At 60.8% G+C, this 45,797-nt stretch carries 36 protein-coding genes and 2 pseudogenes; 19 read left to right on the top strand and 19 right to left on the bottom strand.

The window, feature by feature from the left end:
- Positions 1 to 697 precede the first annotated feature (697 nt).
- The 4 genes and pseudogenes from HV796_RS32625 to HV796_RS32610 form a co-directional block, all read left to right on the top strand.
- Positions 698 to 4,372: an autotransporter outer membrane beta-barrel domain-containing protein gene (locus HV796_RS32625; protein WP_175232021.1), complete on the top strand. Its 3,675-nt coding sequence runs from the start codon at positions 698 to 700 to the stop codon at positions 4,370 to 4,372.
- Positions 4,373 to 4,433: 61 nt separating this feature from the next.
- Positions 4,434 to 4,685, top strand: a complete 252-nt coding sequence (locus tag HV796_RS32620; protein WP_175232020.1) for a hypothetical protein — start codon at positions 4,434 to 4,436, stop codon at positions 4,683 to 4,685.
- 296 nt (positions 4,686 to 4,981) lie between these two features.
- A complete protein-coding gene (locus HV796_RS32615; protein ID WP_175232019.1) occupies positions 4,982 to 6,763 on the top strand; it encodes a response regulator transcription factor in 1,782 nt (593 codons plus the stop codon).
- A 150-nt stretch (positions 6,764 to 6,913) separates the two neighbouring features.
- Positions 6,914 to 9,148: pseudogene (locus tag HV796_RS32610) on the top strand (YadA-like family protein); the annotation flags it as partial.
- A 743-nt stretch (positions 9,149 to 9,891) separates the two neighbouring features.
- On the opposite strand, the gene HV796_RS32605 reads toward HV796_RS32610, so the two are convergent.
- On the bottom strand, positions 9,892 to 10,863 hold the full coding sequence (locus tag HV796_RS32605) for a LysR family transcriptional regulator (protein ID WP_175232017.1): 972 nt from the start codon (positions 10,861 to 10,863) through the stop codon (positions 9,892 to 9,894).
- A gap of 136 nt (positions 10,864 to 10,999) precedes the next feature.
- On the opposite strand from HV796_RS32605, the gene HV796_RS32600 reads away from it, so the two are divergent.
- From HV796_RS32600 to HV796_RS32590, 3 genes are all read left to right on the top strand, one after another.
- On the top strand, positions 11,000 to 13,294 hold the full coding sequence (locus HV796_RS32600) for an NADP-dependent malic enzyme (protein ID WP_175232016.1): 2,295 nt from the start codon (positions 11,000 to 11,002) through the stop codon (positions 13,292 to 13,294).
- A gap of 432 nt (positions 13,295 to 13,726) precedes the next feature.
- Positions 13,727 to 14,287, top strand: coding sequence for an RNA polymerase sigma factor (locus tag HV796_RS32595; RefSeq protein WP_175232015.1), 561 nt, complete (start codon positions 13,727 to 13,729; stop codon positions 14,285 to 14,287).
- A 141-nt stretch (positions 14,288 to 14,428) separates the two neighbouring features.
- Positions 14,429 to 15,004, top strand: coding sequence for a DUF308 domain-containing protein (locus HV796_RS32590; RefSeq protein ID WP_217478052.1), 576 nt, complete (start codon positions 14,429 to 14,431; stop codon positions 15,002 to 15,004).
- A gap of 87 nt (positions 15,005 to 15,091) precedes the next feature.
- Here the strand turns inward: HV796_RS32590 and HV796_RS32585 are convergent, their stop codons facing one another.
- Positions 15,092 to 15,421, bottom strand: a complete 330-nt coding sequence (locus HV796_RS32585) for a cupin domain-containing protein (RefSeq protein ID WP_175232014.1) — start codon at positions 15,419 to 15,421, stop codon at positions 15,092 to 15,094.
- 182 nt (positions 15,422 to 15,603) lie between these two features.
- Here HV796_RS32585 and HV796_RS32580 point away from each other — a divergent pair, with 182 nt between their 5' ends.
- Complete coding sequence (locus tag HV796_RS32580) at positions 15,604 to 16,473, top strand: LysR substrate-binding domain-containing protein (protein ID WP_175232013.1); 870 nt, start codon at positions 15,604 to 15,606, stop codon at positions 16,471 to 16,473.
- 155 nt (positions 16,474 to 16,628) lie between these two features.
- On the opposite strand, the gene HV796_RS32575 is transcribed toward HV796_RS32580, so the two are convergent.
- Complete coding sequence (locus HV796_RS32575; protein WP_175232012.1) at positions 16,629 to 17,459, bottom strand: NAD-dependent epimerase/dehydratase family protein; 831 nt, start codon at positions 17,457 to 17,459, stop codon at positions 16,629 to 16,631.
- A gap of 193 nt (positions 17,460 to 17,652) precedes the next feature.
- Between HV796_RS32575 and HV796_RS32570 the strand changes: the two genes are divergently transcribed.
- Both HV796_RS32570 and HV796_RS32565 read left to right on the top strand, forming a co-directional pair.
- Positions 17,653 to 18,432: a helix-turn-helix domain-containing protein gene (locus tag HV796_RS32570; RefSeq protein WP_246356154.1), complete on the top strand. Its 780-nt coding sequence runs from the start codon at positions 17,653 to 17,655 to the stop codon at positions 18,430 to 18,432.
- Positions 18,433 to 18,850: 418 nt separating this feature from the next.
- On the top strand, positions 18,851 to 20,365 hold the full coding sequence (locus HV796_RS32565) for a class I tRNA ligase family protein (protein ID WP_175232010.1): 1,515 nt from the start codon (positions 18,851 to 18,853) through the stop codon (positions 20,363 to 20,365).
- 397 nt (positions 20,366 to 20,762) lie between these two features.
- Here HV796_RS32565 and HV796_RS32560 read toward each other — a convergent pair whose 3' ends face one another.
- Positions 20,763 to 21,401: a TetR/AcrR family transcriptional regulator gene (locus HV796_RS32560; RefSeq protein ID WP_175232009.1), complete on the bottom strand. Its 639-nt coding sequence runs from the start codon at positions 21,399 to 21,401 to the stop codon at positions 20,763 to 20,765.
- Positions 21,402 to 21,581: 180 nt separating this feature from the next.
- On the opposite strand from HV796_RS32560, the gene HV796_RS32555 reads away from it, so the two are divergent.
- Positions 21,582 to 22,355, top strand: a complete 774-nt coding sequence (locus HV796_RS32555) for an SDR family oxidoreductase (protein WP_175232025.1) — start codon at positions 21,582 to 21,584, stop codon at positions 22,353 to 22,355.
- A 601-nt stretch (positions 22,356 to 22,956) separates the two neighbouring features.
- On the opposite strand, the gene HV796_RS32550 is transcribed toward HV796_RS32555, so the two are convergent.
- Entirely contained in the window at positions 22,957 to 24,651 is a 1,695-nt protein-coding gene (locus HV796_RS32550) for a thiamine pyrophosphate-binding protein (protein WP_175232008.1), read from the bottom strand.
- Positions 24,652 to 24,790: 139 nt separating this feature from the next.
- Here HV796_RS32550 and HV796_RS32545 point away from each other — a divergent pair, with 139 nt between their 5' ends.
- Positions 24,791 to 25,249: an Lrp/AsnC family transcriptional regulator gene (locus HV796_RS32545; protein WP_175232024.1), complete on the top strand. Its 459-nt coding sequence runs from the start codon at positions 24,791 to 24,793 to the stop codon at positions 25,247 to 25,249.
- A 100-nt stretch (positions 25,250 to 25,349) separates the two neighbouring features.
- Here the strand turns inward: HV796_RS32545 and HV796_RS32540 are convergent, their stop codons facing one another.
- From HV796_RS32540 to HV796_RS32505, 8 genes are all read right to left on the bottom strand, one after another.
- Positions 25,350 to 26,207 carry an enoyl-CoA hydratase/isomerase family protein gene (locus HV796_RS32540; protein ID WP_175232007.1) on the bottom strand — a complete coding sequence of 286 codons (858 nt, stop codon included), beginning with the start codon at positions 26,205 to 26,207 and terminating at the stop codon, positions 25,350 to 25,352.
- 194 nt (positions 26,208 to 26,401) lie between these two features.
- A complete protein-coding gene (locus tag HV796_RS32535) occupies positions 26,402 to 26,848 on the bottom strand; it encodes an OsmC family protein (RefSeq protein WP_175232006.1) in 447 nt (148 codons plus the stop codon).
- Positions 26,849 to 26,922: 74 nt separating this feature from the next.
- On the bottom strand, positions 26,923 to 27,369 hold the full coding sequence (locus HV796_RS32530; RefSeq protein WP_175232005.1) for an Ohr family peroxiredoxin: 447 nt from the start codon (positions 27,367 to 27,369) through the stop codon (positions 26,923 to 26,925).
- 408 nt (positions 27,370 to 27,777) lie between these two features.
- The gene (locus HV796_RS32525) at positions 27,778 to 27,984 is read right to left on the bottom strand and encodes a hypothetical protein (RefSeq protein ID WP_175232004.1); all 207 of its coding nucleotides are present in this window, start codon (positions 27,982 to 27,984) and stop codon (positions 27,778 to 27,780) included.
- Positions 27,985 to 28,020: 36 nt separating this feature from the next.
- The gene (locus tag HV796_RS32520; RefSeq protein WP_377694723.1) at positions 28,021 to 28,968 is read right to left on the bottom strand and encodes a Vgb family protein; all 948 of its coding nucleotides are present in this window, start codon (positions 28,966 to 28,968) and stop codon (positions 28,021 to 28,023) included.
- Between the two features lie 315 nt (positions 28,969 to 29,283).
- A complete protein-coding gene (locus HV796_RS32515; RefSeq protein ID WP_175232002.1) occupies positions 29,284 to 30,636 on the bottom strand; it encodes an epoxide hydrolase family protein in 1,353 nt (450 codons plus the stop codon).
- 127 nt (positions 30,637 to 30,763) lie between these two features.
- The gene (locus HV796_RS32510; protein WP_175232001.1) at positions 30,764 to 31,756 is read right to left on the bottom strand and encodes a carbon-nitrogen hydrolase family protein; all 993 of its coding nucleotides are present in this window, start codon (positions 31,754 to 31,756) and stop codon (positions 30,764 to 30,766) included.
- A 75-nt stretch (positions 31,757 to 31,831) separates the two neighbouring features.
- Entirely contained in the window at positions 31,832 to 32,314 is a 483-nt protein-coding gene (locus HV796_RS32505) for a MarR family winged helix-turn-helix transcriptional regulator (RefSeq protein WP_175232000.1), read from the bottom strand.
- A 449-nt stretch (positions 32,315 to 32,763) separates the two neighbouring features.
- On the opposite strand from HV796_RS32505, the gene HV796_RS32500 reads away from it, so the two are divergent.
- On the top strand, positions 32,764 to 34,659 hold the full coding sequence (locus HV796_RS32500) for a hypothetical protein (protein ID WP_175231999.1): 1,896 nt from the start codon (positions 32,764 to 32,766) through the stop codon (positions 34,657 to 34,659).
- A gap of 90 nt (positions 34,660 to 34,749) precedes the next feature.
- Complete coding sequence (locus tag HV796_RS43485; protein ID WP_217478050.1) at positions 34,750 to 34,896, top strand: hypothetical protein; 147 nt, start codon at positions 34,750 to 34,752, stop codon at positions 34,894 to 34,896.
- 66 nt (positions 34,897 to 34,962) lie between these two features.
- Here HV796_RS43485 and HV796_RS32495 read toward each other — a convergent pair whose 3' ends face one another.
- From HV796_RS32495 to HV796_RS32470, 6 genes are all read right to left on the bottom strand, one after another.
- Positions 34,963 to 36,138 (bottom strand): GAF domain-containing sensor histidine kinase, encoded by a 1,176-nt coding sequence (locus HV796_RS32495; RefSeq protein WP_246356153.1) that lies wholly within the window; start codon positions 36,136 to 36,138, stop codon positions 34,963 to 34,965.
- Between the two features lie 201 nt (positions 36,139 to 36,339).
- Entirely contained in the window at positions 36,340 to 36,825 is a 486-nt protein-coding gene (locus HV796_RS32490; RefSeq protein WP_175232023.1) for a low affinity iron permease family protein, read from the bottom strand.
- A gap of 164 nt (positions 36,826 to 36,989) precedes the next feature.
- A complete protein-coding gene (locus HV796_RS32485) occupies positions 36,990 to 38,078 on the bottom strand; it encodes an extracellular catalytic domain type 1 short-chain-length polyhydroxyalkanoate depolymerase (protein WP_175231997.1) in 1,089 nt (362 codons plus the stop codon).
- A gap of 38 nt (positions 38,079 to 38,116) precedes the next feature.
- Positions 38,117 to 38,542 (bottom strand): CopG family transcriptional regulator, encoded by a 426-nt coding sequence (locus tag HV796_RS32480; protein ID WP_175231996.1) that lies wholly within the window; start codon positions 38,540 to 38,542, stop codon positions 38,117 to 38,119.
- A gap of 343 nt (positions 38,543 to 38,885) precedes the next feature.
- Positions 38,886 to 39,608 (bottom strand): RsbRD N-terminal domain-containing protein, encoded by a 723-nt coding sequence (locus HV796_RS32475; RefSeq protein ID WP_246356152.1) that lies wholly within the window; start codon positions 39,606 to 39,608, stop codon positions 38,886 to 38,888.
- A 316-nt stretch (positions 39,609 to 39,924) separates the two neighbouring features.
- A complete protein-coding gene (locus HV796_RS32470) occupies positions 39,925 to 40,851 on the bottom strand; it encodes a LysR family transcriptional regulator (RefSeq protein WP_175231995.1) in 927 nt (308 codons plus the stop codon).
- Between the two features lie 657 nt (positions 40,852 to 41,508).
- Between HV796_RS32470 and HV796_RS32460 the strand changes: the two genes are divergently transcribed.
- The 5 genes and pseudogenes from HV796_RS32460 to HV796_RS32440 all read left to right on the top strand — a co-directional run.
- Positions 41,509 to 42,483 carry a helix-turn-helix domain-containing protein gene (locus HV796_RS32460; RefSeq protein WP_175231993.1) on the top strand — a complete coding sequence of 325 codons (975 nt, stop codon included), beginning with the start codon at positions 41,509 to 41,511 and terminating at the stop codon, positions 42,481 to 42,483.
- Between the two features lie 176 nt (positions 42,484 to 42,659).
- Positions 42,660 to 43,325, top strand: coding sequence for a C39 family peptidase (locus HV796_RS32455; RefSeq protein WP_246356151.1), 666 nt, complete (start codon positions 42,660 to 42,662; stop codon positions 43,323 to 43,325).
- 293 nt (positions 43,326 to 43,618) lie between these two features.
- Positions 43,619 to 43,714 carry a K(+)-transporting ATPase subunit F gene (kdpF, locus tag HV796_RS32450; RefSeq protein ID WP_175231992.1) on the top strand — a complete coding sequence of 32 codons (96 nt, stop codon included), beginning with the start codon at positions 43,619 to 43,621 and terminating at the stop codon, positions 43,712 to 43,714.
- Complete coding sequence (gene kdpA / locus HV796_RS32445) at positions 43,711 to 45,519, top strand: potassium-transporting ATPase subunit KdpA (RefSeq protein ID WP_175231991.1); 1,809 nt, start codon at positions 43,711 to 43,713, stop codon at positions 45,517 to 45,519. The genes kdpF and kdpA overlap by 4 nt, the downstream gene beginning before the upstream one ends.
- Before the next feature lie 24 nt (positions 45,520 to 45,543).
- Positions 45,544 to 45,797 (top strand): annotated as a pseudogene (locus HV796_RS32440) (potassium-transporting ATPase subunit B); the annotation flags it as partial.

The following is a 45,797-nucleotide window of genomic DNA, read 5'->3' as shown; positions in this document are numbered from 1 at the left end:
TGCCTCGTCCAACGGCTTCTTTGCCATGGCGCGTATCTCCATTCAATCCGTTAGAGATATAACGCGCCAGCATCGAATCGGTTGTCATGTTTTATGGGAAACTCAATAGTTTCACACCCGTGAGGGATCCAATCGACGCAAACCGCATACCTGTGCCGCTTTGCGGATTAGATTGTTATCCTTAGTCGTTGGCGTTTTTTTATTCAAGCTGGAAGGTTACCGTCGACCATCGTGCGCCGCACATTTGATAACATCCCGTACCGATTTTAAATGGCAGCGTGAACAAACATCGAGTAACCTTCGTATGCGCGGCATGAACCGGAAGACTCCCGGGATGAATCGGTCAAGGGAGCCGCACATAAGAAGAGGAGATTAGCTTACATTCTGCGAGAATGTATTTTAGTTATCCGAATTTGTCCTGTATTAAATCTGTCTCCGCAAACATTTCCCGTGTGCAGAGTTTGTATTTGCCGATACAGATGACATCTGGAGGCGGCAGATGAGACGTTGCTCACGACATCCAGACCAGCACGCATTGACGCTCCCCAGCTTTGTCAGCGCACCGACGACGGCAGTGCGCGCAGCGGGCATATTCGCGAATGAGCACGTCAGGAGCGGCGTCGACATCTCGCCGATTAACAGGAAAATCGCTAGCGCGACGAGCACCAGCGTCCGCCACGCGGCTCGAGGACGATGCGTGGAAGCCGCGCATGGAGTCTGGTGCGCGCGTGTCCTTCAATTCGTCTGTCGTGCCTTCTACAAGCGCAGACTGCTGTCGCTGGTCATGCTGACGCTAATGGTGACCAGCCAGTCGACGTTCGCGCAGACCTCCATTCCGGCCGGCGCTAATCTGAACGGTTTCACGCCGGCGAACGGCGACATCTGGAACCTCCAGGGCGACGCTTATTTGTCCAATGGCACCAGCGCCTCGTTTGCCAAGGCGTTGCCCTTGGGCACGCCAGGACTGACGATCAACGGCGTCGCCAGCGGCAGCACCGTCACCCTGAATGACGGCGCCGGCCATTACGCGTACTTCTCCGGCGGCGCCACAATACTCAATCTTTCCGATATCAGATTCACCGGCGGTCTGGTCCCTGCCGGGGTAAACGGTGGGGTGATCAATACGACGGGCGCACTGGTCATCAATACGACAGGCACGGTCAGCTTCATCAACAATTCGGCCGGTCGCAACGGGGGCGTCATCTATGCGACCCAGCCGGTGACCATCAACGGCAGCGTGGTCGCCAACAACAATAGTGCGCTGAATGGCAGTGGCGGCGGCGTGATCTATGTGGCGAGTGGCGCCATCACGATCAATGGCAGCGTGAGTATGGACAGCAACTTCGCGGGCGGCCCGTCCAACACGTCGCCGGCCGGCGCGCTTTACGCCAATGGCGGTATCTCGCTGGCGACCACCGGTGGCGATGTGTCGTTGACCAACAACCTGTCCAATACCAGCGGAGGCGCGGCCAGTTCGGGGACCAGCACGATAGCGGTCGGCAATAGTGCTGCGTCGATCACGCTGACCGGCAACAGGGCAGGTTTCAATAAAGATGGCACGCAGCATTCGGTCGGGTTCGGTGGTGCGTTGCGTGCCTTTGGCGCGATCAATGTAACGGGACGTTCGATCACCATGTCCAGCAATACGGCGACAGGTAACGGCGGTGCCCTGTATGCCAACAACACGGTGACCGTGAGCGGCGACCTGCTCGCCAACGACAATGTCGCGCTAGTTGGCGCGGGTGGCGCGATTTACGCGCTGGCCGGCGACGTGACCACGACCGGCAATATCAGCATGACGGGCAATCAGGCCGGCAGTGGCGGTGGCGGGGCGATCCTCGCCAACAACGGCAACGTCAACCTATCGACCAGCAACGGCAACGTATCGCTCATCAACAACACAGCCAGCAGTCATGGAGGGGCGATCAATGGCAGCGCCAACTTCGCGATCGGTAACAGCGGCGGAACGGTCACCATCACTGGGAACAACGCGGGTTTCAATCCGGACGGGACGTCAGCGAATACGACTTCGCACGGCGGCGCGATTTCGTCGAACGGTCCGACCATCGTGACCGGCGGCCCGATCGTGATGTCGAACAACACGGCGACGCAGGATGGCGGCGGTGTGTATTCCGCGCAGGCGGTAAGCATCAGTGGCGCGTTGACGGCTCAGGGCAACACCAGTCGCAGCGGCAGCGGTGGATTTGTCTACGCGTTGGGCGACATCGACCTGGTTGCCACCGGCGCGTCGACGGTGAGCGGCAATACCGCCGGCACGGCGGCAGCACAGGGCGGTGCGATGCGCGGTGGCAGTAGCCTCAGCCTGTCGGCCAGCGGGGGCGATCTTGCCTTTATGGGCAACAGCGCGGGTGGCCTCGGCGGGGCGATTTATATCGATCCCGCCTCGTTGGTTCTTTCGGCCACGGGGGGCGACATCAGCTTCTCGGGGAACACCCAGAACACCGCCGGAACGCCCCAGGCCAATGCGATCTACATAGCCAATGGCGGCAGCGGAACCGCGGTCACCCTCAACGCAGCGACCGGGCATAGCATCACATTCTACGATCCGCTGCAGAACAATGGCGCCAACGGCTTGATCACGGTCACCAAGAGCGGGCCCGGCATGGTCAGCTTTGACGGTTCGCGATACGGCGTCCTCACTAATCAGTGGTCGCAGGTCTACGCCAACACGGATGTTCAGGCGGGCACGTTCGAGGTCGCGAATGGCGCCGTCTACGGCGTGCATGCCACCACGGTGGGCGGTACGTCGGACAGCACGTTTGCGACGGCTGCCGGAACCACGTTGCAAGGCGGTGTGGCGGGCACGGTGATTGCCGACCAGTTCACGCTAGGGGGAAGCCTGTCCGTTGCCGGGCGCCAGCCGGGAGCGCGTGGCGTTTTCACGGTTGACAGCAATCATGCGACGTTCAGCCCCGGCAGCCAGGTGCTGTTCAACACCTATCTCAACGATGGCGTCATACAGAACACAGACCTGTTGGTGCTGGATCTGAACGGAAGCGCGGTCAACGGTCAGGCGTTGGTCCGCGTGGCGAATGCCGGCGGTCCGGGTGGCTTAACGGTCGGTGATGGCATCAAACTGGTGCAGGCCAATAACGGCACGACAGCCGGTGCATTTGCGCTTGCCCCCGGTGAAGCGCGAGGCGGCGCCTTCGACTACCGTCTCTATCGAGGCGGTGTGGCCGGCTCCGATTCCGAGGACTGGTTCCTGCGCTCGGATATGGTCATCGGGCCAGAGCCCGGGGAACCCTCCGTCCCTGGCGAGCCGATCCTCCCCGAGGAGCCCGCTATCCCAAACCCGCAAGATCTTCCTCTCAATCCGCCGCCGTCCGTGCTGCCACCTGGCGAGTACCCGATCATTGGGCCGGAGATTGCCACCTACTCGGTCGTGCAACCGCTCGCGCGGCAACTCGGCCTCACCATGCTCGGCACGATGCACGAGCGTATCGGCGACACGCTCACGGACGCCGGAGGCGGCATGGACGGCGCAGGGATCGCCCACTCGGGCTGGGTCCGGATGTTCGGCGAGCAGGTCGACAACCGCTACCAGACCTATACCGATGCTCGCGCGAACGGTCAGATACTCGGCATGCAGGCGGGCCTGGATGTGTGGCGCGGCAGTTTGCTGCCCACCCATCACGACGCGGCCGGGGTCTATTTTGCGTACGGCAACAGCAACGTCGACGTGGACGGGCTTGTTACCAACGCGGATGCGACCGCCTATGTATTGAGCCATACCGGCAAGGTGAACCTCAACGCGTATTCCGGCGGCGCGTACTGGACACATTACGGCCCTGGTGGGTGGTACATCGACGCGATACTACAGGGCACCTCCTACGGCGGCGACGCCACGACACAGAACGCGCGCTTGCCTATCTCGGGAACGGGGTTCGCCACGTCGCTCGAAACGGGCTATCCGTTTCAGTTGCCGCTTGGGCCCGGTTTCGTGCTCGAGCCTCAGGCGCAGATCATCTGGCAGCATGTCGGTCTCTCCGAGGCGAACGACGGACTGGGTTCGGTCGATCCGGGCTCCACGTCGGGGGTCACCGGGCGGCTCGGCGTGCGCGGGCAGTGGACTATTGACGGCGCCCATGGACAGGTGTGGCAGCCGTACGTGCGCGCGAATCTCTGGCGGGACTGGGGCGCGCAGGCGACGACGTTGTACTCGGGGGCCGACCAGGTGCCGCTTGCGCAGCAATTCACGCGTATGGATTTCGCCGCGGGCGTGACCGCAAAACTCGACACGCGTATGAGTCTGTACGGACAGTTCGGTTACCAGTTCTCCATCAATAGCTCCGCGACCGGTAGCCAGAAGGGTGTCTGGGGCGATATCGGATTCCGGTACACATGGTGAGGGGCATTGACTCAGGATGTTTGTTACCCGAGCGTGGTCATTGCCTCAAACGGAGATACGTATGTCGACGATCCGCAAACCCGCAAGCGGTCTCGGCGCCGTCCTGCTCGCCCTCGCGGCGGCTGGCGCCTTGACGATTGCCACCGACGCATCCGCACAGTCGAGCGGCGATCCAACGGCCACGCCGGTCACACACGCGGACCAGAAGGCGGCGAAAGAGCAGGCGAAGGCCGACAGGAAGAGGGCTGATGCACAAGCCGACGCCGAAAAGGAAAGAGCGGATGCGCGCGTGAAGGACGCGAAGGATCAGTAAGGCGGTCTGGCGCGGGGCACGCGCGCTGCGTCATTCCGCGGATCGACCGCACATCAAACGGATCATTCGGAATGCTGATCGCATGGAATAGTTTCGCGCGATCCGGTCCGCCAAAGCGCTGCCGCACCGGCCGCGGGCAGCATGCGGCTCTGCCCTTTGCCCACATCCATGACAGTGGCCGGTCGAAGCCGCGGCGGCGACTCGGCCTCGCTCGTCGAAGCCATCGCGAAAGAGATACGAAACCATCCGCTGCGGTACTACCATTGGTCAGAAGACGGCTAGCGCAGGGGGCGGCAATGTATCGCATCGTCATTGCGGAAGACCAGTCAATCGCCCGCGAGGCTTTACGGCTGGTACTGGAACGCTCAGGCTACGACATCGTCGGCGAGGCGCGTGATGGACTGGAAGCCATGCAGTTGTTGCGTGCCCAGACTCCCGACCTGCTGGTGCTGGCCCTGCGCCTGCGGCGGCTCAACGGCATCGAGGTAATCCGCCGTGCGCACCGCGCGTACCCCGGGATCAAGACGCTAGTGTTCAGCGACGTGACGAATGCGCCGATGATTTTGCAATGCGCTCAAGCGGGTGCATCCGCGTTTGTTAGCAAGACCAGCGAGTTCTCCGAGTTTCTCCTTGCACTCAAGGCGGTGGAGCGCGGGCGCACGTGGTTTCCGCATAAGACAGCCCAAGGTGCGGACATTGAACCTTCCGCGATGGAAGACACGGGAGCACTCAAGAGCCTCTCGCAACGCGAATTGAGCGTATTGATCTACCTCGCTGGAGGATCGCGCGTGCATGAAATCGCAGACGAACTGGCATTGAACGAGCGCACGATCAGCACGTACAAGTCACGTCTACTCAAGAAGCTGAACGTCCGCTCGCTCGTTGAACTCGTGGATTTTGCCCGTCGCAATCAGCTCGCCCCGGCCGTACAGGCGCCGCTGGCCGAGGTGAACGCGCAAAACACCGGGTCAGAGCGAACTGCACGCTTTGCCGACGTTAACACCTTGCTTGACATACTGCCTTTCTCGGTTTCGGTGCGCGCACTCGACGGCAGCCCCGTGTTCGCCAATCAGGATTTGCGAAGGCGGTTCAAAACACTGCAAGTGGACGAACCGCTAGGTATCGGACTGCGCGAGCAGATTCGGCTGTTCGGCGCTGATGACCACACCGCCGAGCGCATCGAATCAGCATTCAAAAGCGCTGTCGCGCACGAGACTACCTATCGCATCGACGTCGTTGGGGTACTGCAAGGGGAACCGACAATTAGTCTGCATTGGGGTGTACCGTTGCCGGATTCGCATGGCGCCGTCAATGCCTATCTCTGCGGCACCGTCAACATCAACGGGCCTGAAGAGATCATGCTCGAGCACCAGGATGCCGCGGCCGAGGCGCTCGCGGCGGGCGCGCTCAATGCGGCGCTGCTGGAACGGCACGGCGATGAAGTGTCCCCTCGTATCGCCGAAGCCATGGCACTTCTTGATTCGGCAAGCGGGCTGCATGATGGTTGCGGCACCTTGATCGATACGCACAAGAAGATTGGCGAGCAACTGCAAATGGCTGGGCGACGCCTCGAGTACCTCCGCTTTTTGGCGATGACAGCAGAAACGGTTCGTTGGCCCAATATCACGCGTTGCGATCTTCGGGTCGTTACCCGCGACGTGGCGAAAAAGATGGAGGTCACCACATCGCTGCCGAGCTCCCAGATTCTCACCACCTTCTCCGGGCGAGGCCTGAGATGTGTGTGGCTTGATGAAATGCGCTACGCGCGGCTGCTTACGGCACTGTTGCATCGCGCGGCTAGCAAGAACGGCACAACCCCCATCAATGTCGAGGTGCATGCTGTATTGCGCAGCGGTGGGATGGTTGACATCGAACTCCGAATCGAAGGACACGATGCGCGCCCCCGGCGAGGACCTTCGGACGGCACGGAAAGTCGTGTCGCCGAACCCGACCTCGAACTGGAACTGTGCAGGAAAATGGCTCACGCGCTCAGAGCGGAACTTCACGCCGCAGAGCGCGGAACGGATGGTTCCGTCGCATTGGTGCTCCGTCTGCCGCGCGGCGTGCCCCAGTCGTGAGCGCGATTGCTTAAGCCCAACAAGGCCGCATCACATGTAGTCGACGCACTACACGACATTCAGAATCGCATTATTTCGCCAACCCGACCCCTCTTCAAATAATGAATCAACGTGTTCACAACGTTGAGAGAGGTCAACATGAATAGGGTATTCGTCAATGTGTGGAGTGCGGTGACACAAACGTGGGTCGCCGCAGCAGAAATCGCCAAGGGCCGTGGCAAAGCCCAACCAGCCGCGGCGCCGCGACGCGCTAATCGCCTCATTGCATCGCGCAAACGTCGCGTCGTTGATACGGCCACGTTGCTCTTGCTGTCAGCGATGCTCGCCGCATCGTCCTACGCACAAGCACAAAACAACTGGGCCGCGCCCGGAGCGAGCGCAACGGGATCGAACAGCACGGCGGCCGGCGTTGGGGCCGACGCAAGTGGCGCCTCCACGACGGCAATCGGCGAGGGCTCCACCGCTTCCGGCACGTACGGAACGGCTTTGGGTCAAGGCGCATCCGCAACCGGTGACTACACGACGGCGGTCGGCAAAGATGCGACCGCCTCGGACATCTACAGCACGGCGATTGGCCAGGGCGCGCAGGCGACAAATAACTCCAGCACCGCTGTCGGCTATTTCGCGACGAGTTCAGGACGGGCAGCGACATCGCTGGGCACTAGCTCGAGTGCTACCGGCGACTACAGCACGGCCGTGGGTCAAAGCACCAACGTGTCAGGATACGAGGGCACCGGCGTAGGGCGCAGTGCGCGCGTGAGCGGCACGGGCGCTTCAGCGCTGGGCGCCCAAGCCGCCGCAACCGGCGACTACGCGACAAGCGTCGGCTATCTGAGCGCAGTCTCGGGCAGCTTTTCAGGGGCCTTCGGATATTGGAACGCGGTCGATGCGGCCCACAGCTACGTCATTGGCAATTTCAACGTAGCCGACAAGACTCAGTCGGATGTCTTCGTTCTCGGCAACAACGTTCGGCAGACCCTCAGCAATTCGGTCGCGCTCGGTACTCAATCCGTCATGGAGGACGGTGACCCCTCTCAAGGGACTTCCCATACGGCGGGTTTGCAAACCTACCCGAAGGGCAATCTCGCGGATGGGAATGATGCATTCGCCGGCGCCACGCCCGTCGGTGTCGTCAGCGTCGGCAGCGAGGGGCAGGAACGGCGTGTGCAGAACGTTGCCGCCGGCCTGGTGGGTCCGAATTCGACGGACGCCATCAACGGTTCGCAGCTCTATGCCACCAACGTGCAGGTGAATAAGAACACCGCGGATATCGAGGACATCAACACTACTGGCATCAAGTACTTTCACGCCAATTCGTCCAGTACTGACTCCCGCGCAACCGGGCAAGACAGCGTGGCCATTGGCATGGGGGCGGTGGCGAATAATGCCGACGACGTTGCGCTGGGTGCAGGCTCCGTCACGGCCGCGGCCGTCGGCACTTCCGGGTATGTAATCGGGGGCCGGTACTACGCGTTTGCAGGCAGTAATCCATCGAGCACGGTAAGCATTGGCTCGGCCGGAAATGAACGCACCATCACCAATGTGGCTGCCGGCAGGATCAGTGCCGGTAGTACGGATGCGGTCAATGGTTCGCAGCTCTATGCTGTGAGCGAAGCCTTGGGCGATCTCTCGTCGACAGTCGGCGACGTTGCTGAAGGTTCGGTCAGATATGACAAAAATAGCGACGGCACCGTCAACCACGGAAGCATCACACTCGAAGGTAACGGTGGCACCGTTATCCATAACGTCGCCAACGGCGTGCAAGGCTCCGATGCGGTGAACATGGACCAGCTTAACTCAGCAATTTCGGGCATTTCTGGCAATACGTCCGCAGCCGCGAATCCGATGTTCAAAGCAGAAGGACAACGCGACAAGGAAGCCGCCGTGGCCAGTGGCACACATGCCACGGCGATGGGCGCTAACGCGAAGGCGAGCGCAGATAACTCAGTGGCCTTGGGCGCCGGCTCCGTGGCAACACGCGAGAACACGGTGTCCGTGGGCACGGCAGGCAACGAACGACAAATCGTGAACGTTGCCCCTGGCGCGAATGGCACAGATGCAGTCAACGTCGATCAACTTACCGCAGCCAAGTACCAGGCAAACCAGTACACCGACCAGCGCCTCAGCGGAATAGATAACGCAGTGAACGGTGTCGCGCGCGATGCATATTCCGGCGTCGCGGCAGCCACAGCGCTCTCCATGATCCCGGATGTCGATCTCGGCAAGACGATTGCAGTCGGCGTCGGCACAGCAAACTACCGAGGCTATCAGGCCGCAGCATTAGGTGCCACTGCCCGCATCACGCAGAACGTGAAGGTGCGCGTCGGTGCCGGAGTGAGCTCCGGAGGCACGAACGTGGGCGTCGGCGCATCGTACCAATGGTGACCCGACGCTCGACACCACCCGATCACATTGCCCCTGGAAAGCGACACGGGCCTGTTTCACACGATTTCGGCGCTTTCCTGATTTTTGGCTAACCCAGTTAACGAGAGAAACATGAAACTTCCAACCATTCTTTTCACGACTTGCGTATTGCTAGCCGCGGGTTGCACGACCGCATCCGGCCCAACCCATAACACTGACCTCATTACGTTGCCAAACGGATCGCAGACGTACCGCGTGCAATGTCAAGGCCTCTTCGAAAGTGGAAAAACCTGCGCTAAGCGCGCAGAGCAGGTGTGTGGTGAGGGCGCCGTTCGAGCTGTGTCGTCGCTCGAACCCGCTTCAGCCGCCTCCGGTACGCAGGTCGACCGGTATCGCGAGATGACTTTCACTTGCGATGCACCGGGGCCGACGCATAGCGACGGAACGTCACGTTGATCATGTTGAATTCAATGATCAAATGCGGGATGGGCTGACGAATCTTCACCTCGCGCGCATCCCGTGATGGTCGCACACGCCCCCGCGGCAAACCAGCGGATCGGCAACTCGGAGTGTGCGTGCTCAAGTGACGCGACTGTCCCTTCCGGGTCCACTGCGGAAGATCGGTGCGGCGACGAGGGCACCGGTTGGCGGCACTCGATGGGCTTCCGGGTTTGCCCAATCTGAGACGTTTGCCATGTGACAATCCATGTCTCGAGTCGGGCAGGTTTGACGCACGCTTCAGCAAGCCACGGGCAACGTCGACCTCAACCCCGCGTTTCAGCGTAGGTTTGCGCGCATATCTGGCGTAACGATTCGACGAACAGATTCTGTGCCGCTGAATACGGCCCTTCTGAGCGGGTAAACAGCGCAATAGGGGGAAGGGTCCATTCAAACGAATAGGGCACGATTGCGACACCCGCAATTCGAACCAGTTCTTCTGCAATATCCGAAGGTACGATCGACACGGCTTCTTCGCTTGACGCAATCATTTCGCCGATGAGCCTGGACGAGTAACTCTCCACCACCGGCACGGGGGGCGGCGTTCCTGCGGCAAGAAACAGGTCGGCCACCTGTTCTCTCATGGGTGTATGAGGCGCACCGAGGATCCAGTCCAGCGTCGCCAGCCTGTTCCAGTCGAGCTTTACGCGTGCAAGTTGTGCCGCAAGACGCCGGCTCGCGATTAACCGGGGGCGCTGCCGGAACAGGACTTCAAAGTGGGTCTTGTGCAAATCGACCGACGAGGCCGCGCGTCCGATCACGATGTCGACGGTATGATCCCGCAAATGCGGCAACAGTTGATCGCTCGTCCCTTCGTGGATCGTCACGGTCACGCGCCGCTCCATACTGGCATGCAGTCGCGTCAGCGCTGCCGACAGAAACTGACCGGAGATAAACGGAATCACGCCGACGTGCAAATGCGTCGCATGGCCAGAGGCCACCGCCTTCACGTCGCGAGCCAGATGATCGAGATCGTGGATCATCGCCCGAGCCCTTTCGAGCACGACAGAGCCCAGTGCGGTGGGTAGCATGCCGCGCGACGAGCGTTCGAACAGCGGCATGCCGAACAGGCTCTCCAGTTCCGCCAACGCATTCGTCACCGCCGGTTGACTGCTGGCCATGTGTTCCGCGACGCGCGTCAGCGAGCCATGCTGCTGGATTTGCAGCAACAGCACCAGATGCCGCATCTTCAGGCGCGCACTCAGCCGCCTGACCATGTCGTTCGACTCAAATGTCATCGACCGTCCAATGTAACCATCACAAAAAAATGATGGGGCGATAGTAAAACAAAATCATCCGCCTATGGCGGCTCTCTAGAATCGCTTCAACGAATCGCGTCGGGACTGGCTCGGCGCACCCACTGAGGCACAGAACATGAAGCAGACAGACACCGACCGGCAAGCCGCGTTCGATTATCACGCGTTTCCCACGCCAGGCAAGATCTCCGTAGCGGCGAAAAAACCTCTTGTGACCCAGCGCGATCTGGCGCTCGCCTACACGCCCGGCGTGGCCGACGTCTGCGAGGCCATTGCGGCGGACCCGCTACTGGCGCATCGCTTTACGAGCCGCGGCAACCTGGTCGGCGTCATCACCAACGGCACCGCCGTACTCGGCCTCGGGAACATCGGGGCGCTCGCATCGAAGCCGGTGATGGAGGGTAAGGCCGTGCTGTTCAAGAAGTTCGCCGGTATCGATGTATTCGACATCGAAATCAACGAAACCGATCCAGACAAGCTCTGCGAAATCATCGCTGGCCTCGAACCCACATTCGGCGGCATCAATCTCGAAGATATCAAGGCGCCGGAATGCTTCACCGTCGAGCGCAAATTGCGCGAGCGCATGAAGATTCCGGTCTTCCATGACGATCAGCATGGCACCGCGATCACCGTATCAGCGGCCTTTATCAATGGCCTGAAAGTGGTGGGCAAAGCCATCTCGGAGGTCAAGGTGGTGACCTCGGGCGCGGGCGCGGCGGCATTGGCATGCCTCGACCTGCTGGTCGATATGGGCTTGCCGGTGGAAAACATCTGGGCGACCGACATTGAAGGGGTGGTTTACCGTGGCCGCGCCGCGCTGATGGACCCGGACAAGGCGCGCTTCGCGAAGGAAACTGACGCCCGCACGCTGGCCGAGGTTATCGAAGGCGCCGATGTGTTCCTGGGGCTTTCGGTAGGCGGCATTCTTGGCGTCGACATGCTAAAGACGATGGGCCCGCGCCCCCTGATTCTGGCGCTGGCCAATCCGACTCCGGAAATCTTTCCGGAACTCGCTTATGCGACGCGCGACGACGTTGTCATTGCCACGGGGCGCTCGGACTATCCGAATCAGGTCAACAACGTCCTGTGCTTTCCGTATATCTTCCGCGGTGCGCTGGATGTTGGCGCGACGACCATCACGCGTGAAATGGAAATTGCCGCGGTGAATGCAATCGCCAGTCTTGCGGAAGAGGAGCAGAACGATGTCGTCGCGGCCGCGTATGGTGTTGACGACATCAAATTCGGTCCGCAATACCTGATTCCCAAGCCGTTTGACCCGCGCCTGATTACCCGGATTGCGCCAGCCGTGGCGAAAGCAGCGATGGAAGGCGGCGTGGCGACGCGTCCTCTGCCCGACCTGGCCGCTTATGTCGAGCAGTTGCAGCAGTTCGTATACCACTCCGGCGCGTTCATGAAGCCGCTGTTTTCGACCGCGAAGCGACTCGTGCGCGATGGCGGCAACGCGCGCATCGTCTTCACCGAGGGTGAGGACGAGCGCGTGCTGCGCGCCGTGCAAGTGATCGTCGACGAAAAGCTGGCGCGACCGATTCTGGTCGGACGCCCGGAAGTGCTGCTGGCACGCATCGAGCGATTCGGTTTGCGGCTCAAGCTAGGGCAAGACGTCGAAGTGACCAACCCTGAATATGACGAACGCTTCCCGCAGTACTGGACGACGTACTGGGAATTGATGTGTCGGGACGGTATCACCAAGGAGATGGCGCGGGTCGAGATGCGCCGCCGTCTGACCTTGATCGGCGCGATGATGGTGCGGCTTGGCGACGCCGACGGCATGATCTGCGGCACAGTGGGCGCCTATCATGACCACTTGCGACTGGTCGATCAGGTGATTGGCAAGAAGCGCGGAGCGAACACCTACGCGGCGATGAATATTCTGCTGCTCGATCAGCGTACCGTGGCGCTGGTGGACACCCACATCAACGATGATCCGAGCGCGGAGCAGATCGCCGAGTTCACGATTAGCGCTGCCAGGCAGATGGAGTGGCTGAACCTGGCACCCAAGGCCGCGCTGCTCTCGCGCTCGAACTTCGGCTCAGGTAGCGCAGCCTCGGGCGCGAAAATGCGTCAGGCACTGGAGATCGTCAGGCAGCAGGCGCCGGATCTCGAAGTAGACGGCGAGATGCATGGTGACTGTGCGCTCGACGAATCGCTACGCGCCCGGATCTTGCCAACGTCGCCCCTTAAGGGTGATGCCAACCTGCTGGTCTGCCCGAATGTGGATTCAGGCAACATTGCCTATAACCTGCTCAAGACCGGGGCAGGAAGCAATGTCGCAGTTGGCCCCTTTCTGCTCGGCGTCGATGCTCCAGTGAACATTCTCACGTCCAGCTCAACGGTCCGGCGCATCATCAATATGGCGGCATTGACCGTGATCGAAGCAAATCGCGCCCAGTAGGGACGTGGCGGGTCGCCGCGGGACTCACGCATCATCACCGCGCCCGCGCGTGCCGGTTTCTGTCGACCGGTTTCGGGCGCTGGCGATCGGACCATCAACCCCATGTCGTCGCAGGACTTGATGGTCTACTGCACTGTGGAATACGTGCGGTTCCGAGCATCCGCCGAGAAGCCTGGCTGGCTGCCGGCTGCAGTGCCAAAGGGCGAAGCGCATTGAGCGAGGGAAGGGGAAATATTGGGTAAAGATGTCGATTTAACTAACATCGGCATGCACAAATTTATCGTTACCTCGGGGATCGACCTGGAAGTTACAGTGAGCCATTCGATCCTCCGCCGGACGACAGGGAGTCTGGAGCGTCCACTGGCCCTTGTAGTGAAAGCCCACTCGCTGTTTGGCGCGCGGTCCGGCAATCATGAAAAAGGGTGTTGACCGATGAGCGGTACCGACCTGCGTTCCCTGCTTCCCGATCTCTTACCACGGCTATGGGCATTTGCAGTCCGCCTCACGGGCGACCAGCATAGCGCGGAAGACCTCATCCGGCGCGCCTGTCTGCGCGCACTGGAGTGTGCCGATCAACTACCGGCGGAAACGGCACCGCTCAGCTGGATGTTTTCGATCGTACATTCCACCTGGGCGAGCGAATTCCCCGCACACAACACGCGCAAGCGTCCCACCTTGGAGTGGGACAGCGATTTGCTCGAGAACATCGCCGACCAGGTCGGCAAAGACCCCGAACGGCCGCCCACCCATACGCAGATCATCGGCACAATCGAACGCTTGCCCGAACCGCAGCGGGTCGTGATGCTGCTCGTTGCCGTTGAAGGCTTGGCTTATCAGCAGGCGGCCGAGGTGCTGGGTATACCGTTCCGAACTTTGATGAGTCGCGTTTTGCGTGCCCGTCAGACCATCGGTGCACTGATCCGCATCCCGGACGATTGCGCGCGGGGCGCCAGGATGCAACGAAATTCGGGCGGTATTTCACGCTGGAGATAGCGCGTAACGGTATCGGTCAAATGACCGATACCGTTACGATGGCCGACCTGCGAATCTTGTCATCAGGCGAATCACAGCAAGAATGCCAGACGAACTTTTTCAAACCGAATGCGTTTGTCGCGGACTACCAAAGGAACTTGAATGATGGATCGCAAAGCAGGTCCTTCGCTTGCCGATAAGCAGCGGTGGCTAAAACACTATTATTTTTTCCGGGCGGCGTTTTCAGTGATTTGGGTGGGGCTTGCCTTTGCCGTCGGGCACCTTTCCCCCGGCATCGCAGCCGTTTTGCTCGTCGCTTATCCCGCATGGGATGCTCTCGCGAACTACATCGATATGTCGCGTAGCGGCGGATCGTTCGAGAATCGTACGCAAGCGACCAACGTATTCGTGAGTCTCGCGGTGACGGTCGGGGTTATCGTGGCCTTGAGAGTGAGCATGGCCGGTGTGCTCGGGATATTTGGCCTTTGGGCCATCCTCTCGGGATTGCTCCAGCTCAGTACCGCCGTGCACCGATGGAAGGCGTTCGGTGCGCAATGGGCCATGATCCTGAGCGGTGCACAGTCGGCTTTAGCGGGTGGGTTTTTTATCATGCAGGCCCACGCGCCGGCGCCGAATGCGATCGTCAAGGTAGCCGGCTATGCCGCGGTGGGCGCCATTTACTTTCTGGTCGCCGCGACATGGCTGTCCGTTACCGGAATGCGAAGAAAGGTCGCTTGAGCTTCCGGAGTTGCAGCGCTTTATGGAAAAGCGCATGCATGCTACGTCCATCGAGCTCGACGCCAGCCACATCTCGCTGATCTCGCATCAGGCGAGCACAATGTCGCGTGCTCCTCCGGATTGAATCATGATGTACACCACATCGTCGGCCGTCTCATTCATGACGTGGTGTATGACGCCGGGTTCGACAGTGTAGTGATCGTAAACTTGCATTCTGTCGATGAGCTCGCCTGTTTTCGTTTCGACCGTTAAAACGCCTTGAACGACGACGAAGCGATCTCTCACATGCGTATGACGATGCCACTGCGTTTCGCCCCCGGCGCGGACCGTGGTTTGAGAGACGGTATAGCTCTGCTCGGTTAGCAGCGTTTTATAGAGGACCTTGTCATTGGCCAGGGGAATGTCTTTATCGTTCATTCAAGCCTCCTGTTGTGTCGCAGACGAGTGAATGGGATATCCGTTATCGAGCCCGTCACCGAAAAGGGTGCTGGATGAGGGGTGTCGGATACGACTTCGACGTCACTCTAACTGCGAGAACGATCGGTGGGTAGCGGTAAATTTTTGCACAACGATGTCAGTTAAATCGACAGCTTTCGCCTATGCGCCGACTACCCCCGCTCAATTCGCTGCGCGCCTTTGATGCAGCTGCCCGCCGGCTCAGCTTTTCGGCGGCTGCTCAGGAATTGCATGTGACCCACAGTGCGGTGAGTCATCAGGTTCGTCAGCTCGAGCAGTGGCTTGGCAAAGCGATGTTCGTGCGCCACGCGGGCGGCGTGCGGTTGACCCCTGAAGGGCAGAGCCTGAAATTGGCTACCGATCATATTTTCGGGCTACTGGAGGCTCGTTGCGCGGAGATTGCCGAGCAAGCCCCGATAACCGAAATCGTTCTAGGCGCGCCAGGCAGCCTTCTGGTGAACTGGCTTATCCCGCGGCTCGAACGGTTCGAGGCGGCACACCCCGACGTTCGAGTCCGTTTGCAGACGAGTACGACGATGGACGATCTGCAGCGAAATGTCATAGATTGCCTGATTGTCAGCGACCGGGGCTGGCCAGCGGATGTTGAGGCGGTGAACCTTTTCGAAGAAATCATTGGCCCGGTCTGTGCACCGGACTGGGCTCACCGCATTGCCACGCCGACGGATCTGTCAGGTCAACCGCTGCTGCACACCACGTCGCGCCCCCACGCGTGGGAGGATTGGGCGTCCCGCAATGAGGTTGAACCAGCAATGTTTGCGGGTGGCCGTCGCTTTGACCACTTGTCTTTGCTTCTCGAAGCAGCGGCCGCCGGCCTTGGTGTCGCTATCGCCCCTGCGTTGCTCGTCGAGCGTGAACTGTCACAAGGCAGACTGATTGCGCCACTCGGCTTCGTGCCGAGCGGCGCGTTTTTCGCTTTCTGCGCGATGAGTGGTCGGTCCGATAAAGCGCTTTATTGCCTTCGCGAGTGGCTGAAAGAAGAGAGGGGCGGGTAGAGCTGGATCGGTCACCGTTGGTTTGCACTGAACCCTGACCCGTGATCATGCTGACGGTCGCGAGCGGCTATAGTCATTCAGCGTTGCCGGTCACCGTTCGTGCGAGACACCGAAACGCGAGCCGTCAATGCAAGCAGTCGGTGTGTCCGATGGTCCTAAAGGGCACGTGCGGCGATCGCATCCGCGAGGCGTGGAAACGTGGGCCTGAAGCCGAGATCATCGCGGATACGACGACCATCGAGCGGTGTGTCGAAAGCGGCTCCGCGGTCAGCATCCGATCCGTCCGGCGGCGGCGCGCCAATGGAAGCGAACAGTTCGGCGATCCGGGGTGCGTCAGCGTCGGCCACGTTGTAGATGCGGTACGTTGGGTCAGGGGTGTCGAGCAGCCGAGCAACAGCTTGAGCCACGTCAGCATGATGTGCAATCGACATACGCTGGGTTAGAGAAAACCCATGCATGAGAGGAACCGCTTCCTCAATGTGCGGATCTCCATCGCCATACACAAAAGGCAGACGCAGAACCCGCACATCCAGATCCTTTTGACCAAGCAGGAATCGTTCGGCCTCGAGCTTGCTCACCGGGTAAGCGGCAGTTGGTGCGCAATGGTCATCTTCGGTTGCCGGACGTCCGCTGGTCGGCCCATAGACCAGGCCCGTGCTCAGGAAGATGAATCGCTTCACGCCAGCGGCACGCGCGGCGGTTGCCAGACGCTGTGTGCCAACATAGTTGACGTTATGTGCCTGCTCGGATGTGGCGCCACGGAAAAATGCCGCGCAGTGCACCACCACGTCGGTACTCAGGACCGCCGCTGCGAGTGAGTCTGCATCAAGGAGGTCGCCATCGGCTAGTTCGATACCATCCGCTTTAAATTGCGTTGCCCGCATCGGGTCACGGATCAGCGCGCGCACCCGATCGCCGCGCTGGGCCAGCCGTTTGACGAGCCGACTTCCGACCTTTCCGGTTGCGCCAGTCACAAGAATGGTCATGCGAAGACACCTGTCAGAGTAATGAGCGCGACGACTGTATCCGCTGGTCTGCGGCTTGAATTGGAAAAAACGGACAGATCCCATATCGTTCGCGCGACGGTCGAACGCCCTTTACAATATGCTCATGCACATTGACGCCATTCACCGCGGACAAGCAACGTCCAGTCCCCTGGTCCCGTCGATCGTTGATGCGATGTTCACTGACGAATGCCTGATGGACGGGCTGAGAGTTGCGATTCCGCGCCCCGAGTTGCATCTCATTGTCAGGTTCGGACCTTCGGCAAGCAGAGGATTGGACATTCACGTGCTCGGGGCGCGCCAACGCGTAACCCGAAAGATGATTCGCAAAGGACAGTGGACCATCCTGGCCCGTCTCCAGCTGGGCAAGGCGAGTGCGGTGGTCGGAGCGCCGCCCTCCGCATTCAATGGACGCGTGGTGCCGGTGGAAGAGGTGTGGAGCGCCGCCGAAGCGCACAACCTGTACGACGATCTGGCGACGGCGACGAAGGCCACCGATGCAGCGATGATTCTGGAGCGAGCCATCGCGGCTCGACTGTCGCCCGACGACCTGCAACCGGGTCACTCGCCGCTGGTATGCGAAGCCGCAAAGAAATTGCTCAACGCGAATGTGAGCGAAGTTGCCTCTGACCTGAGGATGAGTGAACGGCATCTGCGCCGGGTGTTTCTCGAAACGGTTGGTATGAGCCCCAAGACGTTTGCGCGACTGATGCGATTCTCGCGCGCGACGGACCTGGCGCGAGAAAACAGTCGCGCAAGCTGGGCGAGCATCGCCGTCGCGGCCGGCTATTACGACCAGGCGCATCTCATTCAGGATTTTCACGTCTTCGCGGGTGCAACGCCCGAAGCGTTCCGTCGCGAACTCGGCAACACAGGCGCGCCTGATCGCAAAGGCAGAGAGCAAAGGCAGAGCGGCACAGCGGTGATCGATACCCGGCGAGACCCGGCCAGTTGATTTGGCCGGTACGAATCAACAGCAGCACCGCAGGGCACTTACCCGCCTCCGGGCTTTGGTACGGCGTCGAAGGCGACGACTGCGCGCCATCGATGATCTTCCGGGGTCGTCCACGACGGACGTTCAAAGGGCTCGCCAGAACTGCCAACCATTATCGCCAACGCCGCAGTGCGGGTGCAGAGGAGCTTTGGCGTGCGCCTTCCCGCTGGACAGGCGTCAAATTAGCTGGCAGGATTTGCGACGTGCAGACAAGCCTGTCGATTTATCTTCGACTCACATCAATGAAACGCCAAGTTAGCCAAGCCCTCGTTCACTCGATGCGTATGTTCCTGGAAGGTTATCCCCCCGGGCGCTAAGGGCTTTTTTACTTTTAGAAAAGGGACGCCGCGGGCGTCCCTTTTTGTTTTCGGGAGCGGCAATGACGTACCGATACATCACCACGCCGATTTACTACGTAAACGATCGGCCCCATCTGGGCCATGCCTATGCCAGCGTCCATGCCGATATCTTGGCCCGCTACCTGCGAGCGGTGGGGCACCAAACGATGTTGCTTACAGGCGCTGACGAGCATGGGGAGAAAATTGCCAAAGCTGCCATGCAGTCCAATGAGGCGCCGCGTGCTTTCGCAGATCGACACGCACAAACGTTCGTGGAAGCGTGGCGCCGCCTGTCGGTCGAGCCAGATAAGTTCGTTCGCACTACCGCGCCCGAGCACGCCAAGGTTGTGTCCGAGTGTCTGAGCCGTCTCTTCGAGAGCGGCGAAATCTATCTGGCAGACTATGAAGGACTGTACTCGGTCGGCCAGGAGCGCTTCGTCACCGAAAAGGAACTGGTGGACGGCAAGCTCCCCGAAGACAAGGAGCCGCCCGTGTTGCGTCGTGAACCGAACTATTTCTTCCGTATGGAGGCGCACCGTGACTGGATGCGTCAGTTGTTGCTGGACTCGCCGGATCTGATCCAGCCGGTGCAATACCGCAACGAAATATTGAAACTGCTGGAAGAGCCGATAGGCGATCTGAGTGTCTCACGTCCCGTGAATCGCCTCGAATGGGGCATCCCCATTCCATGGGATGCTGCACACGTTACCTATGTCTGGTTCGATGCGCTTCTGAGCTATGTTTCGCCGCTTGGCTATCCCGACGAGCCCGCCTTTTGTGATTACTGGCCTTCCGTACGGCACGTGATCGGCAAGGACATCCTTCGCACGCATACGCTCTTCTGGCTCAGTATGACGCACGCGCTCGGTATCGCACCGTATCAGCGCTTGCATGTATCTGGTCATCTGCTCGGCTCCGATGGTCGCAAGATGAGCAAGTCGCTCGGAAATGGCGTCGATCCGTTAGAGGCCGCGGACACCTACGGCGTGGATGCACTGCGCTATACGCTGATCCGGGAGGTCAGCTTCGGTTTCGACGGGATTATCAGCAACGCAGTGATCGAACAGCGGCTGAATCGTGATCTCGCAGACGATCTGGGCAACCTGGCTGCACGCACGCTGGCTATGACGAAGAAATACCGCGACAGCCTTGTCCCTGTGCCCCGAGCCTATGACGCGCGCGAAGAAGCCATCATCGCCCGCGCGAGCGGGTTGCCGAGTATCGTTCTGACACTGGTCGAGGAGATGAAGCTGGGCCGAGCGGCGGAACAGGTGATGGATTTCGTCAAGCACCTCAACGGCTACGTTGCGAGCAGCGCACCATGGGCGCTCGCGAAAGATCCCGACGCATCCGACCGGCTGGATACGGTTCTCTATACGCTGCTGGAAGCGCTCTACAGCGTCAGCAACCTGTTGCACCCTGTGATGCCAGGCAAGATGCTTGAGTTGCAAATCCTGCTGGGCGCCTCGGGCAAACCATGCTGGAACGTGCCTTGGGGCCACGGCGTAAAACCGGGGAGCTGCGTTAAGGAGGGCATCCTCTTTCCAAAGCGCTAAGCGGAGACGACGCATAGGGTCACGTTAAGGTGTTTTGCGGCGATGGTGGAAATCTGAACAGATCAGCCAATCATTGAAGGTGCTGGCTGATCGCGGCTATTTCCGCGGCCCCGAGATACGCGCATACGATCTGAACGCTGATCCGGATTCTGGCAGCCGCCCAGGTCTCTTGGGGCGGCTGCGGCTGATCAGATCAGACCTCGACGCCACTACGATTCTGTGACGTAAAAATTCTCGGGATGACGACGCGCGGCGATCAGATCCTCGATACCGCAGCGGATTTGGCACACTCATGACGCTGCGTGAGACGGTAAGCGGGCCATATACGGACGGTCACGAGTGTCGGCTTTAGGCCAGGCTGGTTGTTTTCAGCATTGCAAACTGCGGGCGACCGCCATCAGCAAGGCGCGGCGCCACTGGGCCCGGCGCGCCCGGTCTCGGGCACGGTCGAGCGGCCGATCGGCCAGGTGGCCAGCGCCTGATCGGCAACGGCGCACAGCATCTCGCGTCCAAATCCTGCCTTTGCCTGCACCGCCATGCCGTGCACAACGGCCATCACGAAGGCTGCAAGCGCGTCAGGCCGCGCGGTCGTTGGCAAGTCGCCCTGGTCTTTCGCCCGTTCAAAGCGCTCGCGAAGCAACGCCTCGCCCTCGGCACGGACCTGGATCAAAGCCTGTCGTACAGGCTCCGCCTCGTCCGAGGCCGCCATGGCCCCGTTGATACCGAGGCAACCGGTGTGGTTGGGAAACCGCGTGTTCAGTTCGACCGAGCCATAGAGGATGTGCGCCGCGACTTCCCGTGCGGTCGGCAGCGCAAGAGCGACTGGGACGAAGTCCATGTATCGCTCGTAGTAGCGAGTCAAGGCCCGCCGAAACAGTGCTTCCTTGTTCCCGAAGGCGGCGTACAGCGCTGGACGCTCCACGCCCGCGGCCTCGGTCAGGTCCGCGTAGGACGCACCTTCGTAACCCTTGCGCCAGAAAACGCACAGCACCGCATCGAGCACCTGCTCCACATCGAACTCACGATGCCGTCCCATGGGTCACCTCGTCTTTCGTAGCCATCGTTCTGAAAACTGCTTGACAGTCCATGTCCCCCAATTATACTGATCGTTATCGTAACGATCGTTACGAAAAAAACCTCTCGGCGTTTGGCGCTCTCCGCCTTCCTTGGCAACGAGCGCGTTGATCCAAACCCGAATCATCATTGGAGACAACAGATGTCTGGAAAACTGTTGAACAAAGTCGCCCTCGTCACCGGGGGCTCGCGAGGAATCGGCCGCGCCGTTGCGCTGGCGTTTGCGCGCGAGGGTGCATCGCTGATCGGCGTGCACTATGCAAGCAACGTCCAGGCCGCTGAGGCGACGGTTCGCGATATCGAAGCACTGGGCGCCAGGGCCGTCGCCATCCGCGCCGATCTGAAAGGTGGCAAAGAGGCTGCCGAGCGGGTGTGGGATCAATTCCGCACTGCCGTGGTTGCCGTTACCGGCGATTCCAGGTTCGACATTCTCGTCAACAACGCCGGCGTGTCGCCCGCGATCTCACTGGCACACACCTCCGAGGCAACCTTCGACGAGATTCTCGCGACCAACCTGAAGGCCCCCTTTTTCCTCATCCAGGTTCTCGCCGATCACATCCGCGACAACGGGCGCATCATCAACGTCTCGACGGGATTTACACGCGTCGCCGCGCCTACCCATCCCGTCTATGCGGCGTCCAAGGGCGCGCTCGAAACGCTTACGCTGGCGCTTGCGCCGGAATTCGGACCGCGCGGGATCACGGTGAATGCGGTGATGCCGGGCGTGACGGAAACCGACATGAACGCTTCCTGGATCAACGTGCCGGAGGCGCGCGCCGGCGCGGAGGCGATGTCGGTGTTTGCACGCGTGGGACAGCCCGCGGACGTCGCCGATATCGTCGCCTTCACGGCCTCGAACGACGCGCGTTGGATGACGGGCCAAGTCGTGGACGCGACAGGCGGCGTACGGCTCTGATCCCTGGCGTCGTCGCGAGTGGAAGCGGTCTTGAGCCAGACCGCCAGACTCGATTCTGGATTCGGATCGTAACCATCTGCATCGGCGGTCGGACGCATGTGCCGAAGACATGCAGACGACTGCTTTCCGATGCCAGGTCCTGCTGTTCGAATGACAGCAACGGGGCGCGGGCAGTCCGTGGCCGCGGACCCCATTTGCGGCTCGGCATGAGGCAGTAGTCGGCCAGTAGCGGACAGTCATTCTGGCAACCTCGACCGAATCAAACGACCGGTGATCTACCGTGATCTGACATTCGCTGCGGCAGCGGTGACAGGCACGCGCATCCGTCTCATGCGTGGGTGGATAGACGCGATAAGCCAATCGCAATGGTGCCTGCCAATCAGTCCATTGCGAAGCAAGCGCGTGCGTTGAGCGTTCCTTTAACCGCACGATGCCGTTGCACGCTGCCCCATGCAGCCGCCGCGGAGGAATGCGGGGGCCTTCAACGCATGGGCCGCCGGGCACTCTCGCCAACTGCACGATGACGCTCGTACATCGACGATTGGGCCAGCCATGAATTCGCCAACCTGAGGAGGACGCGCGCGGGCACTGGTCCTTGAGATCAACTCGATATGGGCACTTCGACGAGGTTCGGCTGCCCTGAACGGATGCCATCCTCCACGGCGGCGGCGATGTCGCCGGCCCGCTCGACACGCCGCGCCGGCACACCGAGCGACAAGGCGAGGCTCACGAAATCGATCGCAGGGTCTGCGATGTCCATGCCGATGAACCGGTTCGCTCCGGCGCTGCGGTACTGCGTCTGGGCGCGCACGTTGTTCTTCAGGATGTTGTATTCGCGATTGTTCAACACGACGAAGGTAACGGGCACGCGCTCGTGCGCCGCTGTCCAGAGCGCCTGCGGTGAGTACATGGCGGAGCCGTCGCCAACGAGGCAAACCACGGGGCTGCGATCCAGCGCCAGCGACGTGCCGACCGCCGCTGGCATGCCCCAGCCGAGCGTTGCGCTGCGGGTGAACACGTATTGTCGGACCGAGGCCGAATTGAGGCATGTGCGCACATGCCTGATCGAGACAGGGGCTTCGTCGACGATCGGAAGGTCCGGTCCGATTGCCCTGATCGTCTCGAACGCGGCGACGAAGGGGGTGGTTGTTGGCGCGTCGAACTCGCGGGCCGAGCGATTTGCCGCCTCAACCCGGCGTGCATCGCGCTCGCGGGCCGCGGCCTCGCGAAGCCTGGCGATTGCTCCTTTCTGCGGCAGAAGCTTCCGCGCGAATATCGGCAGTAGCGCTCTGAGCGAAAGTCGTAGATCGCCGACGAGACCTAGCGCCGTCCCGTGAACCCGGCCAAGCTGATGACCGTCGCTCGTGAGTTGGAAGAGTCGGCAATGCGGCGGGATGGCGGGTCCTCCGGAATAGGGGTTGCTGATCAGCGAATGGCCGCCGAGAAGCAGAACCGCGTCGAAAGGAGCGAACGTCTCCCGCATGTCGGCCGCCTTCGGCGGCAAGGTTCCTCGCCACTGCGGATGGGCGGTCGGGAAGGGGATGTGGCCCGGCCAGGATGCACCGAAGACCGGCGCACCGAGCGCCTCGGCCAGCGTCACGGCTTCGCCGCTGGCATCCGCCGCGAAGACCTCCTCACCGACGACGAGCGCAAGGCGGCCGGGCGTCACCTGAGCAAGCACATCAGCCAGTTTGTCAAGCTCGCTCGCCACCGAGGCCCGCTCGATTCGGGACGCCTCGCCCGCGTCCATGATCGTGCGACGCTCCATCGTATCGATCGGCAACGACAGGAACACCGGGCCAGCGGGGCCCGTACGGCAGTCCTGCAGGGCGCGGCGCAGCAACATCGGGATATGCTCGGGATGGCGGATTTCCTCCGCCCACTTCACGTTCGGACGCGCGATGCCGACGAGATCGCCGTGAAGCAGTGGATCGGTCACGCTGTGGCGCGTGTCCTGCTGTCCGGCGGTGACGACGAGTGGCGTGTTCGCCACCTTCGCGTTGAAGATCGCGCCCATCGCGTTGCCGAGGCCGCCCGCTGTGTGGAGATTGACAAATCCTGGCCGGCCGGACGCCTGTGCATAACCGTCCGCCATTGCAACCACTGAGGCCTCGTGGAGGCCGAGAACATAGTCGATGCCGGAGCTGTCCGCCAGTGCGTCCAGCAACGGCAGCTCGGTCGTACCCGGATTGCCGAAGATATGCCGTACGCCTTCGCTTTGCAGCACTTCTACGAAAAGATCCGCGCCGCGTCGTTCGCTTGCACTTAGTGGGTTAAGGGTCGAGCTCAATGTCATGTGGGCAGCCGTCGAAAGGGTTCAGATGAAGAAAAAGTTTAGCCCTGACCGGTGCGCACGCGATTGCGAAATAGCTTCAAGTCATATTACATTGAGCGCTGGATATCTCATTCCTCCTGTTCCGCGCAATCCAATGCCCATTAAACTCGACACACTTGATATTCGTATCCTTCGCGCGCTCCAGCGTGATGGCAAGCTACCGAACCTTCAACTAGCCGAGACTGTCGGCCTATCGCCGTCACCCTGTCTCAGACGGGTACGGCGCCTGGAGGAATTGCGGGTCATTGAAGGGTATGTGGCGTTGCTCAACACGGTCGCGACAGGTTTGGGACTGACCGTGTTTGCGCGCATATCGCTGGTGTCCCAGGATGCGGAAACTGTGGAGCGTTTCGCAGAAGCTGTGCGACAGTTACCGGAGGTTCTGGAGTGTTACATCATGGCCGGCGAATGCGACGCGCTGCTCCGTGTCGTTGCCGCCGACATCGACGCCTATCGGAAATTCCAGAGCACGCATCTCGTCCGAGCCATCGGCGTGCAGACGGTAAAAACCGATATACCTTTGCAGAAGGTCAAGCAGTCCACGGAATTGCCGATCTAACGCGTGAGAGTTCTCGCCGTCCGCGGCTTGCGGAGCGCTGGGTGCGAACAGGCTCCGGCGCACAGCGACGGCGGGTGCCGCGCGAATGGCAGGAAGAGGCTCAGCCCTTCGGTGCGCCGGCGCGTGGCGGGGCGCTGTCATCGGCGCCTGCCGGCCCTAGTGTAGGCAGGTATCTGCCGAAGTTCATTTCGAAGTCGCCCGGAACTCCATAGGCCAGACTACGGAGCCTGGCGCGGCGTGCCTGCCCATTTGGCGAGGTCAGTGCCGGGAAGAACAGGTCGATGCTCGACTGGAGTTCCGCAGCCGTCGGCGTTCCAAACCGATTGACCTGGGCTTTCGCCGCGCCGAGTGTTTCACGGTCGAATGAGGCCAGACGTTGGACAAGCGTATCGACAAAGGAATCGAGATCGTCATCGTCCAGCGTGCGGTTCACCCAGCCATAGCGTTCGGCAACGTCGGCATCGAAGTCGTCGGCGCTGAGGATAATCTCAAGTGCCCGCGAACGTCCGACGAGGCGCGGCAGCCATTCCAGCGCCCCGCCTCCCGGAAGCAGACCGACGCCGACTTCGGGGTTGCCGAATAGGGCACTCTGCCTGCTGGCGAAGCGCATGTCGCAGGCCAGCACGAACTCGTTACCAATGCCGCGCGTGCGGCCGCGAATCTTGGCGATGCTAACGACCTGAGTGGACGACAGCCGTAGCACAAAGTCACGCCAAAGGCCCAACACCTCCGGCCGTTCGGCTGCCTTGGCGACATCAAGATGGGCGACGAAAAAATCGGGGTTCGCCGATTGGAACACGACGACCTTCACGGACGGGTCCAACTCGAGGTCAGTCACGAGTGCACCCAATTCGACGATCGTCGCAGGAACAAACATGTTGATCGGTGGATTGCTAAAGGTGATTGTCCACCGGCCCGGATAGCTGCGGTCGATGTCGAGTTGCGAAGAGTCGGGCATGGTGCTTCTCCTAAGGCGACTGGTAGACCAGTGTTGCGTTCAGGGCGATCTCGGGCCGTGGCCGCTTGCACGTTCGCAGACGCTTTCGGCGCACGAGCCGTGCAACGATGAGCTTAGTCTTCGCGATGGGGATTCGCTAAAACATGTTCAGTGAAGAGCACGTGCCCCCAGACCGAGTCACGTGCCCTGATGGATCACGCCGTGACGATGTTCGTAGCGATCTCGATGTTGCCGCGCACAGACTTCGAGTACGGGCAGATCTGATGGGCCAGGTGCGCAATTTTCTGAACAACTTTCTTTTCCACTCCCGGCACGCGGATGTCGAACTGGGCGCCGAGCAACCATGCGGCACCGGTCTGCCCGATGTTCACCTGGATGTCCACGGAATAGTCGGGCGGGAGTGTGACCTTGTTCAGTTGGGCCGCCATCCCGAACACGGTGGTGTAACAGGCAGACCAGGCACCCGCAAACAACTGCTCGGCTCTCGGGTGCGGCTCGGTGCCGACGTAATCGAGGTTCTCAACGCCCGCCGCTGTCAACGTGAGGTCGTAGACGCCAAACTCGCCGCGCTGGGCATCGGGGTCGCGATTGACCGTGATGTGGGCGTTACCTGCGGCGAGGACTTTTTCGATCTTTTCCATGATGAATTCCAATGTTGATGAGGGTATTGAGTGCATTCAAATCTTGTGCGATGTAATCGTGAGCGTTGTTTCGGTCACGCCGTGACGACGTACAGGCCGACCTCGATGTTGCCGTGCACGGCCTTCGAGTACGGGCAGATCTGATGGGCGCGGTTCGCGATTGCCTCGACGACCTCGGCTGCCAGACCCGGCGCGCGAATGGTGAACTGGGCGCCGAGGCCAAAGCCGTTACCGACCGTCCCGATACTGACCTGGACGTCCACGGAATAGTCGGGCGGCAGCGTGACCTTCCGCATCGACGCGGCAATTTCGAACGCGCTGATGTAACAGGCCGACCACGCACCCGAAAATAACTGCTCGGCTCGCGGGTGCAGCTCGGTGGCGATGAAATCGCGGCTTTCACCGTTGAGCGCTGACAGCTTGAGGTCGAGGACGCCGCGCTCACCACGCTGGACATCGGGGTCGTGATTGACCGTGGCGTTGGAATTGCCTGAGAAAAGGACTTGATCGATCTTGGTCATGATGGATTCCAATGTGAATAAGGGTACTAAGCGTTGTACATCGCATGCGATTCAATCGCTTGCGTCGAATAATGAAGAAGGACGCTTGCGGTGTCAATCGCAAAAGATTTAATCGCATGCGAGTTTTGATAGTTGATACTATGTTTTTCATAGGTACTTGATGTGCATACCGTATGCGATGCGCGGAACGTCACGAATCGTCCGACCAAAGCAGTTCGACATCGCCTGCGCGACGCGATCAACTGACGACGGTGGACGTCGTGCGGCGAGCGCTTAACACAATCGAAGTCGGCGCGGAGGAGGGGTCCACTGACGAATTCCCTCGGCAGTTGCAGGGCGAACTTTCGGCGGGCGTGTCGCCCACCGTCCGTTCCGGGTCGCTGCACTCACACGCAGCCACGCCAGCAGCTAGCGTCGCCCGCTGCGGCCCCATACGTACCGTACCCACCGCTGCCATCGGCTTTTAGGCGCGAGCGCGTGGTGCGCGGCCTGCGTCTCATGGTCCCGCTGGATGGATTTCCGCACCTGTTCGTGGATCTGCCGCAGCGTCATGCCACCCGGGCCCTTCAGTTGGTCGGGATCGGAATCAGGATCGCGATCGGAATCGTCAGTCATGGAAGTTGCCTGGAAGAGCTAACGGTTGATGTGGGGTCACTTGCTGTCGACCATCGCTGCGCCGGACCGGTAGCGCAGCAGATGATCCGTGCCCGACTCGGAAAGCCAGACTTCTGCTGGCCGGCCCATCATCTGACGGACGTTCGCGTGCGGCCGCGGCAGCGCAAACGTGTCGAATCGTTCGGTTCGTGGGTCGAAGCGGACTAGCGCGTTAGCGCTCCATTCGCTGAGCCAGACGATGTCTTTGTCGTCAACGAATATCGCATACGCATGCGGATCGGCGCCTGGGAGTTTCCATTCGCGCCACCGATGCGTCGCCGGATCGAACACACCCACCTTTCCCGCGTTCCACTCGCTGATCCAGACGCGTCCTCTTGAATCGGACCACACCCGGCGTGCTCCCTGTTCCGGTGTCGGCGGCTCGATGACCTGCGCTTTGCCGCTCACCGGATCGATGCGGCCGAGGTAGCTGCCAGCCAGTGAAGCGAAGTACAAGCTGCCGTCAGGCGTGACACAGATTCCATAGGCGCCCGGCCCGCGTGGCGCATTGAACACGCGCATGCTGCCGCTTTCCGGGTCAAGTTCACCATAGATTCCACTTTGTCCGGTAAACCACAGGTGGCCTTGTTTGTCGAAGACCGCCGTGTTCAGATTGGCGCTCGGTCGGTCTTTGGGCAACGGGAAGCGCGCGACAGCGAGCGTCTTCGGATCGACGCGCACGATCGCGTTCAGCCCGCCGTCGGTGATCCACGCTGCGCCATCCGGACCGATGATCACGCCGTGCGGCGCCGATCCGTTGCCGAGCGGGACCCGCTCGGTCTTGCCGCTGCGCGGGTCCAACCTTCCGACTGCGCCTTGCGCCTGCGCGGTATACCAGACGGTGCCGTCAGGCTCTGGCGCGACATCGTGCGGTGCGCTGCCGGAGGGCACCGCAAATGAGTCGAACGAAGGGGCCTGAGCCCGCGCCGAACCTGTTGCCAACATCGCGCCCACCAGAACCGACGCAAAATATCGGGAGACTCGGGCTGCGAAAATTCCCTTCACCGTCGCCGAAACCGCGGTATTTGCGATGTGAACCATGTCCGCCTCCGTGACCAGAATTGGCTTGCACTGGCGCGAGCTTATTGTGGCACTAACTGTTCGCGGGGCTAACGGGTGGCCCGGAAGCGTCGACGCGCACCCACGACAGATTTCACGGCCCCAAATGCGATTTGATCCAGCGATACAACTGCTGAATTTCCGCGTCGCGCGGATGCTCCTCACGCCAGGTAAAAAAGTAGTCGAGGAGCGTGTCGCGTTCTACGCGCGCAAGGACCTTAACCCCGTGCGCACTTCGTTCGCGAAGATCATCGGCTCTTCCCATGCGGCGAAGTGCCCGCCGGTTTCGGGTTTGTTGAAGTAAATCAGGTTGTGATAGGCCCTTTCGGTCCAGCTCTTCGGCGCCTGGTAATTTTCTCCCGGAAACGCGCTGACAGCGGCGGGCACGTTGACGTCGGCCGCGAGGAAAAAATTCGCGTGCGATTCCCAATAGAACCGCGCCGCCGAAACGCCTGTATTGGTCAGCCAGTAAAGCGTGATGTCGTCGAGTACGTCGTCTCGCGTGAGCGCGCCTGCTGAATGACCGTTGACGGGATGACCGAGCACGGCTGCGCTCAACGCGGCGGCTGGCTGGCCGTAACCGTCCCCATGGTCGAGCAGCCAGGAAGCTAGCGCGATGGGCGAGTCGGCGAGTCCGTACAGCGTCTGTGGGCGCGTACCCATTTCGAAAGCGTAGCCTCGCTTCTTCTTGAAGTTGGCGCTCAGTTGCTCATACGCGTGCTTCTCCTCGTCCGACAAGCCGGCAGGCATCGGGTCGCCCGCCGCCAGCGATTTGAGAATCTCAGCCGGAACGGCGGCCGGGAAGTTCACATGAATGCCGATCAGTTCCGGCGGCGCCTGTTTGGCCATGATGTTCGTCACGATGCCGCCGAGATCGCCGCCCTGCGAAGCAAACCTGTCGTAGCCCACGCGTTTCATGAGCACGACCCATGCGCGCGCGGTACGCTCCGGTCCCCAGCCCGTTGTCGTAGGTCTCGCCGAAAAGCCGTAACCGGGCAATGAGGGAATCACGAGGTGGAAAGCATCCGAAGCTGGCGCGCCGTACGCGGTCGGATTGACGAGCGGGTCGATGATCTTGAACTGTTCGATGACCGAGCCGGGCCAACCGTGGGTCACGATCAACGGCATCGCGTTTTCGTGCTTTGACCGCACGTGGATGAAATGGATATCGAGTCCGTCAATCTCAGTGATGAACTGCGGATACGAATTCAGCCGCGCTTCACACTTGCGCCAGTCGTAGCCGGTCGCCCAGTAATGAGCGAGCCCCAGGATAGTGGCGAGTTGAATGCCCTGCGATTCGTCGGGCACCGTCTCGCGATCCGGCCAGCGCGTGTTCTTGATGCGGCGCCGCATGTCGACGAGCTGCGCGTCGGGCACGTGAACGCGGAACGGCCGGATCGCCGTCCGGTCGCCGTTCGCGGGCTCGGTGATGTTGCCGGTTGCCGGACTCGTTTCCGCGAAGGCGAGCCGGCTCAGCGAGCCTGCCGCGAGCGCCGCGGCGGCCATACCGACAAAGTGCCGGCGCGATGAGGATTGGGGCGTGTCGTTAGACATGGGATCGGTCTCCTGCCTGATCAGCGGGTTGCGTTGCGTGTGAAGTCCGCGACGTGCAGCTTCACGAAGTCATACATGCTCATGGGCTTGCGGCCCATGAGTTCGAACAGGTCCAAGGTTTGCAGGATCATGCAGCCTGGGTGCGCGGATCGTCGGCCCCCAGGTGGTTGACGATCATCGGGTGTGCAGCGCGTTCGTGAACATGCGCGGTCGGCGTACGGTCGATCATCAGACTCAGCAATTCTGGGCGGTTGTAGTGGCCGGCCGAGTCCATCAGCATCTTGCGGCGGTCGATTTGCGCGAAGTCGAGATCGACGATCACTTCGCCTTCACCCGAGCGAAGCGGCTCGGCCATCAGCATGCCGTCAGGAGCGACGATCGTGGTGAAGCAGCCCCCCGAGATCGGACCGATTCCACAACCGGTATCTTTCATGATTTGCGCCTGCTGGTCCGCATCCAGCCACGCCGTTGCATTGACAACGAACGCGCCGGATTCGAGCGCATGCTGGCGGATGTTGATTTCCATGCGCTGGGTAAAGCCCTCGCCAAAAGCGGAACCCGGGTACATCGCCGAATGGATCTGCTCGCCGTCGGCGATCATCGCGTAGCGGGCGAGCGGGTTATTGTGCTCGAAGCATGCAAGCTGGCCGATGCGGCCGACTGCGCTGTCGACTGCACGCAAGCCCGAGCCATCTCCCTGGCCCCAGATCATGCGTTCGAAATGCGTCGGCGTGATCTTGCGGCGGCGCTGGATCAGCGTACCGTCGGCATCGAATAGCAATTGTGTGTTGTACAGCGTGCCGCCATCGCGCTCATTGACGCCAATGGATACGACCATGCCGGCCTTTCGCGCGGCTTCGCCGATTGCGTCGGTAGCGGCGGACGGCACAGTCACCGCCTGTTCGAGCAGGCGCAGATGTTCGGTGCCCGACAGAAGCTCGATGCCCGTCTGGACGGCCGCAAAGTAAGGGTAATAAGGCACGACCGTTTCGGGGAAGGTGGCGAACTGCACGCCTTTCCGGCCGAGTTCGTGGATCTTCTGCACGACCTTGGCGACGGTGGCTTCACGACTGTAGAGCACCGGGCTGAACTGGACGGCGGCGGCTTTGACGACTTTCATCACACATTCCTTGACGAGGGGAGGGGACTACCTGGTATTGCTCAATGTCGCATATGCAACATCGACTGAAAAACTTCAGCCCGTGCGCAGCGGCAAATCGCGCGCGATATTCATCAGCTCATGGGCACCGGCCTCTCCGAGCAGGCGCGTCGCGTGGCTTTGTGCAGTCGACCACGCGCTCGCGGCGCTTTTGAGCAATGTCTTGCCTTCATGCGTGAGCCAGAGAGGGCGGCTGCGACCATCGCTTGCCGGAACGCCTTCGGTCACCCAGCCCCGCGCGATCAGCGGCTGCAGATTCCTTGTCAGCGTCGATCGGTCGTGGTGATTCCTTCGGCCAAGATCCGAGCGGCTAATGGGCCCGAACTCCGCGATCAGCACGAGCAGTGAGAACTGCGGCGCCACGATGCCGAACGGCCGCAACGCATCGTCATAGACGGAGGTCAGGACGCGGCAGATCTGCCGGGCGCGCGTCAGCAGACAATGGCGCGCGATCTGGCTGCTTGGCGGTTTATCCGCGGTGCGGCCCGGTTCAACGGTTGCGTTCGACTCGTGTTGCATATGCACTACCTCGGCAAGCCCGGTTTTTGCGGCGCGGTGTTTTGCTCGCGATGGGCGTATTTGAGCGGATGAACGTATCCCGCTCGTGTCCGAAAGTGGGTGGTGTGTAAGCGTGCGTATCCCTATCTGTTGTAGATACGTAGGGATACAAAGGGAAGGTGCGCGCGAGAGGGAGGGAAATGACGAGGGCGGTGGCGTGATCAGTGCGCGGTCGCAATCACACGGACAGGTGACGGAGTCGTCAGCATGTGGCGAACTGGTATTCTTCGCCTTCCGATGTGCATTCGTATGAAAGGATGCCGCTGCGTGTACAAAAGCCCGGTTAGTCAAACCCGCTAGACGCTTTACGCGAGCTTACACAAGCTTTCTAAAACATCGCTTGCTGGGGAGCCGGCGTTCGGTAACTGGCGGTCTTGACGCAGCGAAATAAAAAAGCTCAAGAGGGGAAAATGACGGCCGTCAAACGCATCCTGTTTCTGTTTTCGATCCTGGTGCTCAGCGCTTGCCATGGTGGAGCAAGTGGCTCTTCGGGTTCCAGCGGCACGCCCACCGTATCGACGGCTATCGCCGCCAGCAGCCTCAGCAATGTGCCGGTCAACAAGAGCACACCAGTCATCGTCGCGTTCAACCCGGCGAATGGCGGCAGCGCAACGGCATTGACGGTTACAACAGGTCTTTCAACGTTGCCTTCGGGATGGAGCGCCGCTTCGCCGTCGTTCACATGCGCGACCGTCAACGCGGCGAACCCGTGTGATCTGAAGCTCACCTACGACCCGAGCACAGCTGGCGTGTCCGGCACCCTGACACTCGGCTTCACTTACCTGGACAGCCAGGGTCGGCAGCAACAAGGCAGCGTCGGGATTACATACTCATCGGCGGCTGCCAATTCAGTGGCGACGAGCGTGGCTCCCACTGGCCCGGTTCAGGGCATCGTGGGCTCGACCAGCACGGTAAGCGTGACATTCGCGTCGGGCGATGGTGCGCCGGACAGCAATGTGGCACTGGTGACAGCCCCTGACTCGTTGCCATCGGGATGGAGCGTGCAAGGCTCGGTGCTGCCCTGTGCGACGGTAACGAGCGCCGGCAGCTGCCAACTGCAGCTGGCCTACGCGCCCATCGCGGCTGCGGCGTCGGCTACGCTCACCCTTGAATTCAGCTATACCGACGATGCAGGTGCCGCGCGCACCGGGTCGGTCGCAATCGCCTATGGCGCGGTGACACCCGGCGCCGTGACGGCAACGGCGGCGCCGGCTAGCGCGAGCTCCACCTTTATCGGTTCGACGGCGGCCGTGAGCGTGGTCTTCAGCGCGACGGGCGGCGCGGCGACGAATCTGCAGATCACGTCGGCGCTACCCACCGGCTGGACGCTCGCTGGAGGCACGCTGCCTTGCGCGCAGGTCGGCAGCGGCAACACGTGCGAGGCGACGCTGAACTACGCGCCCGTGTCAGCGACTTCCGCAACGACGTTGACGCTGCAGTACGCGTACACGGATAACTTCGGCGAGGCTCGCACTGCACAGTTGAACATCCCCTATGGCGCTGTGCCTCACATCGCCTACATCACCAACTTCGCATCAAACTCGGTGACGCAATGCACGTTGAGCGTGATGGGCGCCCTCGAGAACTGTACGCAGGCAACGTCGCCTGTCATCAGCGCGCCGATAGGTATCGCGCTTAACGGGACGCAAGCGTACATAGGGGGTCTCAACGGGACGATCACACTCTGTCATACCGGGCCCACAGACTTGTCTGGCTGCGTGTCTGCGCTAGCGGGCGGTGATGAATCGGAAACGGTCGCGTTCGACGGCAACGTCGCGTTTATTTCGAATCAAGGCACTTCGACCGTGGAAACGTGCACCGTGGCGGCCGACGGAACGTTGAATGGGTGTACCGTCGCGACGAACGTGACGCCGTTTCTGACTGCGCCCTCTGAGCTGGCATTCCAGGGCGCCCACCTCTACATTCCGAATGCTGTGTCTCCCGATATCACCGTCTGCCAGGTCACGGCCGGGGTGATTGGACCTTGCACCAACACCTCCGTCATTTCGCCTTCGACAAAAGTGGTGCTGAGCGGGACCAGCGCGTATCTGCCGATGCCTGCGCTGAACTCCGTCCAGCAGTGTTCGGTCGGCGCCGATGGCTCGCTTGGCACGTGCGCGGATTCCGGCGCGGGCGCCGTGTTCAACCTCCCGTTCGGCATGACGCTATTCGGTGGCTATGCCTATATTGTCAACCGCGGCAGCAATACGATTTCGCAGTGCACGGTGGCGGCGAACGGTCAACTGAGCGCTTGCGTGGTCTCGGGGACCGCATTGAATAGTCCGATTGACATCGCGATCCAGTAGGTGCGCGTGGAGCCGTCGTGCAATGGCGGCTTTCGGCGCATTTCCGTTGACTTGTGACGAAGCCGATTACTGCGTCGACCGGGGGAATCCGTGGTCGGCTACGTCATTGCCAGCTTTTCCGAACCACTGGATTTCGCATGGCCGGAAGAAGCGCTGAGCTTCGCCGAGCGGCGAGCGCACACCTTCGTCGACTGCGCGTTCACAGCGCATCGAGATGAGGAGGCCAGACGAGCGTAGCGGCGGAGTTGGCGAGGATGTTGCCGGCAAGCAATGTAGAAACGGCATCCTCGGTGTGAACGCGCGTCAGATCGGATTCGCCGACTGCAGCATGAACGGAATCCGGACGGTAAAACACGTCCCCCGCTCAGCGGTCGAGCAAACCTCGAGCGTGCCGGAATGCGCTTCGACGATCTGCTTGCAGATGAACAAACCGAGTCCCAGGCCGCCACCCGGCGCGCTCGATGGTGGTCTCCAGTAAGGCTCGAACACCCTGCGCTGCAAATGCTCCGGAATCGGATTCCCGTCATTCGAGACCGTCAGGACGACGTGTGCAGCGTCCTGGGTGACGCGCACGATAACCGGGGTATCTTCCGCTCCGTGCACGAGGGCATTTCCGAGGAGATTGGAGAGCAGCTGCTGCAGCCGACCGGGATCGCCGCGCACGGGCGAGGCGTTCGCGATATCGCACACGATGCGCCGCCCCGGATTGGCATCTCTAAGCTCGTCGACGACTGCCTGCCAACGACTACTGAGGTCGGCAATCGATTGAAGAGACAGTGCAATACCGCCGCCCAGCCTGCCCCTGGCAAAATCCATCACGTCGTCAATAAGCCGCGTCATTCTGGCGACGGTGCGCTTCAGACGTTGTCCCGCAATCACCAGGTCAGGATCCGACTGCCGGCGGACCAGCAACTCCGCAGTCGCGTTGACCGCAGACAGCGGATTGCGCAGGTCATGCCCGAGGACCGCGATGAACTGCTCCCGCAGCGCCGCGTTTTCCCGTTCGGTGGTCAGTTGATCTTCAGTCGACCACTGGCGCATCTCATTGTCCAGCTGCATCGCGATCAGGCTGGCGAACACCTCGAACATCCGTACCACGCGCGGTTCCGATACCTTTGCCGGGCACGCATCGATTGCGCACAGATTGCCGAAATACTCACCGTTTGGCAGGACGATCGGAACCGATATATAGCTCTCCAGACCGTAAATGGCTGGCGTGTGGTGATCGTGATACGTCGCGTCCGCGCTGAACTGGTCAATGACGATCGGCATCCGTGCAGCCCGCGACTCAAAACAGAGCGTGGTGCGCAGCTCCAGCTGGCCTCCGGGTTTGAGCCCGAAATTCACCCGATCGTGGACAGCGCATGCGGTCCACGAGGTGTCGGTAACCCGCGCGATCGCGGCGAAACCCATCCCGGTCTCGTCGCAGATCATGCGCAGGATGGCCGGCACCGCACCGATGCGCGCGATTGCCCCCATGTCTCGCGTCAGCGATTCGTGTGAATCGGATGAAACCGGAATAGTTTGCATGGGCAGTCCCCGTGATACCCGCATTCTGCCTTGTTTTTCCGTCTGCCAGTCGATCGGCTCGCGCGGATTGCGATGGTCGTTCAGCCTTGTACAAAAGCGGTCATTGCGAAGGCTGGTTTGGACCTGGTCATTCTTGAGTTCGCTTGCAGGTCACGTCTGTTCGGTCGGACCCACCGTCTTGCTGTCATTTCCGGTGCCGGCGCCACTCAAGCGCAGATAGGCTGCGGCCAGCCGGCGTAATTCTTCCTCGCTCGCATCTTCGATTCCGATCATTCCGTTGCTGGCCGCTCGATGCGATGCAATCAGTTCGTTAAGCTTCAGATGCAGGGCGACGCTATCCTTGTTCTGGCTTTGCTGGATCAGGAAAACCATCAGGAATGTGACGATCGTTGTGCCGGTATTGATAACCAGCTGCCAGCCGTCTGAGTAATGGAAGATCGGGCCCGTTACAATCCAGATGACCACCGTGATAACGGCCAGTCCGAATGCGACAGGAGAACCCGCGAACCGCGTAATGATGCTGGCGAACCTGTCGAACATACGTGAGACAGGGTTACTGCTCGCATATGCCGGGCTTGAACTGTCCGGAACTGTCTCGAGCGTATCGGTTGAGGACCGGCCGTGTGGATGTTTCATCATGCGCCCCCGTCGGAAATATCGAACGATGAGCAACGCGCATGCCGCGTGGCCGGCAAATGCACCCGGGATCGTCGGTCACGAAGCGCGATTCCTGCGACGCCAGTTGTGCACCGCCGTCGTCGGCGCCTATCACCGAACTCGCGATAGCGCCGGCATTTCCATCAGATCGACTTCGGATGGTCGAGAAAAAAGCGCAGCATTTCGGCACTCGCGTCGGGACCTGCGGGATCCGTATAGCTACCGCCGGCATCACCGCCGGCCCACGCGTGAGACGCACCGTGTATCGTCCACAATTCCGCTTCCACATGATCGCCAGAGGTCAGTCGCCATACCGAACATTCCCGTGATGCCGCGTCTGCGCCACACTTAGTGCGACCGTGATGCGCTTGCGTTTCGAACCCCCGCAGGATCCGGGCAGCATTCGCCACGTGGACCGTGCGATCAGCGTCACCATGAAAGACGATCATAGGCCGTCGGGACGAGCACGCACTGACATTGCGCGACATCCTTCCAGACAGTTCACCGCCTTTCATCGCGGCGAGCGCGGAGGGCAGATCATGCGCGCAGTGCGCGGGCAGCCCCGAATGCACACCAGCCGCCGCATACAGTTCGGAATACTCATCGATCATGATCGCTGCCATTGCACCGCCCGCTGACATGCCCGCGATATACACGCGCGCCGGGTCGACGTCATACGTCGCCATGATGTCACGTGTGATGCCCGCGATCAGTGACGGTTCGCCGCGCTCGCGCTGCTGGTCGCCTGGCTTGAACCAGTTCCAGCATCGGGACGGATTGGCCTGCTGCGGCTGCACCGGATAGGCCACCAGAAACCCATGCCGCTCGGCAAGCAGGTTCATCCGCGTGCCTGCTGCAAAGTCTTCTGCGTTCTGGGTACAGCCGTGCAACATGACGATCAGCGGGCGCGGCTCACCGGCTGCCGACGCGGGTACGTATAGCCGATACTGACGGCGTCCCGCCGCATTGGCGTAAGAGAGCGTGTCGAAATGGCTGCGATACTCAGCGTCGACGCTCGATTCACGCGCTACAGGGGCCGCAGTCTGCGTCGCGAGTTTCCCGACACGCGGAAGAACCGTGGCCGTTTCCTGAGCGTCGCCGCTGGCAGCTTTGCTGGAGGGATTACCCCGCAACGCGCGCTGTATCGCTTCGGTCGCCTCGACCGGGCCGCGTGTTTGCAACAAGGCCATCGCTTCGTGCATCGAGTTCAAAAAGCCTTCATTCAGTTTCATGGGTGTGCCCGGTGATCGGATCGGATTGACCTGCGCGGCTAGCGGACTCGGGCTCCGAGTGCGGCCTTGACGGCAGGCGAAGCATGGAAGGCTCCCAGCACCACGACACTTTCGATGGTCGCAAGCGCGAGTTCCGGTGAAACGTCATCGGCGATGCTGGCAAGTCCCAGCACGTGAACGTTGAGATGCTCGTGCGCCGCGCGCGCCGCTTCCAGGTCCTGTCTGGAAAAATGCTGCATGCCCAGCACGAGCGCGCGACGCGTGATGCTTTCCTGCATAAAGGGCGCGTGAATCGCGAGCTGGTTCCGGATTGCCGTTCGAATCAGGTCGGTGCGGTTCGAGTAAAAACCCTCTTCAACCAGAAGATCGATTTGCCCGAGGTCAACAGGGCCAAGGTTGATCGTGATTTTTTCCGATTCGCCCCCTTTGGAACGGGGCGGTACGGTCACGGCTGTCTTTTTCATGGTTCCATCCGCTCTCCATCCATACGGATGGTTATAGGCTGCTATTCGCTGCGACGCAACATGAAAAAATGGGGCGCGCTCGCGTATGCGCAGCAGTGTCGCCGGCGTGTTAGCTGGATACCAGATCGCGGCCGTTAGCGGAGGTTGTATTTAATTCGTCATCCTGATCTCCTTGAAACCCGCATCGCCGGCGAGCGCAGGCGCGGCAATCGGCGCAAAAAAGCGGGTGATCAGGCGATCAGTCTCACGGCGATCTCCGCGTCGGGGTTCTTGGGCGAATGATGAGCGCGCAAGCCCGGCCACCCATCGGCATTGAGAAAAGTGCTAATTGCATTGTGACTTCTCACATACTCATCAGATCACCGAGCCGCGACGGTATCCACACGAGCAATTGCCCGCGATACCAGATGTCGACGAGTTCATCATCGGGAAACTTAAGCCGGCGGGCAGTGGCCACGACAATTCGGTCCAGCTCGCTTTTGAACGTGGGCGAATTGCTGTCGATCGAGCGTACGTCGATCGCGAGCGCTATTCTCGGGACAGTCGGATCGAGCCTAAGGGCAACTGCGGTCTTGGCGAATCCCTCGGTATCTTCGGGGTGGTAGAAAATAATGCTGTGCAACTGATATCGAAGCGATTCTCGCCAGCGAGCCTGTTTATACTGTTCGTCCAGATAAGCCTGAGAGATGATTTGCGCGAGAATATCGAAGAACTCCATCAGAAACGGAGAAATCCGGAATAGGAGTTCGTCGCGCAACAGGTCGTTTTTCTCGTCGAGTTCGGTATAGATACACCATAGCTCTCGAGAGCCCAGCCGGAACGCGCGCAGCAGCACATCGAGGGTTACGCCCTGGTGGACCCGGCGGCGCCCGAAGTCCCGGAACGCTTCGAGTTCTTCCTCGGATGGCGCGCTACCCGATAACAACGTGTTGAACCAAAGCTTCATGGACCAGTTGATCGAATTGCGCGTGTCGAGTCGGGTCGGGGCATCCTGATCGGCGTACGGCTTGATGTTCATCAACGCCGCGTGGATGCGCCTGATGGCGTTCTCATAGTCGAGCGCCAATTTTTCAGTCCAGTCGCGTAGGGCCGGCGATATTTGGGGGATGTTGGTTACCGCGTTCTGTGTTCCTCCTTGATTCCTTGTGGACGATCGCGCACCCACCCCCTATCCCGACGCATTGCATGACAGCTGTGCATACGTCTTTCGGCTCAGTTGTGTCGAGGCGAGGGTGACGCCCTGTCTTCCTAGTTCGGACGCGCCGGAGCCCCGTTGGCGAATGGTAGACGTGCAAGTGAGACAAGCGGAGTCGAAACGCATTGTCACCATCAACAAAGGCATTGTGACTCAAGCTCGCCAGCCAGGTTGACACGCTGGGTGATCAGCCCGCGACGACCGCTTCGCCGTGCAACGCAGTCACCTGCCGCTCACGCAGCAGTTCGATGAACATGCGCAACGGCGCCGGCACGTAGCGCCGGTCGGGATAATACAGGCACAGGCCGGTCGAGCTTACCGTCCAGTCCTCTAACACGGCAACGAGCCGTTGCGCCGCGAGATCGTTCGCTACGTGTGCGTCCCAGAGATAGGCGAGGCCTGCACCGGCAACCGCGGCATCGCGCATTAACGTCGGTTCGTCGAGCGTCAGCTCGCCGGGGACGTCGAGCGCCAGTCGCTCTCCGCGCCGCTCGAATTCCCAGCGATAGGGCGCGCCGCTCGGCCAGCGAGCGCGTATGCACGTATGTGACATCAGGTCCTGCGGCGCGCGCGGCTTCTCGCGCTTCGCGAAATAGGACGGCGCTCCGACGATGCAGAAATTCAATGCGCCGCCAAACGGTACCGCGATCATGTTGCCAGGCACCGCGTCGGCCATCCGGATACCGGCATCAAACCCTTCACCGACGATATCGACAAAGTGCGCCTCGGTGGCAATGTCGACGCACATCTGGGGAAAGCGGCGCAGATACTCCAATACGACTGGCACAAGGAAGGCCCGGGCGGCCCCGACCGCGCAGTTCAACCGCAAGGTGCCAGTCGGCGTTGCGCGATGATCGGCGACTGCGGTTATCGCCAGCTGGATTTCGGACAGCGCCGGACTGACCGCCGCGACGAACTGCCTGCCGGCCTCGGTAAGCGCGACGCTGCGCGTGGTGCGGTTGAAGATCCGCACGCCCAGGCGCTTTTCGAATTGCGCGATCGCGCGGCTCACCGCCGTTGACGACATACCCAGTTCGCGCGCCGCCGCACGAAAGCCACGGAGCCGCGCGACCGCAAGCACGACGTCGAGTTCGATCAAGCCTGATTTATGCATTGTCCCGCTTTCCGAATCACGTTGTGCAAGTCTATCTGCCTTGTCAATGCACATGCAAACTGGATACGCTCATAGCGCGGCGGTCGGACGCGGAGCACTATCCGATGCAGAGCGTTGCTGTTCGATGCGGAGCATTCTTCTACCGCAAACGGCCTCCGGTGACGTAGGCCGTGTCGGGCGTCCTGACGAGGTCGCCGCAGCGGTTGCCTATCTATCGAGCGCCTATGCCGACGAGGTGACCGGAGCCACCATTGCTCTGGATGGTGGTACGGTCCATTTGGCATGTTGATTCGAGTGACGAGGTAAGTCTGGTGGAGTGACGGCCTGGCCCACCTGATTGTTTGGCACCACGCAGGCTACGCCACGCAGGCCAACGCGATGCTGTCTGCTCACGTTCGTTGTTGTACCCGGACTCGACGCGCTAAACCCTGCTGAAGTTTTCTTAAATATCCAGAACGGCTTTTCGGGATGTGCGTTGCCATTCCTGGCGCATCAATCGCACGTATAGTGGCGATCGCTCAAGGAATAATGGTTTGCACAAGACCGTTTTGTAATGGACTTCAGATCAAGCTCATACGCCATTTCGTGTGATCTGCATGGCGGCTTCGCCGGTTCTCGCGGCGCTGCCTGACTGTCTTTCAAACCTGGGAAATTGTCGTGTCCGTGAATATTGTCCGCTTTGAGGGGGATCAGTTACTTGATGAGATCAATCGGCATCTGTGGGTCGGTATTCTTTTGGACTACTACGGCATGAAATGCGAGCTGTCCAGCGAGCGGCCGACCGATTGCAAGATCGTCGACTGGCTGGCGGGGGAGGTGCAGGTGATCGAAGCGGAGCTCGCGCATCAGACCCTGTCGCCGGTGTTGCGCGAAGGTGCGAGCTGGGATGGTAGTCATCTCTTTGTCATTATCGTCAGACGGGGGGCCGTCGCGATTCGGCAAAATGGCGTCATACGCACCTTCGATGAGGGCAGTGTGCTCGTGCTCGATCCATTGAACGAGTTTACGCAGCGCATCGGCGAGTTGTCGCGCTTCACGTTGTTGCGCTTGTCGAGGTCGGCGCTGCAAGATCGGGGCATTCCGTGCCGGCTCGACGACATCCGGATCGGCGATGCATCGTCGCAAGATGTGCGCGCGGTGCGCGATTTTCTGCTGCTGTTCGCGCGGCAGGGCGGCACGGTCAGCGGTGAGCTTAAGAAGCGCCTTGCCGAGCAGTGTCTCGATTTGATGGACATCGTGCTGAGAGAAGAGGCGACCACCGCCAAACGATCGAGCGCGGCCGCGGTGGTGTTGCGCGCGAAGCAGGTCATCGCGCGACTGGCGCGCAATCCCGATCTGGACCTGGCGCGCATCGCACGCGAATTGAACGTATCGACGAACTATCTGACGCGCGCGTTCCGCTCGGCGGGGCAATCGCCAATGCGCTATGTGATGTCGTTGCGGCTCGACTTCGCGGCGCAACTGCTTGGCGAAGGAACGCTGCAGGTGAAGGAAATTGCGTTCCGGTCCGGGTTTATCAATGCCTCGCACTTTAGCAATGCATTCAGGCTGAAATATGGCATGACGCCGCGCGAATTTAGCGTCGCGCGTCAGGTCGAGCTGGCGCAGGACGCCGAATACCCGTCCGGTTAATCTGCGTCGGCGCCCACCGGGATGGATCGTTCCGAAGTCGAAAAATGAAAGCCGTCGCTCGACTTGGCACACGCTCAACGAGCCTGTGAATTTGACATCGGCGTTTAGAATGATGGGCGATTTAATCGCGATCGCCTGGCATCAGTCTTTTTTAAATTGATCGGAGCATCTTCTTCGTGTCCTCGACGCCTGATCCGCTAGCCACCTCGGTAGCGCCGCTCACGCTGCTGCGCCATATCGGAGTCCCTTACCACACACAGTGGGGCAGCGCCGACTGGGTGCATCGAATCGTTGAAGACAATGCAGACCCATGCGATGAGATCGGATGGCAGCAAAGCGGCTTCACGGAACCTGATCAATACCGCTTTTGGGCCAAGCGCCTTTGCGGTCTGACTTGCCTCGAGTCGGCGCTCGATTACTGGGGCATCGGTCATCCGTTACGCGCGGCCCTGCTGAACGATGCGCTGCGGCACGGGGTGTATCGGCTGCGCGACGACGGCGGGGTTGATGGATTGATCTATCGGCCTTTCGCGCAATGGATTGAGGCGGCATTCGGCGTGCGCGTCATCGTGCTGACTGAAACGCCAATCGAGACCATCGCTGCACAACTCGACAGGACCTCGCTGGCCATCGTGTCCGTCAGTCCTGAGATTCGCCACCCGTGGCGAAACAATGCGCATCGGGGCGGGCACCTGGTCCTGCTGCACGGGCGGGACCCATCCGGCGTCTGGTTTCACAACCCATCGGGTACCGGGGATCAACAGGCCGATGTGTATTTGCCTTATCAGCAATTCACGCGCTTCTTCGCACAACGTGGCATGGTCCTGACGCGCTTGACGTGAACGCCCGATGCTCACCGCATCGGGTGGTACGGATCGCGCGGCTATCGGCGCATGTGCCGGTGTCCACTCAGAGTGGCTTTTTGCGCGCCGCGCTTACACGACTTTTCCTGCCCTTTCCGCGGTCTTAGCCTCGCCTTTATCCGTTCCCGGATACCGTACGCACGGACAAATTCGTTCCAGGGGTTACAAAAAATGGACTTGCTTTACGTCGCCGGCATCGTCGGTTTTTGCGTCGTGATCGCTTTGCTGGTTGTGGGCTGTGACAAGCTCAAACGCGCTCCCGGAGGTCGTCCATGAGTGACTGGATGATCTGGCTCGCCGGAGCTTCGACCTTTTTCCTTTTCGCGTACCTCGTGTATGCCTTGCTACGCGCGGAGACCCTCGAATGAACGCTGATGATCTGTTCCAGACCGCGCTATTCATTATCGTGGTGCTGGTGATTGCCTTTCCGTTTGGCCGCTATATGGCGTCCGTATTCAGCGGAACCTCGATTGTCGTGCGGCGTATCGGCCGACCGATTGAAAACCTGCTTTACAGGGTTGCTGGCGTCAATCCTGAAGTGGAAATGAACTGGAAGCAATATGCGTTTGCGGTTCTCGTTTTCAGTGGGCTGGGCACGCTGGTTCTCTATGCGTTGCTGCGCACCCAGCAATGGCTTCCGCTCAATCCCCAGGCCATGGGCCCGATGACGCCTGATGCGGCCTTCGACACCGCCGTCAGCTTCGTCACCAACACCAACTGGCAGGACTACGGTGGCGAAAGCACGCTGAGCTACCTGACCCAGATGCTTGGGCTCACGGTGCAAAACTTCATCTCCGCGGCAGCGGGTATCGCGGTCGCCGTTGCGCTGATTCGTGGCTTCGCCCGCCATACGTCGCAGACCATCGGCAACTTCTGGGTCGATCTGACGCGCATCACGCTTTATATCCTGATACCGATTTCGTTTGTGCTCGCGCTGCTATTCATGAGCCAGGGCGTGATTCAGACATTCGAAGGGTACAAGGACGTTCCGACGCTGCAGACGACGACTTACCAGACGCCGAAGAAGGATGCGCAGGGCAATCCGGTAACGGATGCGAAAGGCAATCCGGTGATGGTGGACAACAAGGTCGACACGCAGACCATTGCGATGGGCCCGGTCGCATCGCAGGAAGCGATCAAGATTTTCGGTACGAACGGCGGGGGGTTTTTCAATGCGAACTCCGCGCATCCGTATGAAAACCCAACGCCGTTCTGCAACTTCCTGCAGGTTGTGGCAATGCTGTCCATTCCGGCCGCGCTGTGTGTGACCTTTGGCATCATGATCGGCGACCGGCGCCAGGGGATTGCGCTGCTCGCGGCGATGGCCGTTGCCTTCTCGTTCGCCTGCTGGGGTGAGATTGCTGCCGAGCAATCCGGCAACCCGCTGTTTACATCGCTGCGCGTCGATCAGTCGGCAACGTCAGCGCAGTCGGGCGGCAACATGGAGGGCAAGGAAACGCGCTTCGGTATCGCGCAGTCCGGCATGTTTGTGGTGTCAACGACGGCGGCGTCGACGGGTGCGGTGAACACGATGCACGACTCGCTCACGCCGCTGGGTGGATTGATTCCCATGCTGCTGATCCAGCTCGGCGAAATGATTTTCGGGGGCGTGGGCTCGGGACTCTACAGCATGCTCGCGTTTGCGTTGCTGGCGGTGTTCGTCGCAGGCCTGATGATCGGTCGTACGCCGGAGTATGTCGGCAAGAAGATCGAATCTTATGAAATGAAGATGATCGCGATCGTCGTGCTGCTGACGCCGTTTCTCGTGCTGGTGGGTACGTCGATCGCCGTCCTGACGGCTGCGGGCACGGCCGGCATTGCGAACCCGGGGCCGCACGGATTCTCCGAGATTCTGTACGCGTTCACGTCCGCGTCGAACAACAACGGCAGTGCGTTCGGCGGATTGTCCGTGAACACGCCTTTCTACAACGTGGCCCTTGGCATTTGCATGTGGCTTGGCCGCTTCGTCTGGATAGTGCCGGTGCTGGCTGTCGCAGGGGCGCTTGCCGCGAAGAAGCGTCTGGCCGTCACCGCCGGCACGCTGCCGACTCATGGATCACTGTTCGTGGTGGTGTTGCTCGGGTCGATTGCGCTGGTGGGTGCGCTGACCTATGTGCCTGCGCTTGCGCTCGGCCCGGGTGTTGAGCATCTGATCATGCTCGCAGGCAAATGAGCAAGAACTGATAGAGAGAAAAGCATGACTAACACTGACAAGCCAGTGCCACGACAGCCAGCAAAGGCGCCTCAAGGGGCGCGGCATACGGGCGGAACGAAGGATTCGGCGGCGAGTTCGATGTTTGATCCGGTGCTCGTGCGTCCCGCGATCGTGGATTCGTTCAGGAAACTGACGCCGCGCACGCAGTTCCGCAACCCGGTGATGTTCTGCGTGTACGTCGGCAGCATCCTGACCACCATCCTGTGGCTGGCCGCGCTGTTCGGCCAGGCCGAGGC

This window comes from Paraburkholderia humisilvae, assembly GCF_902859855.1.
GTDB classification, from domain to species: domain Bacteria; phylum Pseudomonadota; class Gammaproteobacteria; order Burkholderiales; family Burkholderiaceae; genus Paraburkholderia; species Paraburkholderia humisilvae.
The sequence above is the reverse complement of the archived record's forward strand: the minus strand, read 5'-3'. Positions and strand labels throughout refer to the sequence as shown.

Coding starts and splice junctions, on each gene's coding strand:
- HV796_RS32620 (WP_175232020.1), top strand. CDS start 4,434: ATGTCGACGATCCGCAAACCCGCAAGCGGTCTCGGCGCCGTCCTGCTC.
- HV796_RS32615 (WP_175232019.1), top strand. CDS start 4,982: ATGTATCGCATCGTCATTGCGGAAGACCAGTCAATCGCCCGCGAGGCT.
- HV796_RS32605 (WP_175232017.1), bottom strand. CDS start 10,863: ATGACATTTGAGTCGAACGACATGGTCAGGCGGCTGAGTGCGCGCCTG.
- HV796_RS32600 (WP_175232016.1), top strand. CDS start 11,000: ATGAAGCAGACAGACACCGACCGGCAAGCCGCGTTCGATTATCACGCG.
- HV796_RS32595 (WP_175232015.1), top strand. CDS start 13,727: ATGAGCGGTACCGACCTGCGTTCCCTGCTTCCCGATCTCTTACCACGG.
- HV796_RS32590 (WP_217478052.1), top strand. CDS start 14,429: ATGATGGATCGCAAAGCAGGTCCTTCGCTTGCCGATAAGCAGCGGTGG.
- HV796_RS32585 (WP_175232014.1), bottom strand. CDS start 15,421: ATGAACGATAAAGACATTCCCCTGGCCAATGACAAGGTCCTCTATAAA.
- HV796_RS32580 (WP_175232013.1), top strand. CDS start 15,604: ATGCGCCGACTACCCCCGCTCAATTCGCTGCGCGCCTTTGATGCAGCT.
- HV796_RS32575 (WP_175232012.1), bottom strand. CDS start 17,459: ATGACCATTCTTGTGACTGGCGCAACCGGAAAGGTCGGAAGTCGGCTC.
- HV796_RS32570 (WP_246356154.1), top strand. CDS start 17,653: ATGTTCACTGACGAATGCCTGATGGACGGGCTGAGAGTTGCGATTCCG.
- HV796_RS32565 (WP_175232010.1), top strand. CDS start 18,851: ATGACGTACCGATACATCACCACGCCGATTTACTACGTAAACGATCGG.
- HV796_RS32560 (WP_175232009.1), bottom strand. CDS start 21,401: ATGGGACGGCATCGTGAGTTCGATGTGGAGCAGGTGCTCGATGCGGTG.
- HV796_RS32555 (WP_175232025.1), top strand. CDS start 21,582: ATGTCTGGAAAACTGTTGAACAAAGTCGCCCTCGTCACCGGGGGCTCG.
- HV796_RS32550 (WP_175232008.1), bottom strand. CDS start 24,651: ATGACATTGAGCTCGACCCTTAACCCACTAAGTGCAAGCGAACGACGC.
- HV796_RS32540 (WP_175232007.1), bottom strand. CDS start 26,207: ATGCCCGACTCTTCGCAACTCGACATCGACCGCAGCTATCCGGGCCGG.
- HV796_RS32535 (WP_175232006.1), bottom strand. CDS start 26,848: ATGGAAAAGATCGAAAAAGTCCTCGCCGCAGGTAACGCCCACATCACG.
- HV796_RS32530 (WP_175232005.1), bottom strand. CDS start 27,369: ATGACCAAGATCGATCAAGTCCTTTTCTCAGGCAATTCCAACGCCACG.
- HV796_RS32525 (WP_175232004.1), bottom strand. CDS start 27,984: ATGACTGACGATTCCGATCGCGATCCTGATTCCGATCCCGACCAACTG.
- HV796_RS32520 (WP_377694723.1), bottom strand. CDS start 28,968: ATGTTGGCAACAGGTTCGGCGCGGGCTCAGGCCCCTTCGTTCGACTCA.
- HV796_RS32515 (WP_175232002.1), bottom strand. CDS start 30,636: ATGTCTAACGACACGCCCCAATCCTCATCGCGCCGGCACTTTGTCGGT.
- HV796_RS32510 (WP_175232001.1), bottom strand. CDS start 31,756: ATGAAAGTCGTCAAAGCCGCCGCCGTCCAGTTCAGCCCGGTGCTCTAC.
- HV796_RS32505 (WP_175232000.1), bottom strand. CDS start 32,314: ATGCAACACGAGTCGAACGCAACCGTTGAACCGGGCCGCACCGCGGAT.
- HV796_RS32500 (WP_175231999.1), top strand. CDS start 32,764: ATGACGGCCGTCAAACGCATCCTGTTTCTGTTTTCGATCCTGGTGCTC.
- HV796_RS32495 (WP_246356153.1), bottom strand. CDS start 36,138: ATGGGGGCAATCGCGCGCATCGGTGCGGTGCCGGCCATCCTGCGCATG.
- HV796_RS32490 (WP_175232023.1), bottom strand. CDS start 36,825: ATGAAACATCCACACGGCCGGTCCTCAACCGATACGCTCGAGACAGTT.
- HV796_RS32485 (WP_175231997.1), bottom strand. CDS start 38,078: ATGAAACTGAATGAAGGCTTTTTGAACTCGATGCACGAAGCGATGGCC.
- HV796_RS32480 (WP_175231996.1), bottom strand. CDS start 38,542: ATGAAAAAGACAGCCGTGACCGTACCGCCCCGTTCCAAAGGGGGCGAA.
- HV796_RS32470 (WP_175231995.1), bottom strand. CDS start 40,851: ATGCATAAATCAGGCTTGATCGAACTCGACGTCGTGCTTGCGGTCGCG.
- kdpF (WP_175231992.1), top strand. CDS start 43,619: ATGAGTGACTGGATGATCTGGCTCGCCGGAGCTTCGACCTTTTTCCTT.
- kdpA (WP_175231991.1), top strand. CDS start 43,711: ATGAACGCTGATGATCTGTTCCAGACCGCGCTATTCATTATCGTGGTG.